59 protein-coding genes (1 of these 59 only partly in view) are annotated in these 54,924 nt (G+C 63.9%); 25 read left to right on the top strand and 34 right to left on the bottom strand.

Going from position 1 to position 54,924, the window contains the following annotated elements; genetic code table 11:
- The 7 genes from AC0L26_RS17165 to AC0L26_RS17135 form a co-directional block, all read right to left on the bottom strand.
- Positions 1-261, bottom strand: the start of a protein-coding gene (locus tag AC0L26_RS17165) for a GMC family oxidoreductase (protein ID WP_473633606.1). It extends 1,323 nt beyond the left edge of the window; the window shows 261 of its 1,584 coding nt (coding positions 1-261); its start codon is at positions 259-261; its stop codon lies beyond the left edge, outside the window.
- Positions 262-271: 10 nt separating this feature from the next.
- On the bottom strand, positions 272-1,354 hold the full coding sequence (locus AC0L26_RS17160) for a branched-chain amino acid ABC transporter permease (RefSeq protein WP_473633605.1): 1,083 nt from the start codon (positions 1,352-1,354) through the stop codon (positions 272-274).
- Positions 1,355-1,361: 7 nt separating this feature from the next.
- A complete protein-coding gene (locus tag AC0L26_RS17155) occupies positions 1,362-2,249 on the bottom strand; it encodes a branched-chain amino acid ABC transporter permease (protein ID WP_352937620.1) in 888 nt (295 codons plus the stop codon).
- A 4-nt stretch (positions 2,250-2,253) separates the two neighbouring features.
- Positions 2,254-2,982: an ABC transporter ATP-binding protein gene (locus AC0L26_RS17150; protein WP_095482747.1), complete on the bottom strand. Its 729-nt coding sequence runs from the start codon at positions 2,980-2,982 to the stop codon at positions 2,254-2,256.
- Entirely contained in the window at positions 2,979-3,797 is an 819-nt protein-coding gene (locus AC0L26_RS17145) for an ABC transporter ATP-binding protein (protein ID WP_473633604.1), read from the bottom strand. The genes AC0L26_RS17150 and AC0L26_RS17145 overlap by 4 nt, the downstream gene beginning before the upstream one ends.
- A gap of 85 nt (positions 3,798-3,882) precedes the next feature.
- Positions 3,883-5,178 (bottom strand): ABC transporter substrate-binding protein, encoded by a 1,296-nt coding sequence (locus tag AC0L26_RS17140; RefSeq protein ID WP_473633603.1) that lies wholly within the window; start codon positions 5,176-5,178, stop codon positions 3,883-3,885.
- A 55-nt stretch (positions 5,179-5,233) separates the two neighbouring features.
- Positions 5,234-6,667: an amidase gene (locus AC0L26_RS17135; RefSeq protein ID WP_473633602.1), complete on the bottom strand. Its 1,434-nt coding sequence runs from the start codon at positions 6,665-6,667 to the stop codon at positions 5,234-5,236.
- 134 nt (positions 6,668-6,801) lie between these two features.
- Here AC0L26_RS17135 and AC0L26_RS17130 point away from each other — a divergent pair, with 134 nt between their 5' ends.
- Entirely contained in the window at positions 6,802-7,767 is a 966-nt protein-coding gene (locus tag AC0L26_RS17130; RefSeq protein ID WP_473633601.1) for a LysR family transcriptional regulator, read from the top strand.
- A 125-nt stretch (positions 7,768-7,892) separates the two neighbouring features.
- Positions 7,893-8,900, top strand: coding sequence for an aldo/keto reductase (locus tag AC0L26_RS17125; RefSeq protein ID WP_473633600.1), 1,008 nt, complete (start codon positions 7,893-7,895; stop codon positions 8,898-8,900).
- A 4-nt stretch (positions 8,901-8,904) separates the two neighbouring features.
- Here AC0L26_RS17125 and AC0L26_RS17120 read toward each other — a convergent pair whose 3' ends face one another.
- A complete protein-coding gene (locus tag AC0L26_RS17120; protein ID WP_473633599.1) occupies positions 8,905-10,344 on the bottom strand; it encodes a LuxR C-terminal-related transcriptional regulator in 1,440 nt (479 codons plus the stop codon).
- 129 nt (positions 10,345-10,473) lie between these two features.
- On the opposite strand from AC0L26_RS17120, the gene AC0L26_RS17115 reads away from it, so the two are divergent.
- Positions 10,474-10,782 (top strand): hypothetical protein, encoded by a 309-nt coding sequence (locus tag AC0L26_RS17115; RefSeq protein WP_473633598.1) that lies wholly within the window; start codon positions 10,474-10,476, stop codon positions 10,780-10,782.
- A gap of 48 nt (positions 10,783-10,830) precedes the next feature.
- On the top strand, positions 10,831-11,718 hold the full coding sequence (locus AC0L26_RS17110) for a DMT family transporter (RefSeq protein ID WP_473633597.1): 888 nt from the start codon (positions 10,831-10,833) through the stop codon (positions 11,716-11,718).
- A 45-nt stretch (positions 11,719-11,763) separates the two neighbouring features.
- On the opposite strand, the gene AC0L26_RS17105 is transcribed toward AC0L26_RS17110, so the two are convergent.
- Positions 11,764-13,191: a LuxR C-terminal-related transcriptional regulator gene (locus AC0L26_RS17105; protein ID WP_473633596.1), complete on the bottom strand. Its 1,428-nt coding sequence runs from the start codon at positions 13,189-13,191 to the stop codon at positions 11,764-11,766.
- Between the two features lie 337 nt (positions 13,192-13,528).
- Here AC0L26_RS17105 and AC0L26_RS17100 point away from each other — a divergent pair, with 337 nt between their 5' ends.
- From AC0L26_RS17100 to AC0L26_RS17085, 4 genes are all read left to right on the top strand, one after another.
- Positions 13,529-14,479 carry a substrate-binding domain-containing protein gene (locus AC0L26_RS17100; protein WP_473633595.1) on the top strand — a complete coding sequence of 317 codons (951 nt, stop codon included), beginning with the start codon at positions 13,529-13,531 and terminating at the stop codon, positions 14,477-14,479.
- A gap of 222 nt (positions 14,480-14,701) precedes the next feature.
- Positions 14,702-16,291: a sugar ABC transporter ATP-binding protein gene (locus AC0L26_RS17095; protein ID WP_473633854.1), complete on the top strand. Its 1,590-nt coding sequence runs from the start codon at positions 14,702-14,704 to the stop codon at positions 16,289-16,291.
- Positions 16,288-17,304, top strand: a complete 1,017-nt coding sequence (locus AC0L26_RS17090) for an ABC transporter permease (RefSeq protein ID WP_473633594.1) — start codon at positions 16,288-16,290, stop codon at positions 17,302-17,304. Before AC0L26_RS17095 ends, AC0L26_RS17090 begins: the two co-directional genes overlap by 4 nt.
- Positions 17,305-17,349: 45 nt before the next feature.
- On the top strand, positions 17,350-17,847 hold the full coding sequence (locus tag AC0L26_RS17085) for a GNAT family N-acetyltransferase (protein WP_473633593.1): 498 nt from the start codon (positions 17,350-17,352) through the stop codon (positions 17,845-17,847).
- 43 nt (positions 17,848-17,890) lie between these two features.
- Here the strand turns inward: AC0L26_RS17085 and AC0L26_RS17080 are convergent, their stop codons facing one another.
- From AC0L26_RS17080 to AC0L26_RS17065, 4 genes are all read right to left on the bottom strand, one after another.
- Entirely contained in the window at positions 17,891-18,526 is a 636-nt protein-coding gene (locus AC0L26_RS17080; protein ID WP_473633592.1) for a DUF982 domain-containing protein, read from the bottom strand.
- Positions 18,523-18,738: a hypothetical protein gene (locus AC0L26_RS17075; RefSeq protein WP_473633591.1), complete on the bottom strand. Its 216-nt coding sequence runs from the start codon at positions 18,736-18,738 to the stop codon at positions 18,523-18,525. Before AC0L26_RS17075 ends, AC0L26_RS17080 begins: the two co-directional genes overlap by 4 nt.
- 77 nt (positions 18,739-18,815) lie before the next feature.
- The gene (groL, locus tag AC0L26_RS17070) at positions 18,816-20,447 is read right to left on the bottom strand and encodes a chaperonin GroEL (RefSeq protein ID WP_473633590.1); all 1,632 of its coding nucleotides are present in this window, start codon (positions 20,445-20,447) and stop codon (positions 18,816-18,818) included.
- A gap of 51 nt (positions 20,448-20,498) precedes the next feature.
- Positions 20,499-20,813 (bottom strand): co-chaperone GroES, encoded by a 315-nt coding sequence (locus AC0L26_RS17065; protein WP_354487853.1) that lies wholly within the window; start codon positions 20,811-20,813, stop codon positions 20,499-20,501.
- A 291-nt stretch (positions 20,814-21,104) separates the two neighbouring features.
- Between AC0L26_RS17065 and AC0L26_RS17060 the strand changes: the two genes are divergently transcribed.
- A complete protein-coding gene (locus tag AC0L26_RS17060) occupies positions 21,105-21,374 on the top strand; it encodes an usg protein (RefSeq protein ID WP_354487851.1) in 270 nt (89 codons plus the stop codon).
- A gap of 55 nt (positions 21,375-21,429) precedes the next feature.
- On the opposite strand, the gene AC0L26_RS17055 is transcribed toward AC0L26_RS17060, so the two are convergent.
- Positions 21,430-21,687 carry a DUF982 domain-containing protein gene (locus tag AC0L26_RS17055; protein WP_473633589.1) on the bottom strand — a complete coding sequence of 86 codons (258 nt, stop codon included), beginning with the start codon at positions 21,685-21,687 and terminating at the stop codon, positions 21,430-21,432.
- Positions 21,688-21,838: 151 nt separating this feature from the next.
- Complete coding sequence (locus AC0L26_RS17050) at positions 21,839-22,057, bottom strand: hypothetical protein (RefSeq protein WP_473633588.1); 219 nt, start codon at positions 22,055-22,057, stop codon at positions 21,839-21,841.
- 234 nt (positions 22,058-22,291) lie between these two features.
- On the opposite strand from AC0L26_RS17050, the gene AC0L26_RS17045 reads away from it, so the two are divergent.
- Both AC0L26_RS17045 and AC0L26_RS17040 read left to right on the top strand, forming a co-directional pair.
- Positions 22,292-22,756, top strand: a complete 465-nt coding sequence (locus AC0L26_RS17045) for an Hsp20 family protein (RefSeq protein WP_473633587.1) — start codon at positions 22,292-22,294, stop codon at positions 22,754-22,756.
- A 57-nt stretch (positions 22,757-22,813) separates the two neighbouring features.
- Positions 22,814-23,350, top strand: a complete 537-nt coding sequence (locus tag AC0L26_RS17040) for an Hsp20/alpha crystallin family protein (RefSeq protein ID WP_354487845.1) — start codon at positions 22,814-22,816, stop codon at positions 23,348-23,350.
- A gap of 47 nt (positions 23,351-23,397) precedes the next feature.
- On the opposite strand, the gene AC0L26_RS17035 is transcribed toward AC0L26_RS17040, so the two are convergent.
- The 8 genes from AC0L26_RS17035 to AC0L26_RS17000 all read right to left on the bottom strand — a co-directional run bounded on the left by AC0L26_RS17035 (position 23,398) and on the right by AC0L26_RS17000 (position 30,786).
- Positions 23,398-23,583, bottom strand: a complete 186-nt coding sequence (locus tag AC0L26_RS17035; protein WP_473633586.1) for a periplasmic heavy metal sensor — start codon at positions 23,581-23,583, stop codon at positions 23,398-23,400.
- Between the two features lie 180 nt (positions 23,584-23,763).
- Positions 23,764-24,081 (bottom strand): hypothetical protein, encoded by a 318-nt coding sequence (locus AC0L26_RS17030; RefSeq protein WP_473633585.1) that lies wholly within the window; start codon positions 24,079-24,081, stop codon positions 23,764-23,766.
- 255 nt (positions 24,082-24,336) lie between these two features.
- The gene (locus AC0L26_RS17025) at positions 24,337-25,233 is read right to left on the bottom strand and encodes a ribokinase (RefSeq protein WP_473633584.1); all 897 of its coding nucleotides are present in this window, start codon (positions 25,231-25,233) and stop codon (positions 24,337-24,339) included.
- The gene (locus tag AC0L26_RS17020; protein WP_354487837.1) at positions 25,230-26,105 is read right to left on the bottom strand and encodes a MurR/RpiR family transcriptional regulator; all 876 of its coding nucleotides are present in this window, start codon (positions 26,103-26,105) and stop codon (positions 25,230-25,232) included. Before AC0L26_RS17020 ends, AC0L26_RS17025 begins: the two co-directional genes overlap by 4 nt.
- The gene (locus AC0L26_RS17015; protein WP_352937576.1) at positions 26,102-27,079 is read right to left on the bottom strand and encodes an ABC transporter permease; all 978 of its coding nucleotides are present in this window, start codon (positions 27,077-27,079) and stop codon (positions 26,102-26,104) included. Before AC0L26_RS17015 ends, AC0L26_RS17020 begins: the two co-directional genes overlap by 4 nt.
- A 16-nt stretch (positions 27,080-27,095) precedes the next feature.
- Complete coding sequence (locus AC0L26_RS17010) at positions 27,096-28,622, bottom strand: sugar ABC transporter ATP-binding protein (protein WP_473633583.1); 1,527 nt, start codon at positions 28,620-28,622, stop codon at positions 27,096-27,098.
- A 71-nt stretch (positions 28,623-28,693) separates the two neighbouring features.
- A complete protein-coding gene (locus AC0L26_RS17005) occupies positions 28,694-29,752 on the bottom strand; it encodes a sugar ABC transporter substrate-binding protein (protein ID WP_352937572.1) in 1,059 nt (352 codons plus the stop codon).
- 44 nt (positions 29,753-29,796) lie between these two features.
- Positions 29,797-30,786 carry a TIM barrel protein gene (locus AC0L26_RS17000; RefSeq protein WP_473633582.1) on the bottom strand — a complete coding sequence of 330 codons (990 nt, stop codon included), beginning with the start codon at positions 30,784-30,786 and terminating at the stop codon, positions 29,797-29,799.
- 292 nt (positions 30,787-31,078) lie between these two features.
- On the opposite strand from AC0L26_RS17000, the gene AC0L26_RS16995 reads away from it, so the two are divergent.
- The 6 genes from AC0L26_RS16995 to AC0L26_RS16970 are packed head-to-tail and all read left to right on the top strand — an operon-like array spanning position 31,079 to position 36,941.
- Complete coding sequence (locus AC0L26_RS16995) at positions 31,079-31,681, top strand: CDP-alcohol phosphatidyltransferase family protein (RefSeq protein ID WP_473633581.1); 603 nt, start codon at positions 31,079-31,081, stop codon at positions 31,679-31,681.
- 29 nt (positions 31,682-31,710) lie between these two features.
- The gene (locus AC0L26_RS16990; protein WP_473633580.1) at positions 31,711-33,501 is read left to right on the top strand and encodes a bifunctional alpha/beta hydrolase/class I SAM-dependent methyltransferase; all 1,791 of its coding nucleotides are present in this window, start codon (positions 31,711-31,713) and stop codon (positions 33,499-33,501) included.
- A gap of 2 nt (positions 33,502-33,503) precedes the next feature.
- Positions 33,504-34,841 (top strand): phosphatase PAP2/dual specificity phosphatase family protein, encoded by a 1,338-nt coding sequence (locus tag AC0L26_RS16985; RefSeq protein ID WP_473633579.1) that lies wholly within the window; start codon positions 33,504-33,506, stop codon positions 34,839-34,841.
- A complete protein-coding gene (locus AC0L26_RS16980; protein ID WP_473633578.1) occupies positions 34,838-35,272 on the top strand; it encodes a hypothetical protein in 435 nt (144 codons plus the stop codon). Before AC0L26_RS16985 ends, AC0L26_RS16980 begins: the two co-directional genes overlap by 4 nt.
- An 8-nt stretch (positions 35,273-35,280) precedes the next feature.
- Positions 35,281-35,988: a lysophospholipid acyltransferase family protein gene (locus tag AC0L26_RS16975; protein WP_352937560.1), complete on the top strand. Its 708-nt coding sequence runs from the start codon at positions 35,281-35,283 to the stop codon at positions 35,986-35,988.
- Between the two features lie 23 nt (positions 35,989-36,011).
- A complete protein-coding gene (locus tag AC0L26_RS16970) occupies positions 36,012-36,941 on the top strand; it encodes a phosphatidate cytidylyltransferase (RefSeq protein ID WP_473633577.1) in 930 nt (309 codons plus the stop codon).
- A 15-nt stretch (positions 36,942-36,956) separates the two neighbouring features.
- On the opposite strand, the gene AC0L26_RS16965 is transcribed toward AC0L26_RS16970, so the two are convergent.
- Entirely contained in the window at positions 36,957-38,948 is a 1,992-nt protein-coding gene (locus AC0L26_RS16965) for an AI-2E family transporter (protein ID WP_473633576.1), read from the bottom strand.
- A 206-nt stretch (positions 38,949-39,154) separates the two neighbouring features.
- Positions 39,155-40,087, bottom strand: a complete 933-nt coding sequence (locus tag AC0L26_RS16960) for a hypothetical protein (RefSeq protein ID WP_473633575.1) — start codon at positions 40,085-40,087, stop codon at positions 39,155-39,157.
- Positions 40,088-40,397: 310 nt separating this feature from the next.
- Between AC0L26_RS16960 and AC0L26_RS16955 the strand changes: the two genes are divergently transcribed.
- Positions 40,398-40,655 carry a hypothetical protein gene (locus tag AC0L26_RS16955; protein ID WP_473633574.1) on the top strand — a complete coding sequence of 86 codons (258 nt, stop codon included), beginning with the start codon at positions 40,398-40,400 and terminating at the stop codon, positions 40,653-40,655.
- 260 nt (positions 40,656-40,915) lie between these two features.
- Complete coding sequence (locus tag AC0L26_RS16950; RefSeq protein ID WP_473633573.1) at positions 40,916-41,146, top strand: hypothetical protein; 231 nt, start codon at positions 40,916-40,918, stop codon at positions 41,144-41,146.
- Positions 41,147-41,295: 149 nt separating this feature from the next.
- On the opposite strand, the gene AC0L26_RS16945 is transcribed toward AC0L26_RS16950, so the two are convergent.
- Entirely contained in the window at positions 41,296-41,649 is a 354-nt protein-coding gene (locus AC0L26_RS16945) for a cupin domain-containing protein (RefSeq protein WP_473633572.1), read from the bottom strand.
- 144 nt (positions 41,650-41,793) lie between these two features.
- Here AC0L26_RS16945 and AC0L26_RS16940 point away from each other — a divergent pair, with 144 nt between their 5' ends.
- Together AC0L26_RS16940 and AC0L26_RS16935 are read left to right on the top strand one after the other, a co-directional pair.
- On the top strand, positions 41,794-42,015 hold the full coding sequence (locus AC0L26_RS16940) for an alkylphosphonate utilization protein (RefSeq protein WP_473633571.1): 222 nt from the start codon (positions 41,794-41,796) through the stop codon (positions 42,013-42,015).
- Between the two features lie 367 nt (positions 42,016-42,382).
- Entirely contained in the window at positions 42,383-44,350 is a 1,968-nt protein-coding gene (locus AC0L26_RS16935; protein WP_473633570.1) for an acyltransferase family protein, read from the top strand.
- A gap of 66 nt (positions 44,351-44,416) precedes the next feature.
- Here the strand turns inward: AC0L26_RS16935 and AC0L26_RS16930 are convergent, their stop codons facing one another.
- The 5 genes from AC0L26_RS16930 to msuE all read right to left on the bottom strand — a co-directional run bounded on the left by AC0L26_RS16930 (position 44,417) and on the right by msuE (position 49,108).
- On the bottom strand, positions 44,417-45,178 hold the full coding sequence (locus AC0L26_RS16930) for an ABC transporter ATP-binding protein (protein ID WP_473633569.1): 762 nt from the start codon (positions 45,176-45,178) through the stop codon (positions 44,417-44,419).
- A gap of 15 nt (positions 45,179-45,193) precedes the next feature.
- On the bottom strand, positions 45,194-46,192 hold the full coding sequence (locus AC0L26_RS16925) for an ABC transporter substrate-binding protein (protein ID WP_473633568.1): 999 nt from the start codon (positions 46,190-46,192) through the stop codon (positions 45,194-45,196).
- A 72-nt stretch (positions 46,193-46,264) separates the two neighbouring features.
- A complete protein-coding gene (locus tag AC0L26_RS16920) occupies positions 46,265-47,113 on the bottom strand; it encodes an ABC transporter permease (protein ID WP_473633567.1) in 849 nt (282 codons plus the stop codon).
- Positions 47,114-47,137: 24 nt separating this feature from the next.
- A complete protein-coding gene (locus AC0L26_RS16915; RefSeq protein WP_473633566.1) occupies positions 47,138-48,502 on the bottom strand; it encodes an LLM class flavin-dependent oxidoreductase in 1,365 nt (454 codons plus the stop codon).
- Positions 48,503-48,550: 48 nt separating this feature from the next.
- Complete coding sequence (gene msuE / locus AC0L26_RS16910; protein WP_354487805.1) at positions 48,551-49,108, bottom strand: FMN reductase; 558 nt, start codon at positions 49,106-49,108, stop codon at positions 48,551-48,553.
- 235 nt (positions 49,109-49,343) lie between these two features.
- Here msuE and AC0L26_RS16905 point away from each other — a divergent pair, with 235 nt between their 5' ends.
- Entirely contained in the window at positions 49,344-49,940 is a 597-nt protein-coding gene (locus AC0L26_RS16905; protein WP_352937539.1) for a DUF922 domain-containing Zn-dependent protease, read from the top strand.
- A 273-nt stretch (positions 49,941-50,213) separates the two neighbouring features.
- A complete protein-coding gene (locus AC0L26_RS16900) occupies positions 50,214-50,582 on the top strand; it encodes an endonuclease domain-containing protein (protein ID WP_473633565.1) in 369 nt (122 codons plus the stop codon).
- A 3-nt stretch (positions 50,583-50,585) separates the two neighbouring features.
- On the opposite strand, the gene epmA is transcribed toward AC0L26_RS16900, so the two are convergent.
- Positions 50,586-51,629 (bottom strand): EF-P lysine aminoacylase EpmA, encoded by a 1,044-nt coding sequence (gene epmA / locus AC0L26_RS16895; protein WP_473633853.1) that lies wholly within the window; start codon positions 51,627-51,629, stop codon positions 50,586-50,588.
- Positions 51,630-51,758: 129 nt separating this feature from the next.
- Between epmA and efp the strand changes: the two genes are divergently transcribed.
- On the top strand, positions 51,759-52,325 hold the full coding sequence (efp, locus tag AC0L26_RS16890; protein ID WP_354487799.1) for an elongation factor P: 567 nt from the start codon (positions 51,759-51,761) through the stop codon (positions 52,323-52,325).
- Between the two features lie 285 nt (positions 52,326-52,610).
- Positions 52,611-53,207, top strand: a complete 597-nt coding sequence (locus AC0L26_RS16885; RefSeq protein ID WP_473633564.1) for a CatB-related O-acetyltransferase — start codon at positions 52,611-52,613, stop codon at positions 53,205-53,207.
- Between the two features lie 349 nt (positions 53,208-53,556).
- On the opposite strand, the gene AC0L26_RS16880 is transcribed toward AC0L26_RS16885, so the two are convergent.
- Positions 53,557-53,823 (bottom strand): hypothetical protein, encoded by a 267-nt coding sequence (locus tag AC0L26_RS16880; RefSeq protein ID WP_473633563.1) that lies wholly within the window; start codon positions 53,821-53,823, stop codon positions 53,557-53,559.
- Between the two features lie 143 nt (positions 53,824-53,966).
- On the bottom strand, positions 53,967-54,587 hold the full coding sequence (locus AC0L26_RS16875; protein WP_473633561.1) for a DUF6456 domain-containing protein: 621 nt from the start codon (positions 54,585-54,587) through the stop codon (positions 53,967-53,969).
- Positions 54,588-54,924 lie beyond the last annotated feature (337 nt).

Below are 54,924 nucleotides of genomic sequence, written 5' to 3'. Positions count from 1 at the left end.
GTTCAGCGCGCCGGAACCGCCGATCATCTTGCCGCGCGGCCAGAACACCCGCCTGCCGCGGCAGCCGGCCTGCGGCTCGGTGTAATAGCCCCAGTCGACGGCGGTGTTGAACATGGTCGGCCAATCCGACGGCACGTCCGAGGCGAGCGGCGCCTCGCGTCCCGCCTCCAGCAGCAGCACCTTGCGGGCGGGATCGGCGCTAAGCCGGTTTGCCAGCACGCAGCCGGCCGAGCCGGCACCCACTATGATCGTGTCGAACATCGTCGGTCTCTCATTTTCCGGCCGCAGCCGGGCTTTGCACAATGTTGCTCACTATTGGCTTGCTGCCCGTTGGGCCGCTGCGCTTGCGCGCCAGCCAACGGACAAGATCGCCAAAGCGGCCGACCAGCCCCTTCGGCATCAGCACCACCGACAGCGCGATGATCAGGCCGAGGCCGAGCGTGCGGAATTCGCCGCTCTCGCGCATTAGCTCGTCGGCCAGGACCAGCACCACCGTGCCCACCAACGGCCCCCAAAACGTGCCGACGCCGCCGACCACGACGATGGCGATGATGAACATCAGCTGCGACATCGACAGCACGCCGGGGCCGATCGCCTGGAAATGCGCGGCATAGAAACCGCCGGCCAGCCCGGTGAAGAAGGCGGAAATCCCGAAGACCAGAAGCTGCGCCTGGAAGCGGTTGACGCCACGCGCCACCGCATAGCCCGGATTGTCCTTGAGCGCCCGGAAGGCAAGGCCAATCGGGCTTTTGACGATCGCGTAGGTGAAGACCATGGTGATGCCGAACAGCACCGCAATGATCGCATAGTTGCCGACCAGCCACTGCGCTCTGAGCAAGGCCCTGGTGCCGAGATCGCCGAAGCGCGCAAAGCCGACGGCGCCGCCGGTGAACTGGCGGCAGACCGAGCCGACCATAACGAAGCATTCGGTGTCGGTGACGATCAGCAGATACATCGTCTGGGCAATCGCCAGCGTCAGCAGCGCGACGTAGACGCCGGTCAGCCGCAGGCAGGCCAGGCCGACGACGAGCGAGAACAGGACCGCACCGAGCGCGCCGGGCACGAGGGCCGCCCAGACGTTCCAGCCGAAATAGAAGCAGAACATCGCCGTCGCGTAGCCGCCGAAGGCGAAGATCGCCATTTGCGCCAGCGAGAAGATGCCGGAGAAGCCGAACAAAAGGTTCCACTGCGATGCGATCGTTGCATAAAACAGCGCCAGCACGATCTGGCCGAGAATGTAGCGGCTGTCGATCATGAAAGGCAGCGCGATTGCCGCCGCGATCAGCACCAGGCTGATGGCAAGATCGGTCCTGGCTGAGCGGGACATGCGCGACATGGATCTGCTGTCTGTCATGGTGCCCTCACATGCGCCGGATTTCGGCGCGGCCGAAAAGGCCCGATGGCCGCCAGATCAGCACGGCAATGACCACGAACAGCAGCGACGGAAAGCCCCAGCGGGCACCCAGGGCGTACTGGACGAAGGATTCGAGCAGCGCCAGGCCAAGCGCGGCGGCGACCGCGCCCGGCAGATTGCCGAGGCCGGCGACGACGCACATGATGAAGGCTTTCAGCATCGGATCGTTGCCGAGCGGCGGGGACAATTGCGTCATCGACGAGACCATGACGCCGCAGATGCCGGCGAGCGCGCCGGACAGCATCAGCACCTGCAGATAGACGCGGTTGACGGCAACGCCCATGAGTTGGGCCGCATCGCGGTTCTGCGCCGTCGCCCGGATCGCGCGACCCATCCGCGTGCGGCCGAGCGCCAGCGAAACCACCACCATCATGACGACGACGACCGCTATGATCAAAAGGTTCTGCCATGGCAGCGTCAGCGGCCCGAGACGGAAGGCGCCGGCGATCGAGACCGGCTGCTTCAGAGGCTGTCCGCCGTAGGTCAGCAGGATGGCATTCTCGAGCGCAATGCCGATGCCGACCGTAGCAATCATGACGTTGGCTTCGAATGTCGACTTGTCGTTCTTCAGGAGATTGCGAACGATCGCAAAATAAAGGATCGCACCGGCCGCGGCGCCGACGAGGATGGCGCCGGCAAAGCCGATCGCGATCGGCAGGCCGAGCGAGGTGATCACCGTGTAGGCGACGTAGCCGCCAAGCGTCAGCATTGCCGCATGGGCCATGTTGAGCATGCCCATCGAGCCCCAGACCAGCGACAGCCCGACCGTCGCCAGCGCATAGAGCGCGCCGGAGGTGAAGCCGGCGACGAGAATGGCCATGAGAACGTCGGTCATGGCGTCAGCCTCCAAGATAGGTTGCGAGGAGCTCGTCGCGCGCCATCAGTTCGGCGGGCTTACCCGACCAGACGATTGCGCCGTCGTCGAGCAGATGCAGGCGGTCGGCGAGATCCTCAACCCGCGCCGGGTTCTCCTCCACCAGCAGGATCGTCCGGCCGGCTTTGCTCAGTTCGGCAATGACGCCGTAGACCTGATCGATGATCAGCGGCGCCAGGCCGAGCGACGGCTCGTCGATCAGCAGGATGCGTCCGCCCATCATGAGGCCACGGCCGATGCCGGCCATGCGCCGTTCGCCGCCGGACAGGCTCGAGGCGACCTGGTCGCGGCGGTCGGCGAGCTTCGGTAAAAGCGTGTAGACCTCGTCCAGCCGGCGTTTGATCTCGGCCTTGTCCGGCGCCAGATAGGCGCCCATCAAAAGGTTTTCGAGCACGCTCATCTGCGCAAACAGCATGTCGCCTTGGGGCACGTGGGCGACGCCCAGCATCGCCGTTTCGTGTGGCTTTCCCGACAGGCGCTGGCCGTCGATGCTGATCTGCCCGCCGCGCAGCGGCACGAGGCCGGAGATCGTCTTGAGAAGCGTCGATTTGCCATGACCGTTCGGGCCGACGACGGTGACGAACTCACCGGCACGGACGGTCAGCGAAATACCCTTGAGCACTTCGAGGCCGTCATAGCCGGAGACGATGGCGTCCAGCTGCAGGACGGGAGGTTTGGCGGCTGCGCTCGTCATTGCGCCCCCTCGACTGGATTCGTTGCGGCCTGGTCGTCGAAGAATTTCTTCAGCCGCTTCTGCGTGCCTTGTCCCAGATAGGTTTCGACGACGGTCTGGTCCTCGGCCACTTTGTCCGGCCTGCCCTCGAAGATCACCTTGCCGTGGTGCATGATGATGACGCGGCTGGACAGCGCCAGGAGAAAGCGCATGACATGCTCGATCAGCACGATGGTTAGTCCCTGCTCGCGTAGTTTCAGCACCATCGCCATGATCTGGTCGATCTCGGCGACGTTGAGCCCGCCGACCGGCTCGTCCAGGAACAGCATCTTCGGCTTGGTGGCGATGGCACCGGCGATCATCAGGAGCTTGCGGTCGAGCACCGGCAGCCGCGCCACCGTCTCTTCAGCTTTGGACGCAAGTCCGACGAAGTCCAGAGCCTCCATCGTCGCTTGCTGGACATCCCCGCCCAGGCGGAAGCCGGCAAGCCTTCGCCGCTGGCGGCCGAAATAGGCAGCGATCTCTATGTTTTCGCGGACGGTCAAGCTGTCGAAGCCCGCATTGAGCTGAAAGGTCCGGGCCATGCCGAGCTGGCAGATGCGGTCCGCCCCAAGGGTCGAAACCTCGGTATCGCCGAAATGCACGCGGCCGCCGCTGGCCGGCGTGATCCCGGTCACCACATCGAAGAAGGTCGTCTTGCCGGCGCCGTTCGGCCCGCCAATGCCGACGATCTCGCCCGGGTTGACCACCATCGACACGCCGTCGACGGCGGCCAGCGAGCCGAACCGTTTGACGACGCTGTCACAAACCAGCATCGGGCCTGCGGCCTCAGTCATCCTTCGCCTCTGGCATCACGTCTCGACCTCGTGGAAACCAGTCGGGCACATGACCCGGCTGGTTTGGCGCGTCCCTTCCTCCGGTTCATTTGATCCATGGCGGCAGGATGAAGTCGTCCGTCGCGTAGAGCACAGGCGCGATCAGTTTTGGATCAGTCTTGTAATCCTGATGCTGCAGGAACTGGTGCGGCATGCCGAGCGATGGATCCGCCACCTGCGTCGGGTAGCAGAACGCCGATTGGCCCGCCGGATCGGCCCGGTAGGTACCGTTGACCCCGCGATAGACCAGCCGTTTCATGGCGTTGGCCACCTTGGTGGTCTGCTCCTTGTTGAACGGCTCGCCCGGACCGCCGGCGATTGCCGCGGCAAGCGCCCACATCCACAGGCCGTCATAGGTCTGCGATCCGGTGATGTAGGCGGAGTTCGGGCCGAATTTCGCCCGGTAGCTCTCGCGGAACGATTTGGAGAAATCGTCCGGCAGGCAGCCGATCACCGTCGAATAGACGACGCCGTTGACCGCCTCGCCGCCGATCTCGCGGAACGCCGGCAACGACGGTCCATACTGCATGTAGATCAGGCTGTTGATCGGCTCGGCGAGGAACTGGACCATGAACTGCGCCAGGTCCTGCGGCAGGAAATGCGTCACCAGGATCGCCGCCGGCGGATCTTGCCGGAGCTTCGCCAGGGTCGGACCCCACTGGTTGGTCGGGAACGGAACCGTCTCGAACAGGCTGACCTCGAATCCGTATTCGGCGGCCTTGTCGCGGATCGCATTGGCGATGACGATCGAATATTCATTGGCCGACGGGATGATGGCGATCTTCTTGTTCGGCGCCTTCCATTTGCCGTCCGCGGCCAGCGTCTTCAGGAAATTCAGGCAGCCGGGGCCATACCAGAATTCCGGCGGGTCGCCCTGGAAGGAGCTGTAGTAGCGGGCCGGGTCGGTCTTGAACTTCTCATTGTGCGAAATCAGCGTGTTGTAGTGCATCATGATGACGTCGTTGTCGGCGGCGACGTCCATCTCGATCATGTTGGTGCCGAGATTGTAGCCGTTGATGATGACCGGTGCCGTGAAACGGTCGATCAGGCGCTGCATCGACTGGCTGACCAAGTCGGCGCCCATTTCCTTGGTGTCTTCGATGTGGATCTCGACAGGCCGGCCGAGAATGCCGCCCGCCGCGTTGATCTCCTCGGCGGCGAGCTCGAGGCCGTTCTTGAACTCGATGCCGTCGGCGGCGGCGATGCCGGACATCGGCAGGGCCGAGCCGACCGGAATGGGGGTGGTGTCCTGGGCCATCGCCGCATTGTTCATGTCGGCAAGAAGAGCGGCACCTGCGCCCGCGCCGACCACCCCTTGCAGCATTGCACGTCTGTTGATCATGGCAAAATTCCCCTTTTTTGTCGTCGGTTATGGTCTGTTCTTTATACGAAACGGGTCAGGCGACATCCTTCAGGCCAAACGTTTGCGTCAGCGGCCGAAATGCGGCTTCCAGGTCGGCCGCCGCCGAAAGCACGCGGGCATCATCGCCGCGCGCGCCGATGATCTGGAAGCCGACCGGCAGGCCCGCCGCCGTCATGCCGCAGGGGATGACGCAGGCCGGTTGCTGACTGAGATTGATTGGATAGCTGAACGCCGCCCATTCGGTCCAGCGCGACAGGCCGCTGCCCGAGGGAACTTCAAGCCCGACATCGAAGGCCGGAACCGATGTCCCCGGCGAAACGATGAAGTCATAGGCGTCGAGCAGACGGTCCATGGCGGCGCCGAATTCGCCGCGCTGTAACTGTGCGGCAACCAGTGCCTTGGCGTCTAACGCCGCCCCGACCCGGGCGATCTCCAGGAAACCCGGATCGATGCCTGCCCGTTCGGTCTCAGGGATAAGCGCCAGACGCGCGGCGGCACCGGTGAACCAGTGGTGTTGGAAAAGACCGAGAAGATCGCCGCCCGGAAGGTCAACCGCATCGACCGTTGCGCCGAACCTCCCGAAATGCTTCAGCGCCTGCGAAATCGCCGCGGCAATCTCGTCATCCAGCGCGCCGGATGGCGGCTTCGACCAATAGCCGATCCGGGCGCCTTCCAGCGTCGCCTCGATCCGCCCGAGCGGCGCCAGCGTTCCCGCGCCTTGCTGCCAGTCGCTTAGGTCGCGACCGGACATCGTCTCCGCCATAGCGGAAAGATCGGCGGCGCTCCGCGCCATCGGCCCGATATGGGCGACGGTTCCAAACGCGCTCGACGGATAGGCCGGCACGCGGCCGAAGGTCGGCTTCAGTCCGGCGATGCCGGTGAAAGATGCCGGGATACGGATCGACCCGCCGCCATCGGTACCGAGGTGGAAGACGCCGGCTCCGGTGGCGGCCGCCACTGCGGCGCCGCCGGAAGAACCCCCAGGCGTCTTTTCGGCATTCCAGGGATTGCGCGTGATGCCGTAAAGTCCGCTGTCGGTGATCGCCTTCCAGCCGAATTCAGGCGTCGTCGTCTGTCCAATGAAGATGGCGCCCGCTCGGCGCAGCAGGGCAACGGCGGGAGCATCACTGTCGCAAGGCGCAGCCGACGTGGTCCTGCTGCCATAGCGAACGCTCCAGCCCTCGACCCAGACAATGTCCTTCAGCGTCGTCGGTATCCCGTCCGCGGCCGATAGTGGCTCGCCTGCCCGCCAGCGTTTTTCGGAAGCGCCGGCGGCCTCGATCGCAGCCTTGCGATCGATCATGGTGAAGGCGTTGAACAGCGGATTGATCGCTTCGGCGCGAGCAACCGCCGCCGTCGTCACCTCGACGGGCGACAGTGCACCAGTGCGGTAAGCGACGTTGAGTTCCGCGGCGCTCAGGCGGCACAGATCATCGGCGTCGGCGATGGGAGAGATCCCATTCGGCATGCAGTTCGAACCCCTCGTTCCATGGCTACTCTTCCGGCAGCCTTGTCAGCAGAGACAGTTTGCCGGGTTTCTTCACTTCCACAAAATGTATTATTGTGAGTAACATGCGCTATAAAATGCAATAACGAGTTGCCATGAACCTGACCGTCCGGCAGTTGCGCTACGTCTGCGAGGTCGCTCGCCTCGGCAGCGTGCTGGCGGCCTCCAAGTCGCTCTACATCTCGCAATCCTCCATTCTGGCGGCGATCACGCTTGCCGAGGCCGAGATGGGGGCGCGCATTTTCGACAGGCGGCCGGCGCGCGGCGTCTCCATCACGCCGGCCGGCCAACGCTTCGTCGCCGCCGCCCGCGTCATGCTGGCGGCGGAGACGGAGTTCAACCGGTCGATCGGCGACCTCAGCGGGCGCATGCCGAAAGTCCTGCGCATCGGCTGTTTCGAGCCGTTCGGCGCGCTGTTCATGCCGGAGATGCTGCGCAGCTACCTCGACAGTGTCGGCGATGTCGAGATCGACCTTGTCGAGGCCGACCAGGTCCAGTTGCAGGAACGGCTTGTCGCCGGCCAAATCGATCTTGCCATTCTCTACGACATCGGCCCGATCGGCATCGACAGCGTCACCCGCATCTGCAAGGTGCCGGCGCATGCCGTGCTCAACGCGGACGATCCCCTCGCCGCGCGCGACGGCATCTGGCTGGCGGAACTGGCCGCGCGGCCGCTGGTCCTGCTCGATCTGCCGCACACCGCAACCTATCTCCTGACCTTGTTTGACGTGCTGGCCAAACGACCGGAGGTGCGCTTTCGCACGCGCTCCTACGAGACGGTCCGTTCGGCCGTCGCCTCGGGCTTCGGCATGGCCATTTTGAACATGCGACCGATCGGCCGCGCCACCGCCGATGGCGACGAGATCGTTCGAAAACCGATCTTCGACGAATTGCCGCCACCGACACTAATCGTCGCCGACATGTACGGTTCGGCAAAGCCGCTCTTCGTGCGGGTCTTCATCGACATATTCCACCGCTTCTTCGACACGGTCGGCCCCTCCGGCTTTTCGGTGACGACCCCGGAGCGCGAGCCTTTGCTGCTGGTTGCCAGGAAAGGCTGACGGTGATCCTCCTCGGCTCACGCGATCGTGCAATTGGCCCACAGCCAGGCGCCTGTAGAAACTGAGCGAACGCTCTATATCGTCCTGACGCACACGAACCCTGACATTATCCGGAGATCTCATCCATGACTTTGGGCACACGCAAGCTGGGCAGCCAGGGGTTGCAGGTATCGGTGATCGGCCTTGGCTGCATGGGCATGAGCCAATCCTACGGTCCGGCCGACGAGGCGGAATCGATCGCCACACTGCACCGTGCCATCGAGCTCGGCTGCACCTTCCTCGATACGGCGGAAGTCTATGGCCCTCACACCAATGAGGAACTGCTCGGCCGCGCGCTGAAGGGCCGGCGCGACGAGGTGACGATCGCCACCAAATTCGGCTTCCGCATCGAAAACGGCAAGCAGATCGGCACCGACCGCAACAGCCGGCCCGAGCATATCCGGGAGGCGGTGGAAGGCTCGCTCAGCCGGCTCGCCACCGACCATATAGACCTGCTCTACCAGCACCGCATCGACCCGGCGGTGCCGATCGAGGATGTCGCGGGTGCTGTCGGCGAGCTGATCGCTGAGGGCAAGGTGCGCTTCTTCGGCCTGTCGGAGGCCGGTGCGGCCAATATCCTCCGCGCGCATGCCGTGCATCCGGTGTCGGCGGTGCAGAGCGAATATTCGCTGTGGGAACGCAATCTGGAACCGGAGATCATCCCGCTGCTCAGCGAACTCGGCATCGGCCTGGTGCCGTTCGCGCCGCTTGGCCGCGGCTTTCTCGCCGGCGACGTCAAGCGCGCCGAGGACTATCCCGAGGGCGACTTTCGCCGCGGCGATCCGCGCTACCAGGGCGCCAACTACGAAGCCAACGTGAAGGCGGCCGGAATTGTCCGTGACATCGCCACGGCCCAAGGCGCCAGGCCGGGCCAGATCGCACTGGCCTGGCTGCTGCACAAGGGCAGCGACTTCGGGTTGGGCATCGTGCCAATCCCCGGCACCAAGCGCAGAAAATATCTCGAAGAGAACGTCGCCGCTGCGGCGGTCAAGCTGGACGACGCCGCAATGCAGGCGCTCGATGACGCGCTGGCGCCGGGCAAGGTCGCCGGACCGCGCTATAACGAACGCGTCATGGCGATGATCGACCGGTAGGGATCTACGGGAGCTTCGCCAGTCCGGCAGCGTGGCGGATGGCAAGCAACGCATCCCGGTTGGTCACGGGATAGCCTGCGATGAAGCGTTCGACCGAGAAGCCTGGAAATTCGGTTCTCAAGCGGGCCGCGGCGCGCGCCGTCTCGCCGGCCTCGCCCATGGCCGCATGCGAAAGCGCCAGGAACATCAGCACGTCCGGCGACTCCGGCGAACTCCTGCGGAGCGCCGCGATGGCCTGCTCGTGTCTGCCGGCGACGAACAGGATTCGCCCTTGCATGCCGAAATACCAGGGCGGGGCCAGTGGATTGAGGCGCATGGCACGCTCGATGAGCGGGATCGCCTCGGCCGGGTCGCCGACGACAAGCGCCTTGCTGCCGGCCAGCAGCAGGAGTATGCCGGCGTGGTTGGAGCCGTATTCGAGTGCGCGCCGGTGCGCGCGCTCCGCTCCTTCGAGATCGCCAAGGCACGCCCTGACATTGCCAAGGCATGCGTGGGCGCAGCTGTCCGTCGGGTCGAGGCGTAAGGCGTTTTCGGCCGCCGTTCGCCAGTTCTGGATCGACGCCAGCACGTCGTCGCCAAAGCCGTTGCAAGCCTCGACCGAATAGGCATAGGCGAGTTCGGCCCAGCAGTTGGCGAAGGTAGGATCAAGCTCCAGCGCGCGTGAAAACAGGTGGATTGCCTCGGAATTTCCGGCGCGGCTGAACGTAGTGTGCTGTTCGAGAGCAAGCAGATAACAGTCATAGGCCCGCAAGCTGGCCGGCGGCTTGCGGCGAACCGCGTTGCGGCCGACGGTGGCGAGCGTTCCGTAACTGCCGGCGAACACATTGATGATGCTTTCGGTCAGGCTGTCCTGCAGCACGAAAATGTCCTCGAACGGGCGGTCGTAGCGCTCCCTCCACAGGCTGACACCGCTACGGGCATCGGCAAGCTCTATGGTCAAGCGAATCCTCTGGTCGTCGGCGCGCAACTGGCCCGATACGATGTAGGTGACGCCGAGGGCCTTGCCGTCCGCCGCGAAATCGGCCGGCTTGCTGCCCAGCGATTTCATTGTGTGGAAGGCGATGACAGGCAAGCCCGCGTAACGTGCCAGGTCGATGGTGATGTCCGACGACAGGCCGTCGGCAAAGCGGCGCCAACGCTCTTCGGAATTGAGGCATTCGATCGGAAATATGGCGAGCACTGGCGGAGCGTCCGACGGGAGTGATAGCCCGTCCGGCCGAGCGCTGGAAGCGCCACCAAAATACGCCGCGAGCCCGATCTTGGTCCGCACCCCAAGTTTTTCGTAGATGGCCGCAAGGTGGGTGCGAACAGTGGTCGGGGCAATGAAAAGTGCCTTGCCGATTTCGCGATAGGTCATGCCGGCTGCGAATTTTTCCGCGACCGCGCGCTCGCGGCCCGACAAAGCATCGAGCGTCTGCGCTTTCGAAGCGTCATTGACCGTCATGATGAAAACCGCCCCAGGGCAGAATACTACAAATGCGGGAGGCCGAATACTGCATCTGCCCGATCCCGCCGCAGGCGCACGCGTTGCAAGATCGCTTGCAGCAACAAGCTGCAATCAGGGGAGGTTTCCATGCGTCCTGTTTCCATAGTGCTGGCATGCACGATCTTGAGTCTTTCAGCCGCCCAGTCGCCGTCGTTCGCAAGAGGATGCAGGCAGGTGCTGGAATCGGATGTGAAAATCACGAGCATGCGCCTCTATGCCGACATTCTAGCCAATGCCGCCCGCAACGGCTGGGACTACACGCCTGAATCGATCGTCAGCGGTTCAAAGCGGCATTTCGAGGAGATGAAGGTCCAGTTGAACCACGCCGGCTATGAGATCGTGCCCGTCGGCGTCCGCCTGTATTGCAAACGGTTGGACAAGCTGGCTGCCCGCTAGCAACCAGCGATCCGCCCTTTGCGGCAGAAGCTTTGTCGAGACATTGATATGTCGAGGGTGCAGGCCAACTGTCTGCTTCTGCTTGCTGCTGCCTTTTGGGGCTTCGGTAACGTTGCGCAGAAGACCGTGCTGGACCATCTCGATCCGCTCAGCGCCGTGGGCATGCGCTGTCTGATCGCGGGGCTCATGATCGCGCCGCTGACGATGCTCGAATGGGGAAGGAAATTCGGGCCCGGCTATCGGATGAGCCTCACCAAAGTCAGCGCTCTGTTTTCGATTTCCATCATCATCCAGCAGGTCTCCTATCTCGACACGTCGGTTACCAATGCCAGCTTCCTGGTGAGCACGGCAACGGTGATGACACCGCTCGCGGCCTGGTTCCTGATTGGCGAGCGTCCGACTGCTGTCGGCGGGCTTGCGGCTGCCATGACATTGGTCGGTGTCCTGCTGCTGTCCGGGGGCTTGACCGCCAGCTTCAGTCAGGGCGATCTCGCTGCGATACTTTCTGCCGTGTGCTATGCGCTTTGGATGGTCGAGCTTGGCCGCCACATGCAGACCCACGGCGCGCCGGTCGCGACGGCTGCCGCGCAATTCCTCGGCGCCGCCGTGCTCACTCTGCCGCTCGGCGCCATTCAGGGCAATTTATCGCTGGCTGCCATCAGCGATGCTGGCCCGGAACTCGCCGTGCTCGGCATCTTCTCGACCGGTGCCGCCTTCGGCATCCAGACGATTGCCCAACGCTTCACGTCTGCCAGCCATGCCGCGGTGATCGTCAGCGCGGAGAGCGTGTTCGGAGCGATTGGCGCGGCAATATTTCTGGGCGAGCGGCTGTCGCCGGTCGGAGCAGTCGGTGCTGCATTTGTATTTGGATCAATCACCTTGCTGTCGATGACGACCGACAAATCCGAAATCAGCAAGCCGGCGATGGCAGACTGAGAGATTATCGGGGCAATGCCTGGTCGCGGCCTCCTCGGCAAGGCCTCAACCTAGCCTTGCCAGCTTTGCGGCGTCGCGTATGGCTTGCACGGCATGCGGGTTTGTCACGGGATAGGCTGCGATGAAGCGTTCGACCGAAAAGTCCGGGAATTCTGCTTTCAGGCGGGCTGCAATCCTGGCCGCCTCGCCGGTCTCGCTCACGGCTGCTTGCGCCAACGCCAAAAACATCAGCACGTTCGGAGAATCCGGCGAACTCCGGCGGAGCGCTGCGATGGCTTCACGATGCCTGCCGGCGACGAACAGGATGCGGCCTTGCATGCCGAAATACCAAGGCGGGGCCAGCGGATTGAGGCGCATGGCGCGCTCGATGAGCGGGATCGCCTCGGCCGGATCGCCGGCGACAAGGGCCCTGCTGCCGGCCAGCAACGCCAGTGTGTCGGCATGATTGGAGCCGTATTCGAAGCCACGCTGATACGCGCGCTCTGCCCCCTCAAAGTCGCCGAGACATCCCTTGAGATCACCAAGGCAGGTGTGGGCGGCGCTGTCCGTCGGGTCGAGGCGCAAGGCGTTTTCGACCGCCGCCCGCCAGTTCTCGATTGAGCCCGGCACGTCGTCGCCAAAGCCGTTGCAGGCCTCGATGGAATAGGCATAGGCAAGCTCGGTCCAGGCCCTTACCAGAGTTGGGTCAAGCTCCAGCGCTCGTGAAAGCAGGCGGATTGCCCCCGCATTTCCGGCGCGGCTGAACATGTTGTGCTGTTCGACGCCAAGCAGATAAAAGTCGTAGGCCCGCAGGCTGGCTGGCGGCTTGCGGCGAACCGCATTGCGGCCGACGGTACCGAGTGTGCCGAAACTGCCGGCCAGCACATTGATGACGTTCTCGGTCAGGCTGTCCTGCAGCGCAAAAATATCCTCGACCGGGCGGTCGTAGCGCTCGTTCCAAAGACTGACGCCATTGCCTGCGTCGGCAAGCTCGATCGTCAGGCGAACCCTCTGATCGTCGGCGCGCAACTGGCCCGAAACAATGTAGGTAGCGCCAATCGCCTTGCCGTCCGCCGCGAAATCGGCTGGCTTGCTGCCCAGTGATTTCATCGTGTGGAAGGCGATGACAGGCAAATCTGCATATCGCGCCAGATCTATGGTGATGTCCGACGACAGGCCGTCGGCGAAGCGGCGCCAACGCTCTTCCGAATTCAAGCATTCGATCGGAAACATGGCGAGCACCGGCGGAGCGTCCGAAAGGGGTGGCTGCCCCTCTGGCCGGGTGCCGGAGGCACCGGCAAAATGCGCTGCGAGGGCGACCTTGTTGCGAACGCCAAGCTTATCGTAGATCGAGGCAAGATGGGTGCGCACGGTCGAGGGAGCGATGAACAACGCCTCGCCGATCTCGCGATAGGTCAGGCCGGCGGCAAATTTCTCCGCGACCGCGCGCTCGCGGTCGGAGAGAGCTGGCGAAGGCGTCGCGATGCGGTTCACGGCAAATTTCCTGCCACCGGACGGAGAGATGAATTCAACTGGCTGCCGACGCAGGATACTACAAATGGTGAACCCAAAACACCGCATCTGGCCGATTGTGCCGTCGCCCTTCGGACGCGGCTCCATTCAGTTTCCCGTTCTTGCGCAAACCTCCGGCCTTGGCTAGCATCCGCCCGCAGGCACCGAGCGGAGGAGAACGTCGCGGTGGACCGGCTGGAGCGCCGTTGCGTCCCCTTGGGCGCTCAAAGACACTCCATTTTTAGATCGACGCATGAACCTGCCGGAGACCCATTCCGGTTTTCGGGGTCGTGCGCTCATGGTGGAGGAGACTAAATTGATGAACAGACGTGAATTCCTGCTGTCGTCCGTGGCGATAGGCACATTGGCGCTGGCCGCTCCGCAACCGGCATTCGCCCAGGACAAGCTGACCATCCTGGGTTCGGTGCCGAGCCTGGGCTTTCCGTTCTTCGTTCACATGCTGAACCAGATCAAGGCGGAGGCGCAGGCGCAAGGCGTCAACCTGACCGAGAGCGATGGCCAGAATTCGGCGCCCAAACAGACCGCCGATATCGAGGCGGCGCTCGTGCAGAAGGTCAACGCCATCGTCATCTCGCCGCTCGACGTCAATGCGCTCGCCCCGGCCATCGAGCAGGCGGTGCAGGCCGGCATTCCCGTCGTCACCATCGACCGCCGCGTCGACGGCGTCGAAGGCATCCTGGCCCATGTCGGCGCCGACAATGTCAAGGGCGGCGAGGCCGAGGCACAGGCCATGGTGGCGGCGTTCCCGAACGGCGCCAAGATCTTCCATCTCCAGGGCCAGCCCGGCGCCGGTCCGGCGATCGACCGCAACAAGGGCGTGCATAACGTTCTCGATCCGCTGAAGGACAAATACCAGATCGTCTTCGAGCAGACCGCCAACTTCGCCCGCGCCGAGGCGCTCTCCGTCACCGAGGCCGGCCTTGCCGCCAACGGCAAGCCCGACGCGATCATCTGCGCCAATGACGACATGGCGCTCGGCGCGGTTGAAGCCTGCGCGGCGCGCAACTTCACCGACGTCAAGATCTACGGCTTCGATGCGCTTCCCGAAGCGCTGGTCGCCGTGCGCGACGGCAAGCTGGCCGGCACGGTCGAACAGTTCCCCGGCGAGCAGTCGCGCACCGCGGTGCAGATCGCCGTCGCTTACGCCAAGGACAAGACCGAGCCAAAGGAAAAGCTGGTGCTTTTAACGCCGATCGTCATCGGCAAGGACAATCTCGACAAGGCTGAAAGGCTCGGCGAGACGAAGTAGGCTAATTGGTAAGGCCGGCGGGACAGTACCCCCCTCTGGCCTGCCGGCCATCTCCCCCGCAAGGGGGGAGATCGGCAGTTTCGGCGGGGCGCCTTCTTCCGGACGCCGGAGATTGGCGAAAGCCGAAGTGACGCCCAATCTCCCCCCTTGCGGGGGAGATGTCCGGCAGGACAGAGGGGGGTGTTCAAGCTCGGCCTGAACAACTGCATCGAGGAGCATCTTTTGCCAGCCGAAGCCTTGAAGCAATCACAGAGCCCCGCCCTCCTCGCCGTCGAGGGCGTGACCAAGCGCTTTGCCGGCGTGACCGCACTCAGCGACGTCTCGCTCGAGGTCCGGCCCGGCGAAATCCTCGGCCTGCTCGGCGAGAACGGCGCCGGCAAGTCGACGCTGCTGAAGATCCTGTCCGGCGTGATGCCGCCTAGCAGCGGCCGCATCGTTTTCGACGGCGTCGAATTCAATCCGCACAACCCGCAGGATGCCAAGCGCCTCGGCATCGTCACCATCTACCAGGAACTGAGCCTGATCCCGACGCTGATCGTGGCGGAAAACATCTTCATCGGCCGCGCGCCGCTTGGTCCGCTCGGCCTGGTCAGTTGGCGCAAGATGGAGGACGACTCCCGCGGCATCATCGCCCGCGTCGGTCTGGACCTCGATCCGGCGACGCCGGTGTCGGCACTGTCTGTCGCCGAGCAGCAGTTGGTCGAGATCGCCCGCGCGCTATCGCTGAAAAGCCGTCTTATCATCATGGACGAGCCGACCTCGGCGTTGACCGAAACCGAAGTGCAGAAGCTGATGTCGATCATGGACCGGCTGCGCAAGGATGGCGTCGCCATCATGTTCGTCACCCACCGGCTGGAAGAGGCCTCCGCCATCTGCGACCGCATGACGGTGCTGCGCGACGGCAGGCTGGCCGGCCATCTCGATCGCGAGGGCGGGCCGATCAAGCTGCCGAAAATCATCGAGAAGATGGTCGGTCGCGCCGCCTCCGAGCTTTATGCCAGGCCGACGCAGCGCGACGTTGCCGGCGACGTCAGGCTTTCCGTGCGCGGCCTGCGCACGGTGCGCGATCCGCAGGCGCCGCACGCCATCGTGCTCGAAGGCGTCGACCTCGATCTCAAGGCAGGCGAGATCCTCGGTGTCGCCGGCCTCGTCGGCTCCGGCCGCACTGAGCTCGCCCGCGCTATCTTCGGCGCCGACCGCATCGCCGCCGGCACCATCATGCTGGACGGCAAGACGATCGCGCCAGCATCGCCCGCCGACGCCATCGCGCTCGGCATCGGCCTGGTGCCGGAAGACCGCAAGCATCAGGCGATCTTTGCCGCGCTTGGGATCCTGACCAATTTTTCGATCGCGGCACTCGGCCGCTACTCCAACGCCGCAGGCTTCATGACCGAGCGCCGCGAGCGCGAAGCGCTGGCAAGCTACAGGAAGACGCTGTCGATCCGCATGGCCTCGCCCGAGCAGCCGATAGAGGGACTGTCCGGCGGCAACCAGCAGAAGGTCATCCTTGCCCGCTGGCTGGCGCGCGATCCCAAGGTGCTGATCGTGGACGAACCGACGCGCGGCGTCGATGTCGGCGCCAAGGCCGAGGTGCACCAGATCCTGGTGCAGCTAGCGGCGCGCGGCATCGCCATCATGATGATCTCCTCCGAATTGCCCGAAGTGTTGGCAGTGTCGGACAGGATCGTCACCATGCGGCGCGGACGCATCACCGGCGAGATGCCCGGCATCGAGGCGACAGAGGAAAAACTGATGGAACTGATGGCGCTCGACCAAATGCAGGAAGCCCAGAATCAGGAAGCAATGCAATGACCAGCACCACCGAACCGAGCCAGCGCGGCGGCATCAATGTCGCGCGCCTGCTGATGAGCTTTGGCCCGCTGATGTTCCTGGCGCTGCTGATCGTCGTCTTCACCGTCCTGAAGCCGAGCTTCATCGATCCCATCAACATCTTCAACATCATGCGGCAGATCTCGATCACCGGGCTGATCGCGCTCGGCATGACCTTCGTCATTCTCACCGCCGGCATCGACCTGTCGGTCGGCTCGCTGCTGGCCTTCTGCGGCATGGTCGCGGCGGTGGTGGCCAAGGGCGGCACCGCCAACACGCTGTCGCTGTCGACGTCGGGGACGCAAGGTTATGGCTGGTTCGCCGCGCTTCTGGCCGCCGTCGTCGTCGGCGCCTTGGCCGGCGGCGTCCAGGGCTTTGCCATCACCAGGCTGAAAGTGCCGCCCTTCGTCGTCACGCTCGGCGGTCTCACCGTGTTTCGCGGCCTGACGTTGACGATCTCCAACGGCGGCCCGATCTCCGGCTTCGATGCCTCGATGCGCTGGTTCGGCACCGGCCTGATCGGCCCGGTGCCGGTGCCGGCGATCATCTTCGCGATTGCCGCGATCCTGTGCCACATCGTGCTGCGCTACACGCGCTACGGCCGCGCCGTCTACGCCGTCGGCGGCAATGCCGAAGCAGCAAGGCTGTCCGGCCTGCGCGTCGATCGCATCCTGATCTCGGTCTATGTCATCGTCGGCTTCTTCGCCGGCCTTGCCGCCTTCGTGCTGTCGGCGAGGCTCAACTCCTCGGAAGCCGTCGCCGGCATCGGCTACGAACTGACGGTGATCTCGGCCGTCGTCATCGGCGGCACCTCGCTGTTCGGTGGCATCGGCTCGGTCGGCGGCACGGTGGTCGGTGCGGCACTGATCGGCGTGCTGCAGAACGGGCTGCAGTTCAACAACGTCTCGTCCTACACGCAAAGCATCGTCATCGGCCTGATTCTCATTCTCGCGGTGGCCTTCGACCGCTGGCTGAAATCGCGGGTGAGGCGATGATCCGAGGAGCGAAGGCTGCGATGCAATAAACTGCCGGAGGTAGCGATGACTAAAATCAGGGCCATGACCGAACAGGACGTGCCGTCGGTGTCACGGCTCCTTGGACAGTCCTGGCGCCGGACCTACTCGCCAATCATGGGGGCCGAGACCACGGCACGCATCTCGGACGACTGTCACACGCCGCAGAAGATCGCGGCGGAACTGGCCGACGACAACAAGATGTCATTCGTTGCGGAACGGCCGGACGGCTCGATCGCCGGCTACGCGATGGCCGAGATGGATGAAAACGGCGATGTCATGCTCGACCGGCTCCACATCGACAACAGCGAGTTCGGCACAGGGCTGGCCGCCGATATGCTGCACGCTGTCTTTGCCGCCCATTCGGGCATCCCCAGCATCGCCCTGGAAGTGATCGAGGGAAACGACCGGGCACTGGCCTTCTATCGCAAGCACGGGTTCGAAGTGGTCGAGCGCAGGCCCGCGTCCCACGGCGTGGAAGGCCATGCGTCATTCATCATGCGCAGGCCGCTGCCACGGGCTTAGGTCAGGCCGCATGGTTCCGCGCTCGGCGCGCCTCGTCTTCCACTCACGCCGGTGCGTTGACGCGCTGCGAACGCGTCGCCCAATCGACGACCGTCCCGCCCGCAACCGTAGAGCTCGTCTGCGGCGCGAGAAGATCGTTGCGGCGGGCGAACGCCACGAAGGTCGCCCGCGCCGTCTCGGCGTCGATCTCTCCGTCCATTGCGGCCCGGCAGGCCTTTGCCGCGATATCATGCGCGGCCGTCCGGCTCGCCGACGGCCAGTCGACAAGCAGCGCATAGGCTTCAGCCGCGCTTTCTATCTTGGTCGGTATGCCGAGGCCGGTAAGGATGGTGACCGGCTTTTCAAAAGAAGAACGATCCATCACACTCTCCTTTGGAAGCTCAACTGGCGCCTTTCCCGGCTCAACTGGCCGGCCGCTGCGATCCTCAAGAGCGGCCTGCGGGATGACAGCGCCGATCAGCGAATGCAACACTGCAGGCCGCGGCGGCATGCTCGGCCGTGGCAGCAGCCGGTGCACCTTGGCCAGCGTCTCCAGCCAGGCCATTACGACAAGAGGCGGATGTTCACGCCCGTAGAGCCAGGCCTTTACGTTGGCGACCGGATAGCCCGCCTCTTCGGCGAAATCGGCTTCCGACCACCTCAGCAGGCGCAGACACTCACGCATCCGCGCAGCAATCATTTGCGCTCCTCCTTGCCGGCTCCCAATCGTTGAGCCGACAGGAACATCAGCGTATAGGCCGCCTTGCGACGGTCCCAGCCGGCCGACGCGACCGCATCCAGCAATCCGTCGACAAGCGGCGCCAGCGCCGTCTTGCACTCCGTTTCATAGTTGAAATCGGTCCTGGGAAGAGTCGGCGCGGCGATGTTTCCAAAACTGTTCATCATGTCCATGGCAACACCTGCATATAGTCCGGGCACGGCCGTGCCCGCCCTCGTCGGACACGGCCATTGTCCTCAGAAGCCCGGCGTCAGAAATCCATGCCGGCGCCGGCGGGCATCGCCGGAGCAGCCGCTTCCTTCTTCGGCTTCTCAGCCACCATCGCCTCGGTGGTCACCAGCAGGCCGGCTACCGACGCGGCGTCCTGCAGAGCGGCGCGCACCACCTTGGCCGGGTCGATGACGCCCTGGCCGTAGAGGTCGCCGAACTCGTTGGTCTGAGCGTTCCAGCCATAGCCAAATTCGGTTTTCTCGCGCAATTTGCCAACGATGATCGAGCCTTCCGCACCGGCATTCTCGGCGATCTGGCGCACCGGCTGCTCGATTGCACGACGCACGATCTCGACGCCGGTCTTCTGGTCGGGATTGTCGACGGGGACGTTATCGAGCGCCTTCGCCGCCCTGAGCAACGCTACGCCACCGCCCGGCAGTATGCCTTCCTCGACCGCGGCGCGGGTGGCGTGCATGGCATCATCGACGCGGTCCTTGCGCTCCTTGACTTCCACCTCGGTCGAGCCGCCGACCCGGATGACGGCCACGCCGCCGGCGAGCTTGGCCAACCGCTCCTGCAGCTTTTCGCGGTCATAATCGGAGGTGGTCTCCTCGATCTGCGCCTTGATCTGGGTGATCCGCCCCTGGATCTCGTCCTTGCGCCCGGCACCGTCAACGATCGTGGTATTCTCTTTCTCGATCACCACCTTCTTGGCGCGGCCGAGCATCTCCAGAGTGACGTTTTCGAGCTTGATGCCGAGATCCTCGCTGATTGCTGTGCCGCCCGTCAGGATGGCGATATCTTCCAGCATCGCCTTGCGGCGATCACCGAAGCCCGGCGCCTTGACGGCTGCAACCTTCAGGCCGCCGCGCAGCTTGTTGACCACCAGCGTCGCCAGCGCCTCGCCTTCGACATCCTCGGCGATGATCAGCAGCGGCTTGGAGGACTGGACAACCGCCTCCAGCACGGGAAGCAGCGCCTGCAGGTTGGATAGCTTCTTCTCGTGGATCAGCACATAGGGCTCATCGAGCTCGACCCGCATCTTGTCCTGGTTGGTGATGAAGTAAGGCGAGAGATAGCCGCGGTCGAACTGCATGCCCTCGACCACTTCCAACTCGGTCTCGGCGGTCTTGGCCTCCTCGACGGTTATGACGCCCTCGTTGCCGACCTTTTCCATCGCCTCGGCCAGGAAACGGCCGATCTCGGCATCGCCATTGGCTGAGATAGTGCCCACCTGGGCAATCTCATCGTTCCTGGTCACCTTGCGGGCATTGGCCTTGAGCTCGGCGACGACGGCGTCGACCGCCTTGTCGATGCCGCGCTTCAGGTCCATCGGGTTCATGCCCGAGGCCACGGCCTTCGCGCCTTCCCTAACGATCGCCTGGGCAAGTACGGTCGCCGTCGTGGTGCCGTCGCCGGCGAGATCGTTGGTCTTCGAAGCCACTTCGCGCACCATCTGTGCGCCCATATTCTCGAATTTGTCCTCCAGCTCGATTTCCTTGGCAACGGTAACGCCGTCCTTGGTGATGCGCGGGGCGCCGAACGACTTGTCGATGACGACGTTGCGGCCCTTGGGGCCGAGCGTCACCTTCACCGCGTTGGCTAGGATATCAACGCCGCGCAACATCTTTTCGCGAGCTTCGGTATGGAATTTCACGTCCTTGGCAGCCATTGGATAACTCCTTCAAATAGGCAGCTTTTCGTTGACTGATTGTGGCCCCGCTCAGGCGGCCTTCTTCAATTCGCCAGCAGCTTCGATCACGCCCAGCACGTCGCTTTCCTTCATGATGAGCAGGTCCTCGCCATTGAGCTTGATCTCAGTGCCCGACCACTTACCGAACAGGATACGATCACCGACCTTGACGTCGAGCGGCTGCAACTGGCCGCTATCGTCGCGCGCGCCGGGACCAGCAGCGATGACTTCGCCTTCCTGCGGCTTCTCCTTGGCAGTGTCAGGAATGATGATGCCGCCGGCGGTCTTCTCGTCGACCTCGATGCGGCGGACCAGGATACGGTCATGCAACGGACGGAACGTCATGTTGTTCTCCTCTTGGACAAACAGGTTTTCGAAGGCCCTCCCGGCCAGACCGGCAATATCGGTCCGGCGCAGGGTGCGCGACCCTTGCTCAGGCATCGCGCGCATACGAACTAGTTTTGCCGTTTTGGGGTTTCAAGAGGATCGCGAAAAAATTTTAGCACTCACCTGATGAGAGTGCCAACGCCCTGTAATTGCTGGCACATCCGCGCCTTTCCGGCATGCCGGCCGGAACCTATGTGGAGCCGTAGCGTTTTTTGCGGACCTAGATTTCATTCGAAAGGAAAGCATCACATGACCAGCAGGGATTTTCAGCTTCAGATGCAGGGCTTTGGCCTCACCACGGCCGAGATCCACTACCATCTGCCCGATCATCCAAGCCTGCTGCAACTCTACGTCTGGCAGGAATACGACCTCGCCCCAGACTTCCCGACGCTGAAGGATTTCCTCGACTATTGGGATCGTGAGATCGAAGGTCCGCTGCATTCCGTGCGCGTCGCCCATCACCGTCTGATCCAGCCCTCCGAATGGCGGGCGGTGGACGGCGTCATTACGCTTCATTGATCGGTGGGGCTGAGAGAGGGCTGTTATCCGCACCGTCGCTACGCGCAACGGACGTTCAGGTGGATTTACGCACCCTGACAAGCAGTCCGGCCGTGCGAGCCGCCTTGACGAAGGCGGTACGGGCTTCGCGGGCGGTGCGCCAACCGTCGAGCGCGTCGCGGCAGGCGCGATAGGCAGCGCGCCAGCTCCGGCCGCGCGCCCGTTCCGGCCATTGCTGCATACATTCGATGGCTTCCCAGCTGCTGGCGACCTTGCGCTCTCCGACGGATTGCAGCTTGAGCGTGATCGGCTCGGAAAATGGGACGTCGTTCATCACTTCCTCCTTCTTTCTGTTTAGAGCAAGCAACATGCTCGAATAAGCAGGAGGCGGCCGATGTCCGATCGGCGCCGGTGGACGAGATGGTTCGTCTGCCCGCGCGCTTCAAGAGCTCCCTGCCCAATCCCTGCCCCGACGCAACGGCCGGCTATATGTCGTCATCAGGCGGTTCGAGAAGCCCGATCAGCGTCGCCACCCTTGCCGACGGCAGAGGGCGGCCCTCGTTCACCAGCGCCTCATCGGCACCGACCCACGCAAAGGCCTCGCGTAACTCCTCGATCGTCGCGCCGGTCGAGGCGATGTCGGCGATGACGGCGTCGTCCGCCGGTCCCAGCACCGAAATGATGTCGTCGCGTGTCATGGTCATGATATCCTCCATGCGGCGTGCCGGCGCGACCCACAAATGAAGGTTGAAACCGGCTTTACCCGCTACAATCTGGCAACAAAAAATTCTGGCAGCGGGACAGAATCTGGGTCTTGATTTCGAGCTGGCAATGACCAAATCGAAATTGCCGGTTGCCGAATGGGGCCGGCAGAACCCAGGGAGCGCCAAAGCTCTTTGGCGTCCCTCGTACTATGTTGCTCAATGGAGGATGTAGCTATGAGAACCGCATTCGACTTTTCCCCGCTCTATCGGTCGAGCATTGGTTTCGACCGTGTCTTCAACCTGCTGGAAAACGCGCCTCAGGCGGTCGACAGCTGGCCGCCTTATGACATCGAGCGAAGCGGCGAGAACAGCTATCGCGTGAAGATCGCCGTCGCCGGCTTTTCCGAAGACGAGCTCGACATCAGTCACGAGCCGAACCTTCTAATCGTCTCAGGCGAGCGCAAGGAGCAGGACACGGTGGAATATCTGCATCGCGGCCTGCCGGTGCGACCGTTCACACGGCGTTTCGAGCTTGCCGATCACATGACGGTCAACGGCGCCTCGCTCAACAACGGCCTGCTGACGATCGACCTCGTGCGGGAAGTGCCCGAAGAGATGAAGCCGCGGCGCATCGCGATCGCCAAAGAAGACGGCGCGCCGAGGGCCGGGCAGGTCGAGAAGCCGAAGCAGGCCGCCTGAGCCAAGGCGATCTCTGGCGTCGGCTTTGGCACAACCAGTCGAGAAAGGAGAACATCAATGGCTATTCGTGATCTCATTCCCTGGGGCCGCGAGAACAGTCCGGTGCCCAGTCTCTATCGCGACGATGACCGGGACCCGTTCATGGCGTTGCATCGCGAGATGAACCGCCTGATCGACGACGCCTTCCGCGGTTTCGAAACGCGCATGCCCTCGCTTAGCGGATTTTCGTCGGCGCGCGGCAGTTGGCCGAGCGTTGAAATCTCCGACGGCGAGAAGGAAATCCGCGTGACCGCCGAAATTCCCGGCATGGACGAGAAGGACGTCGAGGTGATGCTCGATGACGGCGTGCTGACGCTGCGTGGCGAGAAGCGCTCCGAGACCGAAGATAAGGACAGGCAGTTCTCCGAGCGGTTCTATGGCCGCTTCGAGCGCCGCATCCCGCTCGGCTACGAGGTCGAGGAAGACAAGGTGAACGCTGCCTTCCACAATGGCGTGCTCAGCGTGACGCTGCCGAAGACCCAGCGCGCGCAGACGAAGGCCAAGCGCATCGCCATCAGTGGCAGCAAAGTCAGTTCCGGCGAGAGCAAACACTGACCACATCGGCAGCCGGACGCGCAAGCGCCCGGCTGCGCCCGATATCATCAGCCGCCGGCGGCCGGCTTGCCCTTGACGTTCTTCAGCGCGGTCAGCAGGTAATCCTGCATCGTCGCCTGAAGGTTTGTCGTGGCAGTGCGCACTGCCGCCATCGCGTCCCTTACCGCCGCTTCGTCGAAGGGCGAAGCCTGCTGCGCCGCCGCGAGATTGGCCCGCGCTCTCGCCAGAGGCACGGGTTCATTTGTTCGGCCGATGCGCCGGACCGCGCGCCGGACGCATATTGAAAGGTCTGCGGAAGCACCGGTAGAGACATCGCTACCGTGGCATCCCTGACGCCCAGGCAACGGAGCCCGCCGTCCGAAAGGCGGCGGGCTTTGTCGAACTCTATAGGCATGAGTGGTGCCGGAGCACGCCTACAGAACAGGGCCCAATTCCAGCACCACGAAAGCGGTGACGCCCAGCACGACGAGGGCATAGGCCGCATAGAGAACAAGCAGCAGAACTTCAAAATCGCGGAAAAAGCCTGTGGTGGCGCTGATCTGTTGCGGCTCTCTTTTCTCGATGAGATCAGCTCCGGGGTGGGCCGCCCGGACGACGACATAGCCAATCCTGTCGTTCTCGGCCGCCTGTAATATCCGTTCCGCAATATCGAGAGCGATCACCGGATCATCGGCCAGCTGGTTGCCCGCTATCCGGTATTCAGTAACAGTCTGGATTTCATGCTCTCTCATGCACGCTTAACCGCGTCATTTAAATTAGGTTCCACTAAAATACCCATGTTTATGACCGACCCGGTCGTCACCTAACCGGGCGGCAACAATCCTAGGCCGCGAACCCCTACCCCGCGTCCTCCAATTAAATGGCTCTCCAAGGGCTGTTACGCATCTGCCGCGTGCCCGACGAAGCACCGTAAAAGAGCTCCCCGGCGATGTCGAAGCCGCCGGGGCCAGGCGGAAGGCGCGCGCCCCCCTCTCAGCACCCTTGCCTCAGATCGCCTCGCGCTCCCGTTCCGGCGTAGCGACCAGCAAGGCCGCGGCGGCGTTGGCGGCAGCGATGGCAGCCTCGACCTGAAGCCCGCGGGCAAGGCCTGCCGCGAACGCGCCAACGAACTCGTCGCCGGCGCCATGGGTGCTGGCGACCTTCACCGGAATGGCCGCCAGCGCGAACGCCTGACCGTCACGGTCGCAATAGGCGACGCCCTCTCCGCCGGCGGTGACTATCGCGGCCGGGTAGAAATCGACCAGCATGCGTGCCGCCTCGGCAGCACCCCCGAGCGTGTCGACGACCGGAACGCCGGCCAGAAATTCCGTCTCGATAGCGTTGACGATCACGACATCAACCAACGCGACCAATTCGTCCGACAGTTTCCGGGCGGGTGCCGCATTGAGCACGACGCGGCCGCCATGCGCCTTCACCGCCCGCGCTACAGCAACGTTGGCGGCTTCCGGCACCTCGTTCTGCAGCAGCAGCACCGAAGTGTGCGCGATCATTTCTGCCGCCTCTGCGATGTCCTTCGCATCAAAGGTGAGATTACTGCCTGAGACGATCACGGCGCCATAGTCGCCGCCGTCGTCGAAGATCGCCACGCTCATGCCCGAGCCGGCGCCAGGCGTGACCCGGACGAAATGCCGGTCGACGCCGTTGCGGTCGAGATTGTCAAGGAGCGCGCGGCCGAAATCGTCGTCGCCGACCGATCCGATCATCGCCGAGCGCACGCCGGCCCGTGCGGCAGAGACTGCCTGGTTGCCGCCCTTGCCGCCGCACTTCGGCCGCCATCCATGGCCGGTCACGGTTTCGCCCTTGCGCGGGCGGTCGGGGGCTTCGACCATGATGTCGTAATGCAGACTGCCGAACACGGTGACCAGCGGTCTCGGCGGCGTCATGTGCCCCTGTCCCGCCGCTTCGACGTCACCGCCGACATGGTGCGGCCGAGATTGCGCTCTGCCGCCTGGTAGTCACGCTGCGCCACTGCCACGAACAGCGCGTCGAGAATGTTGAGCTGGGCGATGCGCGCCGCCGCGTTCTCGCCCATCAGCGGCGAGCCTTGCGCTGTCGAGCACAGCACGATGTCGGCGACTGCGGCCAGCGGTGAGTTGTCATAGTTGGTGATCGCCAGCGTCCGCGCGCCGCTCTTGCGGGCGAGATGGATCGCGTCGATGACGGCGCTGGTGTTGCCGGAGTGGGAGAAGCCGACGGCGATGTCGTCGGCGCCGAGCAGCGAGGCCGACATCAGCATCATGTGCGAATCGTCATAGACGGATGCGCGGATGCCGATGCGCAGGAATTTGTGCGAGACGTCGCGCGCGATCTGCGCCGAGCCGCCGACACCATAGAAATCCCGGTTTTGGGCGCGGTAGAGAAGATCGGCGGCGCGGTCGAAATCGTCCATGTCGAGGATGGCGAGCGTTTCCTCCAGCGCCTGGATGGAGGTGCGGAATACCTTCTGCACGATCTCGGCCGAACTGTCGTCGACCGACAGCTCCTGGTGCATTTCGGCGGTCGGCAGGCGGCTGTATTCGTAGACGGCGGTGCGGAAATCGCGATAGCCGGAAAAGCCCAGCTTCTTGGCGATCTTGACCACCATCGCCTCCGACACGCCAGCCTCTTCGGCGATCTGCTTGAGCGGAATGGTCTCGTCGAAGCCGCGCCGTCCGAAGACGGTTTCCACCACCTTGGCCTCGAGCGGCGTCAGATGCGGCATCATCATGCGGATCCGCGGTCCTACTGCTTTCAGGTCCAGGCTGGTCAAGGTCATCCACGTCCCCTCGTCACGCGATCGATAAGCATCGCGGCGAGGATTATAAGACCAGTTGCCAGCAGCTGATAGAAGGACTGGACATTCATCAGCGTCAGGCCGTTGCGCATGGTGCCGAGGATGACGGCGCCCAGGATGGTGCCGACCACGCTGCCCTTGCCACCCATCAGCGAAGCGCCGCCGATGGCCGCCGCGGCAATCGCATCGAGCTCCCAGAGGTTGCCGAGAATGGGCTCGGCAGCACCCAGCCGGCCGATCAGGATCTGCGCGGCAAGGGCTGCAAGCAGGCCCGAGATCATATAGGCGGCGATCTTGGTGCGGGCGATCGGCACGCCGGCTATGTAGGCCGCCTCCTCATTGCCGCCGACGGCGAGCAGATATTCGCCGAACGGCGTCTTCTTGAGGATGATCCAGGCGATCAGCGCGACCACGGCCACGATGATGACCGCCAATGGCAATCCAAACAGCGAGCCGTTGAAGATGGCGCGGAAGCCGGCAGGCAGGCCGAGCACGGGATTGCCGCCGGTGTAGATCAGCGCCAGCGCCCGGTAAGTGCTCAGCGTTCCCAGCGTGACGATGAAAGGCTGCAGCCCGACATAGGCGACCAGCACGCCGTTGAGCAGGCCGCAGACGAGGCCGATGGCGAAGCCGGCGGCGATGGCCAGCGGAAACGGCACGCCGGCGACCAGCATCGAGGCAGAGATGACGGCCGAAAGGGCTGCCGTCGGCCCGACGGACAGATCGATGCCGCCCGAGATGATCACCAGCGTCATGCCCAGCGCCAGGCAGGCGTTGATGCTCGATTGCTGAAGGATGTTGATCAGGTTGCGCTCGGCAAAGAAGCCAGGGACCAGCGCACCGAAGACGGCGAGGATCACCACCAGGCCGATCAGCGTGCCGGCGTCGCGCACGGAAAACCGGTGCAGGAAATCCGCCCGTGGGGGCGCTGCTGTGTGTTCGGTTATATCAGTCATCCGCTGGTCCTGTCCGTCATGCATCGGCTCGATGGCCTTGCGCCTTGCCGGCCTGAATCTCCGATTGGGGTATTGCGTGTGCCGCGATCGCCTGTTCGCTGAGATCAGCCCGGCCGAGTTCGGCCGCGACCGTGCCATCGCGCATGACCAGCACGCGGTCGGCGAGCCGGATCACCTCGGGAAGCTCGGACGACACGACGATTACCGAATGGCCTTCGGCGGCGAGCTCCTCGATCAAGTGATAGATCTCCGCCTTGGCACCGACATCGATGCCGCGCGTCGGCTCGTCGAACAGCAGAATGCGCGTTCCCGCCGCCAGCCAGCGCCCGATAATCGCCTTCTGCTGGTTGCCGCCGCTGAACAGCCGGATCGGCTGGTCGAGCAGGAACGGCCTGAGATTGACCCGCTTCATCTTCTCGGCCGCGACCCGTTTCAGCCTGGTGTGATCGATGACGCCGCGCGGCGCGAACACGCCCATCGATGCCAGCGCCATATTGCTGGAGATCGAGCGCAGCGGCACGATGCCTTCGCGTTTGCGCTCCTCCGGCACCAGGCCGATACCGGCGGCGATGGCATCGCGCGGACTGGAAAGTTTTACCGCCTTGCCGTCGATCTCGACCGCACCTGATGAGGCGCGGTCGGCGCCGGCCAGTAGCCGCAGCAGTTCGGTGCGGCCCGAGCCGACCAGGCCGGCAATGCCCAGCACCTCGCCGCGATGCAGGTCGAACGAGACGTCATGGACCTTGGTCGGCGAGGCGAGGCCGCGAACGCTCAACCTGACCTCGCTGGAGGTGTGCGAGCGGTGCTGTTCCTGGGCAAGCTCGCGGCCGACCATCATCGAAACGACGGCCTTTTCCGACACCTGCGCAAGATCGACGGACCCGACCACGACGCCGTCGCGCATGATGGTGGCGCGTTGGCAGATACCGAACACCTCGTTTAGCTTGTGCGAGACATAGACGACCGCGACACCGTCGCGGGCCAGGCCGGCAATGACTTCGGCCAGGCGCTCGAATTCTTTCGGCGTCAGGCTCGATGTCGGCTCGTCCATCGCCACGATGCGCGCACGATCGAGCAGCGCCCGGGCGATCTCGACGATCTGCCGCTGCGCGACCTTCAGGCTGCCGAGCGGCGCTGCCGGATCGATCGTTAGGTCGATGGCCGCAAGGGCTTCCGCAGCGCGGCGTTCCTGCTCGCGCCGTGCGACGAAGATGCCGCCGCGCGTCAGCGGATGGCCGAGGAACATGTTCTGGGCGACGCTGAGGTGCGGCACCTGCTGCAATTCCTGATGGATCATGGCGACGCCCGCGGCGCGTGCGGCGACCGGATTGTTCAGCGTCACCGGTTTGCCGTCGATCAGCACCCTTCCCGCCGTCGGCCTGTAGACCCCCGACAGGATGCGCAGCAGCGTCGACTTGCCGGCGCCGTTCTCACCGAGCAGGCCATGAATTTCGCCGCCGCCGACCGAAAAGGACACACCAGAGAGTGCCCGCACAGCCGGAAATACCTTGGAAATGCCCTCGAATTGCAGCCGGGGTGACATGGGTTCTATTCTCCGGGCAAGGGTGCCAGCCGTGAGCAATAATGCTCTGGCCGGCACCTGCCCTTGTGCCCTTAGTTGCCCGCTGCCGCATCCTCGAGCAGCGCCTTGCGCACGGCCTCGCCGGCACCGGAATAACGGTCGGCGTTGTCCTTGGTGATCAGCGCCTGCGGCGTGGCAACGACCCGCGGCAGCTTTTGCCCGGCCACCAGTCGCAGCGCCGATTCCAGCGCCACCTCGCCGGTCAAAACCGGGAAGCTGTCGACGGTGCCGGTCAGCTCGCCGGCGCGGATCGAGGCGTAAGCGTCGGAGATGCCGTCGGTGCCGAAGACGGCGACCTTGTCCTGCAAGCCAGCGGCCTTGACCGCCTCGACGATGCCCAGTGCCATACCGTCATTGTTGGCATAGAAGCCGATCAGGTCGGGATGCTGCTGCAGGATGTTGGTGGCCGCGTCGTAGGAGGTCTGGCGATCCCAGTTGCCGGGGACGCTGGCGACGACCTCGAATTTGCCAGCTTCGGTGATCGTGCTTTTGAAGCCGTCGGTGCGCTGGACGGCGGCATAGACGCCGGCCTGGCCTTCGACGATGGCGACCTTGCCGCCGTCCGGCCGGTTCTTGATGAACCATTTGGCGACGCGCACGCCATTGTCGCGCTGGACATTGCCGACATAGTGCTCGGCCTGCGGGATGACCGCGTCATTGACGTTGACCACCGGCACGTTGGCGGCCTTGGCCTGTTCTATGATCGGCTGCAGATTGGAGTCGGTCTGCGGCGAGACGAGCAGCACGTTGTAGCCCTGTGTGACCAGGCCTTCGGCGATGGTGAGCTGGCCGAGCTGGTCGCCCTCGCTCTGCGCCGCCTGGTAGACGACCGGAACAGCGACACGGTCGCCGAACGACTTGTAGCCCTCACCCAGCGAGCGCCAGTATTCGTTGGTCAGCGTCTTGGAGACAGCGCCGGCCTTGGTACCGTCGGGTAGCTTGGGAAACGCACCGAACTTGGCCTCGAGCTGCGACCAGTCGATGCGATCCTTCTCGGTGTCGGAATTGAGCGGCGCGAGGTCCGCGGAAAAAGCGGAGCCGATGGACAGCGCCATCAGGGCAGCGGTGGCGGTGGCAAGCAGAAATTTCATGGTCTTTCCTCCCTTGTTGAAAAACGGTCTATGCCGCCGGAGCCTCAGCTGTCCGGTCCGAGCATGGCTTCCTGGATGATGGCCTGCGACGCGACCGCGTCCTGACGGTCGATGGCGGTGGACAGGCGGTTGTCCTTTTCCAGCCGATCGACGACGCGCAGCATGCGCTTGACGGTTGCGATGTTGACTTCGCATTCGTGGACCGGATCGAGTCCGGTCATGTCGGGGAACGTGTCGAAGTAGATGGCGCCGGCGTAGCCGTCGCGGCGGATCTGCCTGAGCAGCTCGATCGTCTGCAGCGTGTGCACTGCGCCGACCATCAGGCCGTCGTCGCGCTTGGCGTAGCCATCGTTGAGATGCACGCCGAGCAGCTTGCTATGGCGCGTCACAAGTGCTGCGGCAAAGGCCGGCTGCTCGTCGGCATAGAGCACATGGGCGAAATCGAGCGTCACGCCGAGATTGGGCAGCCCGATCTCGCGGATCGCCAGCAATGTCGTCGCCGCGTCGGGCATCAGGCTATAGGAGCGTGGCTCGTTGGGCTTGTATTCCAGGCTGATCTGGCAATCGGGATCATGCGATGCAACTTCACGAATTCCATCGATTTCGTGTTGCCACAGTGTCGCGTAATCGGCCTGGAATGCATAGTCGAAGCCATCCTGCCCGAGCCACAGCGTCATCAGATTGGCGCCGGCCTGACGCGCTGCGTCGATGCCGGCCTTGGTTAGGTCGATGGCTTCGCGGCGAACAGCGGGATCGGGATTGGTGAACGCGCCGAGCTTGAAGGCCGGATTGGAATAATAACGCATGGCGAAACCATTGATCGAAAGCCCGAACTCACCGAGCTTTCGCGCCATTCCTGCAGGCCTTTCGCCGACATGGTCGGGAAAATTCAAGTCGAGGTCGGTCAGCCCCGCAACCTTCGCCGCACGCGCCGCCATCTGCAGCATCGACGGCTTGCCGACAAGATCCGGCCACTCGGCCTGTGGCCGCGAGGCAAAGGAATTCAGGCGCGTGGCGAAACGATTGGCAGTCATGGATGACCCTTTGGCGGACATAACTTCACATATTTACTAATATTTGTAAAGTTCTTATTCGAGAAATGAGCCATCCGCTGCGACCAAGCGGCGGACGCTGTTTCGATCCGGCATGATAGCGGCCGCAGACGCGCTCGGCCTCGAAGCGGAGGCCGCGCCGGAACTTTAGGGCTTAGCTCTCAAATGATCTGTCCGGTGCCGCCGATCGTAACCATGTACAACCGCTCGCAGCCCTTGCGTCTCGGGCGTCAATTGATCATCGTCGTTGGCACTATGTCGGGGGGTTCCGCACATGCCGACACTTTATGCGTTGAAACCGGCGTTCCAGGCCAAGCTGCGGCCGCTCGCCGACCGGCTGGCCGTGGCCGGCGTCACCGCCAACCAGATCACGCTGCTGGCCGCCGCATTATCGGTCGCCACCGGCATTCTGGTCGCGGCTCTTGCCGGCCATCGCGCGGTCTTCCTGCTGATGCCGGTGGTGCTGTTTGCGCGCATGGCGCTGAACGCCATCGACGGCATGCTGGCGCGGGAGCATGGTCAGGCCTCGAAGCTTGGCATGTACCTCAATGAACTCTGCGACGTCGTTTCGGACCTCGCGCTGATCCTGGCCTTTGCCGCCATTTTCCCAGGCTGGGGCGTCGTCGCTTTCGCCATCGCGGCGATCATCGTGGAGTTCACCGGCGTGCTCGGCATAGCGGCGGGCACGGGGCGCAATTATGCCGGGCCGTTCGGCAAGAGCGACCGGGCGCTGGCGCTCGGCATCATCGCCTTCCTCATCGCCTGCGGACTGTGGATCGCGGCGATCGCGCCGTTTGTGTTTCCGGCAATGGCTACACTCTCGCTGGTGACCGCCATCAACCGGATACGCAGCGGCCTTAACGGGAGCGGCGACTGAAATTCCGGTCGCGTCCGCCAGGGGAAACCATGCTTCACGAACAGACGATCGCCGCCGCCGCGGCTTTGGCAAACCTCAAGCGGGTGGGGCAGGAGCGCGCCTTCAAGAGCCATGACGGCACCGAGATCTTCTACCGCTACTGGCCGGCTGTCGGGCAACCCGCCAAGGGCGCGGTTCTGCTGTTCCACCGCGGCCACGAGCATGGCGGCCGCATGGCGCATCTGGTCGACGAACTCGACATGCCCGATCATGCCTTCTACGCCTGGGACGCGCGCGGCAATGGCCGCTCGGCCGGCGAGCGCGGCTACGCGCCGTCCTTTGCAGCACTTGTGCGCGACATCGATTGTTTCGTGCGCGAGATCGGCAAGGACGGTTTTGGCCAGCGTGACATCGCGCTGATCGCGCAATCCTTCGGCGCCGTGCTCGCCGCCGCCTGGGCGCATGATTATGCGCCGCAGATTCGGGCTTTGGTGCTGGCCTCGCCGGCCTTCTCGGTCAAGCTCTATGTGCCCTTCGCCAAGCAAGGGATTGCGCTGTGGCAGAAGATCAAGGGGCGCTTCTTCGTCAATTCCTACGTTAAGGCCAAGTTCCTGACGCATGATCCCGAGCGCATTGCCTCCTTCGAGGCCGATCCGCTGATCACGCGGCCGATCGCTTCCAACATCCTGGTTGAGCTCTACGACCACGCCGCGCGTATCGTCTCGGATGCCCGCGCCATCACCGTGCCGACGCAACTGCTGATCTCGGGCAGCGACTGGGTGGTGCGGCACGCACCGCAGCACGAATTCTTCGTCGATCTTGCCAGCCCGGCCAAGGAACGGCATGTGCTGCCCGGCTTCTTCCACGACACGCTGGGCGAACGCGACCGCAGCCAAGCGCTCGACCTGATCAAGCCGTTTCTCGAAAGACAGTTCGCGGCACCGGAGAAGTCGGTCGACCTGACCGCAGCCGACCGCGTTGGCTATACACGTGACGAGGCCGACCGGCTGGCCTCGCCGCTCGCCCTGCTGTCGCCAAAGGGCCTCTATTGGGCAATGAGCCGTGCCTCGATCCGCATGGGCGCCTGGCTATCATCAGGCCTGCAAACAGGCATTGCCACCGGCTTCGATTCCGGCTCGACGCTCGACTATGTCTACGAGAACGAGGCGCGGGGCAGCAGCGCGCTCGGCCGCATGATTGACCGCACCTTTCTCGATGCCATCGGCTGGCGCGGTATCCGCCAGCGCAAGCTCAATCTGGAAGAGCTGATCGGTAGCGCCACCGAGAGGCTTCAAGCCGGCGGCCGGCCGGTCCATATCGTCGATATTGCCGCCGGCCACGGCCGCTACGTGCTCGATGCCATCGCCAAATGCGCGGCGCCGCCGGCCAGCGTGAGGCTGCAGGATTTTTCCGAGCTCAACGTTTCGCGCGGCTGCAAGCTGATCTCCGAGCGGCACCTGCCGACCAGCGTCTCGTTCCACCAGGCCGACGCCTTCGACGCCCGAATGCTTGCCGGGCTGAAGCCGGCGCCGGACCTCGCCATCGTCTCCGGGCTTTACGAATTGTTTTCCGACAACACCATGATCGCCCGCTCGCTGGGCGGGCTGGCCAAGGTGATGCAGCCTGGCAGCCTGCTTCTCTACACCAACCAGCCCTGGCATCCGCAGCTCGAAATGATCGCCCGCAGCCTGACCTCGCATCGCGGCGGCCAGGCCTGGGTGATGCGCCGGCGCACGCAGGGCGAGATGGACCAGTTGGTGACCGCGGCCGGCTTCGAAAAACTCGACCAGCGCATCGACCAATGGGGCATCTTCACCGTTTCCGTCGCGCGGCGGGTCTGAGCATGGTGCCGATCCTTGGCGCCGCCGCTGCCACTTCTGCCCCCGCACGCGAGCCGTACGCCGGAATCGTGTTGCGGGCGGCATTGTGGCTGGCGTTTCTGGCGCCGTCCTTTTACGCGACCTATGGCTTCGCCAACTGGCTGGCGTCGCAGCGCGACGATGTCGGCAGCGTCGTCTTCGCCTGGGAGCGCTCCGTCCCATTCATCGCCTGGACCATCGTACCCTATTGGTCGATCAACTTGTTCTACGGTCTGTCGCTGCTGTTGAACGATACCAAGAGCGGCGTCGACCGGCTCGCCGGCCGCTATCTCACCGCTCAGATCATCGCCGTCGCCTGCTTCATCTTGTTTCCGCTGACGGCGACCTTCGTGCGGCCGCAAACATCGGGCCTGCCGGGCTTCATGTTCGCGGTGCTCGGCGGCTTCGACAAACCGTTCAACCAGGCGCCGTCGCTGCATATCGCACTGCTGGTCATCATCTGGGATCATTGGCGCCATCGGCTCAAAGGCATGGCCGGCATCGTCTGGCACGCCTGGTGTTTGCTGATCGGCGCCTCGGTACTGACGACGTGGCAGCACCATGTCATCGATATCCCGACCGGCGCGCTGCTTGGCTTTTTCGCCCTATGGCTGTTCCCGCGCGACGACAAATTGCCGTTCGCCGGTTTTCACCTGACGGCTGATGCCAGGGCCAGGCTGCTGGCTCGGTTCTATGCGCTTGGCGCAGCCCTGGCGCTGGCCGGCGCCGTTGCCGGCGCCTTCGTCTCGGCGCTGTGGCTCATCTTTTTGTGGCCCGCGCTGGCGCTGGCCATCGTGGCCTTCGCCTATGCCGGGGCCGGCGCCAAGGTGTTCCAGAAAGCGGCCGACGGCCGCGTCTCGCTGGCCAGTCGTATTCTGCTGCTGCCCTACCGGCTTGGCGCCAGGATCAATGTATCGATATGGACGCGCAAGCTGCCGGCGCAGATCGCGGTTGCCGACGGCGTCTTCCTCGGCCGCTTTCCGACGGCCGCCGAGGCCGACACTTTCGGCACGGTGATCGATCTTGCCGGCGAGCTGGAACGGCCGTGCGGCGTGACCTGTCGCTGGACTGCTATCGCCATGGTCGATCTTTTGCCGCCGTCGCCGGAGGCGCAAGCGCAAGCGGTGGCGGCGATCGAGGCGGCTCGCAGCCACGGCACCGTGCTGGTCTGCTGCGCGCTCGGTTTCCAGCGCAGCGCCGGCGTCGTCGCCGAATGGCTGGTTGCCACCGGACGCTCGCCGACGCCGGCGCAGGCGCACAAGCGGCTCGCGGCATCGGGCCGGCCGGTGCATCTTCACATCGGGGTGGACGAGCCGGCATGAAAAGCGACGCTTATCAGGACAGGGCCGAGGCGTTCGCAGCCGCGCTGATGGTGCAGGCGGCGTGGCCGATTCTGCTGCTGGCGGCCGCCTTGATGGCCGCGCCGATCATTGGCGCGGTGGCCGGGCCGCAGGCAACGCCCATATCGGCCGCGGCCTGGCTGATCGCGGCGGCGAGCGCGGCGGCCACCCTCGCCTACTCTGCTTTGCTTGCCTTCGACGCGTTGCTGTTCCGGCTGATGGCGAGCCACGCCAGCGAGGCCGCAGCCGGAGCCGCGGTCGACGAGGTGCTGGCGCGCATGCGGCTGAAACCTCCCTCTGCCGGCGGCCGCTCGCTCGACCGGCGCATGGCGGGCACCCAGCGCCTGCTGGCTAGGCAGCGCATCGCGATCGGCCTGTTCGGGGCGGCGTCCCTCGTCGCGGCCTTTATCTGAACCAGCCGATGAGCAAGCTCGGCACTCGCACCTTCACCCTGCTGCAGACCGTGACCTCGGTAGGCCTGTCGGCGCTGGCTTGGGCGGTGACCGGCGTGCGGCCGATCTGGAACGGCAGCCAGCCGTCTGACCGGCAGCGCATCTACTTCGCCAACCATGCCAGCCACGGCGACTTCATCCTGCTGTCGGCCTGCCTCAGTGAGAAGGAGCGCGCCCGCACCCACGCGGTCGCTGCCGCCGACTATTGGGGAAAATCGCGGCTGCGCCGTTTCATCGCGCAGGACATGCTGTCCTCCGTGCTCATTCACCGGCAGTGGACCGATGAGGCGCAGAATCCGATTTCGATCATGCTGTCGGTGCTCGACGAGGGTCATTCGCTGATCGTCTTTCCCGAAGGCACGCGCAACATGACCGACCAGCCGCTGCTGCCGTTCCGTTCCGGCCTCTACAATCTGTCGATGGCGCGGCCCGACGTCGAACTCATCCCGTGCTGGATCGAGAACATGTCGCGGGTGCTGCCCAAGGGCCAGTTCGTGCCGGTGCCGCTGCTTTGCCGCGTCGTCTTCGGCGCGCCGATCGCGATTGCGCCCGGCGAGGAACGCCGCGCCTTTCTCGACCGCGCCCGCCAAACACTGCTTGCGCTGAACCCCCGCCCGCCAGCGCATGATGCGGAAAAGTGGAATCCGGTTTTCCGAAAACCATCATGCGACCCCTAAGAGACGACTAGAACAACATGCCAATGCACGAAACCCTTATTCTGGTTGTCGGCCTCGCTGCGGTGCTGACCACGGCAAGCCTGGTCGCCGGCATTCTGTCGTGGCGCGCGCCGAAGCCGCTGTCCCCGACGCTGATCAACCTCAACCAGCGCATCAACGCCTGGTGGGTGATGGTGGTGGCGATCACCGTCGCCTTCTTCTTCGGCCGCTCCGGCATGACCATCCTGTTCGCGCTGATCTCGTTTGCGGCGCTGCGCGAATTCGTGACTTTGACGCACAGCCGCCGCAGCGACCACTGGGTGCTGCTCGGCATGTTCGGCATCATCATCCCGTTCCAGTACTGGCTGGTATGGACCGCCTGGTACGGCCTCTTCACCATCTTCATCCCGGTTTACTGCTTTCTGCTGATGCCGGCGATCACTGCGCTGCACGGCGACACCGAACGCTTTCTCGAGCGCGTCTCGGCGCAGCAATGGGCCGTCATGATCTCGGTCTACTGCGTCAGCCACGTGCCGGCGCTGCTGACACTCGAGGTGGCCGGTTTCGAGGGCCGCAATCTGTTGCTGATCGCATTCCTGATCATCACCGTGCAAGGCAGCGACGTGCTGCAATACATCTTCGGCAAGCTGTTCGGCAGGCATTTGATGTCGCCGAAGGTGTCGCCGTCGAAAACCTGGGAGGGCCTGGTCGGCGGGCTGGCGACGTCTAGCCTGCTTGGCGCTTTGCTGTCGTTCCTGACGCCGTTCTTGCCGCTTCAAGCAGCGGCCGTCGCCTTCGTCGCTTGCCTGATGGGATTCCTTGGCGGGCTGGTCGCCTCCGCCATCAAGCGCGATCAGGGGGTGAAGGATTGGGGCCATCTGATCGAGGGTCATGGCGGCATGATGGACCGCGCCGACAGCCTGGTCTTCGCCGCCCCGGTTTTCTTTCACACGGTTCGCTACTTCTGGACCTGAGGGCGAACTACAGCCTTATTTTGCAGCCGCACGTGGCGCTTTCTTGGCGGCCGGCGGCCGACGGCGCATGCGGCGCCTGGCAGCGGCCTTCAGGGCGATGGGCGGATCGCTCGACAACGCGCCCAACACGGCATCGACCATGCCATGGGCCACAAAATCGGCGTTGATGTCATTGGCCAGTTTGACGGCTGTCTCGCTGGCGTCGCCGGCGTCCGACCAGAACACGATGCCCACCCGTAACGCCCTTTTGACACGTTTCAGCCGACGAACCAGGAAACGGGCGTGCTTGACTGAGTCGCGGTTCAGAAAGCCGACCACAACGGTGTCGACAGCGTCGAGCTTAAGCCGGCGAATGCTCGCCGGTTCCATGTCGGCAAAGCTCGCCTTCGATACCGTCGCCCCCTGGACTTCGAGCACCTGCGCCAGCATGGCGGCGGCGGCATCGTCGAGTTCGCCGCGTCCGCCGGCACACAGGACCGACCTGTCCGTTCCATCAGGCAACTCGATGTCGTCCTCGCCTTCCCCCTGAGTCTCCTTGTCCTTGCGCGAGCCGGTTTCCTCGGCGGCGGCTGGGTCTTCCTCCTCCTCTGCTTCTTCCTGTGCGCTGTCGTCGAGGTTCGCCACCAGCGTCTGCGCACTGGCCGCCACCTGCCGTCTTTGCTCATCGCCCATGACGCCCCGCACGCGATCCTGTTCGCCGAGCAGAAGTGCGGGAATGGCGACCTTGTCATAGAATTCGAACAGATATTTTTCCTCCAGGATCTCCTCGGCGTGATCTGTGGCTTCCTCTGGATCGCTGGCCAACAGCCGTTGGTAGAGCCGGGCATGGGGTTCGAGCACAGGTTCGTTGCCGAACAGGACGTCGAGGAATTCGAACTGCGGCACGTGCCTGCCGAGCACGACGAGACAGACAGTGAGCGGCGTCGACAGAACCAGGCCCAGCGGCCCCCAAAGCCAGGTCCAGAAGATAGCCGCAACGATAATGGCCAATGGTGAAAGCCCGGTGCGTGAACCGTAGAGCCATGGTTCGACGACGTTGCCGGTTAGCATTTCCATGGCCACGAACAGACCGGCGGTCCACAGCACGAGCGACCAACCGGGAGCCACGGCAAGCGCTAGGAACAAAGGCAGCAACGCACCAACGATCGGGCCGATATAAGGAACAAAGCGCAGCGCCAACGCCAGCAGGCCCCACAGCATCGCATTCGGTATGCCCAGAACCCAAAGCCCGAATGCAATCGGCACGGCATAGATGATGTTCACCACCAATTGCATGAGTAGATATCGGCCGACCCGCTTGCCCGCTTCCTGGAGCGCCTCGGTGGTCCGATGAAGATCGCCGTACCCGACGAGGCGTATGAAACGATCGCGCAGGTCCTCGCGCTCGAGCAGCATGAAGATGACGACGACGATGATCAGGCCGGCCGATGCTAGCGGGCTGATCAGCGGGCCGATCAGGTTCTGAAGAACCTGGAGCGGCCTTTCGCGCGCGATGATCTCGACAGGCACCGGCTCGCGCTCTGGTTCATCTGCGGTAGGCGGTGAGGCTTCCTGTCTGTCGAGTTCCTGGCCTACGCGTTCGATCACGCCGCCCAGCCTGGCGATGATGCCACCGCCGACGCCGGTTTCCTTCAGGGACCTGACCTTGGTCAGGATATTCGACTGGTAAAGCGGGATGTTCTGCGCCAGTTCGCTGACCTGAGTGGCGACAATGAAGGAGAACAGCGCAAGGACCGTGAATGCACTCAGCACGCTGGCGATGACGGCCGGGAGACGGGGGAGGCCGACTCGTTTGAGTGCCGAAACCATAGGCGCGAGCGCGAAGGTAAGCAGCAGGGCGATTGCGATCGGCAGGAAAACCTCGCGCCCGAAATACAGCGCCGCAACCGCCGCCACGACAGTCGCGACGGTGGGCAGTGACATGCGCGGGAGGGTTCTGGCAGGGGAAACCATGCCCATCAGCACGGGCTCGGCGGGTCGCATGCCGTTTCGAGGATTGGCCGCCACTTGATACCTCCGCCCTGCCATGGCCATGATCGGGCATGTTGAGCCGGCGTGCAACTTTCGCCTCTTCGCGCCGGCGAGTTCGAAGACGCGAGCGGCAAGGGCGGGCGCTTGGCGGCCCAACTGGACAGCCGGACGGGCGCTTTGGTCGCCGGACACAACAACTGAGGTAGTGATCGGTTCCGCAGAGGCAGAGGACGAGCTCCAGCCTAGTCCGAATGGCTCAGCCAATGCCGGTCGAACACGTCGAGAATGGCGCGGAATTCGGCCGGTGGGATCTGGCTGGCACCGCCGTCCTTGCTGTCTGCCACGAGGAATTGCGCCAGCTGCCGGTCGACCGCTTCCGGCTGCTCGACGGTCACGCCGAGCGACGCCAAATCCCTGGCGATCGACCCGCCGGGCGGCAGATATCCGCCCCAGGCCTCGGGCGTCGGATCGCGCAAGCGGACGATCAGGATCCTGGTCAGGGATGGTTGCGGCTCCGGACCGATGATGGCGCCGCCGCACATATAGCCGCCAAGCACGCTTCCCGGCCGCGAGTGCGGGAACAGGCAAAGGAAGAAATGGGCATCGCCGCCGGTTTCCTTCAGAAGCGCATAAAGGCCGCGTTTTGCCGGGCTCACCGGACCGCCGACCAGCAGTTGTCCGGTCGGCAACACCTCGCGATAGGTGGCGGTCAGCCCGTGCGCCCCCGGCCCGGTCTCTATCGACAGGCTGCCCCTGATCAGCTGGCCGCGATAATAGGGCGACAAAGCATGCGAATAGCACGCATAGGTTCCGGCAACGGCCAATCCGAAGCTTCGCTCCTCATGCCCATATGATGCCTCGAGCTGCGCGCCGGCACGACGTTCTAGTTCCTTCTTGTCGATGTCGTGTCGGGCGCAGATCGCGGCGGTAAAGCTTGGCAGATCGCTTTGGGCAATCCAGGCACCGGGCTGCTCCAGCTTGAGAAGCTTCGACCAATCGTCGTAGACGCTGAGCTGGCGTGGCTGGGCGCGGCCCTGCAGCCATTTGTCGGCACGGCCGAGATCGAACGCCGTGTTCGGGTTGACATCCCGGAACGCCGCCGCAAGGTCCTTGCGGCTGACGGTTCCCAGCAGAGCCACAGTCAGCCGTAACTTCTGCGCGATATGCTGTGCCATCCCACGTGCCCCTTTATGCCACCGCAAGGCATAACATGTGCCAGCACTTGCTCCCACCGCATTCATCGCGGGCCGGACCTCTCCTAAAGTCGATATTCCAGGAAATCCGCAGAATTCCATGCCGTTCCACGCGCCTGCCCTTTTCGCCCCGGCAAGCGGCGCTAAGGTCGCGGAGGGCAAGGGCAAATCATATGAAACTCACGCTATGTAGGCTTGAACGCCAACCCCCTTCCTCAGTCATTTGAACGACGGCGAAGTGAGTTCTCGCAACCAGCACAAGATGCCGCCTCAACAAGGAAGGAATAATTCGATGTCCTGGAATGCTTCTCCCAAAATCTCCTTCACTGCCGTTGCGGCTGGCTCCGCCGCACTGCTGCTGCTGATCTTGGGGCCGGACGGACCGTCGCGAGCTGCTGCCGGCTCGCGCGCTGCAGCGACATATGGCAAGCAGGCTAAGCCTGCCATCGAGCCGACGCGCATCGAAGTCGACGGTGGCGCGCACGTGATACGCTTTTACATTGACGGCAAGCAGGTCGCCCTGCTCGACTCCACCGGCTTCAAGGATTGATCTCACACCGGCGCTGGCCGCGACATTGAGCGGCCAAGCGCGACTGGATGTCCGTGTTCGGCCGCGCCGTTCCGGGCTTCGGCTGCCCGATGCAGCTGCGAGCCTAACACGCGCCGGCACCTGCTGCGTTCTCCACGGGTCGCACTTTTCGACAAGCCGATATTCCAGGAATTCCACAGAATTCCACGCCCTTCCACACAGCGGCCGTGTTCGAGCCGGCTGCCGGGGTTAACCTTACGTTAACCATGGAGGGACTTGTCATGAAACTTGCTCTGACTGCACTTCTCGCCGTGCTCCCACTGTCGCAAACCGTGGAGGCTAAAACGAAAGTCGTTGCCACCGATGCGAAAGCGGCCACAGCCGAGAAAGTCCGGCCGCTGCTCGACAATAAGTCCACCGGCGGGATCACCGCATGGCCCAGCGCGATAGCAGCGCCGGCCGGCAAGGATGTGTCCAGTCCGTATCCGCCAGCGATCTATTTCAATTTTTAGAGTCTCATCCATCCCTAGTGGATGGGGCTCTATCCTTTTATTCGGCCGTCCCACGCTTGCGGTGCCCCGGGGATCGACAGATCCCGGGGGTAAACTGCTTGGCGGCGGCGCGTTAGTCCGTGATGGGATTGCTCTGTTCGCTCTCGACCTCAGGCGATCCTGACGACGAAATGCTTCGTCACCGGCTCGATGATCTTCCAAGTTCCCTTGAAATCGGCCTCGACCACGAAGGCATCGCCGGGACCGACTTCGACGGGCGCGCCGCCGTCGGGCGTGATGATGATGCGGCCTGATATCATGTGCACGAATTCATAGTCGCTGTAGGTCGCGTGGTAGGTGCCGGGGGTAGCCTGCCATGTTCCCGACATGACCTTGCCGTCCTCGGTAGTGTGCTGGACGGCGGTCTTCATGGTTGGGTTGCCGTCGACCACGACCCAGCCCGCGAGATCGCCCGCCTCGGCGTTTTCGACCGTGCCGAATTTGAGGATGGTCTTCCCTGTCATGGTCGGGCTCCGTTTGACCTGTGCCGGCATTGGCTGTCGGTCAATAGCCGAAGCACCTGATATGGGCAACGTGGCTGCCCGGTATGCTTGACCTGGCCGCCATCCGCCGGATAGTCCCTGGACCGGCCCTTGAAAGACCCAGATATGACAGACGCGATCGTAAGAGACAGCAACGGCGCCCAGCTGAACGAGGGCGATTCCGTGACCCTGATCAAGGATTTGAAGGTCAGGGGCACGTCGGAAACGATTAAGCGCGGCACGCTGGTGAAGAACATTCGCCTCACCGGCAGCCCGAGCGAGATCGAGTGCAACACCAAGCAAGTGAAGGGCCTGGTGCTGAAAACCGAATTCCTGAAAAAGGCGTGATCGCCGGGGAGCCGCCTGCCATGATCCGCGCGGCTCCCCGATCCTGCAAGCCGGAGCCTCCGGAAACCGGCACCTCTGAATTGCGCACGCGGATGACGGCAGACACTGCATCGCCGCGGTGCGGAACGAACGCCATGGTCGCGCCGGGTTGATTTTCTGCTTCTGCTCAAAATCGGCCGCCGCAGTGCAAACAGAATGCCAGCGCTGGCGCGGCGCTCGTCATGCACGCGCCGGCGAGCACACTGCTCTGCACGCCGCGAATCCACTTATGTTGCACTGCGTTAAATTTGTTGCATTGCAATATCAGCGCATCGCGTCGATTCTTCGCAACGGGTGGGCTTTTCAACGACATACACGAGGTTTCGCCGTGTCAGCATCGTTCCGGCCTGATATCGAAGGGCTGCGTGCGCTGGCGGTGTCGGGCGTCGTCGCGTTCCATTTCGGCCTGTCGGATCTGCCGGGCGGCTTCACCGGCGTCGACATCTTCTTCGTCATCTCCGGCTATCTGATCACCGGCCAGTTGCTGCGCGAAATCGCCGAGGACGGCCGGCTGAACCTGTGGCGGTTCTATGCAAGACGCGCCCGGCGCCTGCTGCCGGCCTCGCTGTTCGTCATTCTCGTTACGCTGGTCGCGGGCTACTTCATCCTGTCGCCGGACGAACAGTCGCTCTATTCGAAAGGCGCCATGTACGCCTCGGCCTATGCGATCAATTTTTGGCTGATCCGCTGGTCGTTCGACTATTTCGCCCCCGATGCGGCGAACAACCCTTTCATCCACTTCTGGTCGCTCTCGGTCGAGGAGCAGTTCTATCTCGTATGGCCTGGGCTCCTTCTGCTGGCCGCATGGCTGCGCCCGGGCAAGGGCGCGGCAATCCTGGTGATCGGGCTCGTCGGCGTGGTGTCGTTCGCCGTCTGCGCCTGGCTCACCACCGTGTCGCAGCCCTGGGCTTTCTATTTCTCGCCGCTCAGGGCCTGGGAATTCGCCGCCGGCGGCCTGGCTACGATGGCGCCGGCAAAATTCTGGCGGGAGCGCCCACAATTGGGCGCAGCACTGGCATGGCTTGGCCTGGCGCTGATCGCCGCGGCCTATCTCACCTTCAGCGAACAGGACACCCCCTTCCCCGGCCTCGCGGCGGTGGTGCCGGTGGCCGGCACCGTGCTCCTGCTGCTCAGCGGTTCCGGCAATGCTCAAAGAGGCCCCAGCGCCGTGCTGGCGCTGCCGCCGTTGCAATGGGTGGGGAAACTTTCCTACTCGCTCTATCTCTGGCACTGGCCGGTCATCGTCTATGCGACGATGATGGTTCCCGACCTCGCCTGGCCCGGGCGGCTTGCCTGCGCGGCATTGACGCTGGCACTGTCGATCTTCACCTATAATTTCATCGAGAACCCGATCCGCCGCAACGGCTGGCTGATGGCGAGTGCGGCGCGTGCGCTTGTCCCCGCCGCAATGCTGACCGGCGCCAGCGTGGCAGCGACCTATGCCAATGCGCGCCTTGCCGTGCACGATCTCGACCCTTCACAACGCATCATTGCCGAAACGGCCGCACAGCCCTCCACAGCGCGCGCCAAGGCGGGCTGCGTTCTCGATTACGAGACCGTCACGCCGAAGCCCTGCGTGTTCGGCGCCAAGGATGCCGAACAGTCGATCGCGCTGTTCGGCGATTCGCATGCCGATCACTGGTCGACGCCGCTGATCGAGGCGGCGAAGAAGAACGACTACAAGGTCGTCACCTGGCTCAAATCCGCCTGCCGGGCCTCGCGGCTGACGGTGTGGAGCTCAAAGCTGAAGCGCAACTACACCGAGTGCGATCAATGGCGCGAGCAATCGATCAAGGAGATCGTCGCGCTCCGCCCGAGCCTGGTGGTGATCTCGGAGATCTCGCTTACCAGCTCGCGCAAACTGTCGCCCGAGGCGCAGCAATCCGACAGCCTTGATCAGGATTGGCGGGCCGGCCTGCGCGCAACGCTGGAAGCGTTCAGCCAGGCCGGGCTGAAAGTCGCCTTCATCCGCGATGTGCCGTTCAACGGGATGTTTGTCGACACCTGCGTGGCCCGCGCGCTGTGGCGGGGACAGACGCCCTCGGTATGCGACGCGCCGCGAACCGACGCCGCCAACGACGCGGTGGCCGCGGTGGAGCGCGACATCGTGCGCGCCGTCCCCAACGCGACCTATATCGATATGACCGATCGGTTCTGCGACGCCAAGACATGCCATGTCTTCATCGACGGCAAGCTGGCCTACCGCGACCGCCACCATATGGCGACGCCCTTTGCGCAAACGCTGGAGCCGCTGGTCGAGCGCGCGCTGTTCTCCAACGTGGCGGCGCAGAAGTAAGGACACGGCGCACGCGCTTTTCACCCGCTGCCTCAGTGCCCGCTGTGTCTCAGTGCCCGCTGTGTCTCAGTGCAGGCCAAACTCACGCAGCAGTTCTTCGCGGTAGCGCACGAACCGGCTTTCGCTGCGATCGCGCGGGCGCGGCAGTTCAACGTCGACCAACCGTGCTTTGCCGCCTTTCTCCCGGGGCAGGATCAGCACCCTGTCCGCAAGATAGATCGCCTCCTCCAGATCATGGGTGACCATGACCATGGTGACGTTCTCTTCGCTCCAGATGCGCGCCAGTTCCTCTTGCATGCCGATCTTGGTCATGGCGTCGAGCGCGCCTAGCGGCTCGTCGAGCAACAGGATTTCAGGCTGCACGGTCAAAGCCCGGGCGATGCCGACGCGCTGCGCCATGCCGCCTGAAAGCTGCCTCGGATAGGCATCGCTGAAATCGGCCAGGCCGACAAGCGCGGTATAGAAGCGGGCCTTGTCCTCGGCCTCCGCCTTTGGCACGCCCCGTACTTCAAGGCCAAAGGCGACGTTGCCGAGCACTGTCAGCCAGGGCAGCAGGCGCGGTTCCTGGAAGATCACCGCGCGCTCGGCGCCGACGCCATGGACCGGCTTGCCGTCGATCGCGACCCCGCCGCTGTCGGCATCCTCGAGCCCGGCAAGAATGCGCAGCAGCGTGGTCTTGCCCGATCCACTGGCGCCGACGATGACCAGACATTCGCCGGAGCGGATATCGAGGTTCAGCGCCCTCAGCACGGCAAGCGGGCGCCCACTGAGGGTGAAGGATTTGGAGAGGTCGCGTATCGTGACCTCGCCGCCGCTCTTGCTGGCCATCGCGCAGTCTCCCGGTCAGTTGGTTTTCGTTTCGCCGGGCCGGTAAAGGATATCGGCGGCTTTCAGCTTGCCCTTGGGCAGGCGGCGGTCGCGCTCGAGCACGCTGACCCAGAAATCTATGTCGCGGTCGTCGGCCTTCGCTCCTTCGCGCAAGCCGAAGCCGGTCCAATAGCGCGCCAGCGCGCCATTTTCGCCGCGCTTGTCGAGGATGGCCGCAAGCACCTTGCGCGCCTCGTCCAGGTTCTGACGCGACCAGTCGGCGGCGCGGGCCGACTGTTCGACGAAATTGCGGGCGCCATCCGGATGCGCCGTGACGAAATCGCGCCGCAGGACGATGAAGCCGCCGGCCAGTTCGCCCAGCACGTCGGTGTCGTTGAACACACCGCGCACGCCGCCATTGTCGACCAGCGCGCCGGCAAACGTCGCCTGCCAGTAACCCAGTGCCGCGATATCGACCTGGCGCGACCGCAAGGTCTGTTCAAGCTGCGGCCCGGGCACCACGACGAGGTTGGCGGCATTCGGCGGCAGGCCGATGCCGTGCAGCGCCTCGCGCACGGTGTAGTCGAGATGGGCGCCGAGCGTGTTGACCGCAATGGTCTTGCCGGCGATGTCGGCGATCGATTTGATCGGGCTGTCTTCCAGCACGTAGAAGACACTGCGCACTTGGCTGTTGATGCCGTTGCTTGGATAGGCGGCGACGAAGTCATTGCCGCCGGAGATCGAATTGATCACCGCAGCGGTTGCGGCCGAGCCGAGATCGACGCTGCCCGAGGCGAGCGCGAACAGCGATTCCGGGCCGCCGCCGGAGTAGCCGACATTCTCGAGTTTGACCCCGAAATCCTTGAAATAACCGAGCTCGTCCGCCAGCTCATGCGGCGAAATGCTGCCGCGGCTGGCGAGGTAGCGCAACGTGACCGGCGCGGCTTGCGCAACGGCGAAGCGGGGCAGGCCGGCGGCGGCGATGCCGGCGGCAAAGGGAGCGCCGGCAAGCAGGGAACGGCGAGTGATTGGCATGGTCCGGTCTTTCCTGTTGGAAGAGGATGGCCTGTTGGAGGATGGCCTGTTGGAGAGGATGGTGAAAGCTGGTCAGTCGATGGGATCGCTCCAGCGGCAGAGCCGCCGCTGCAGGCTGACCAGCGCCTGGTTGGCGATCAGGCCGAGGCCGGCGAGGATGACGATCGCCGCAAACATCAGCGGAATCTGGAAGTTGTACTGCGCGTTCATCACCTGGAAGCCGATGCCCTTGTTGGCGCCGATCATTTCGGAGGCGATCAGCAGCAAGAGCGCCGTGGTCGCACTCAGCCTCAAGCCCACGAAGATCGACGGGACGGAACCCGGAAGCACCACCCGGCGAAACACGGTGAGCCGCGCGGCGCCATAGACGCGGGCCATCTCGAGCAGTTTCGGATCGACCTGCTTGACGCCGCTGATGGTGTTGAGCAGCAGCGGAAACAGCGTCGCCCAGAAGATGACGAAGACTTTTGATGCCTCCCCCAGCCCGAGCAGCAGGATGAACACCGGATAGAGCGCCAGCGCCGAGGTCTGCCGGAAAACCTGCAGGATCGGATCGAGCGCGGTTTCGACGGCGCGCACCTGGCCCATGAACAGGCCGAGCGGGATAGCGACCGCCACGGCCGCCGCGAAGGCGAGGCCGGCGCGCTGCAGGCTGATGGCGATGTCGCCAAGCAAGGTGCCGCCGGCCAGGCCGCTCCACAATGCGGCGACGATCGTGTCGATCGGCGGCAAGACCGCGGCGTTGACCCATCCCGCGCTGCTCGAAACCTGCCAGATGGCGAGAAAGGCGAGCAGGATGCCGTAACGGGACAAGAAGCGGCCGACAGTCCGGTTGACCAGGCGCGGGAAATCGACGCCAACGCTGGTTCTGCCGTCATGTGCAGCGATCGTGACCGGCTGCTCGACGTGTTGCAAACTCATCGTCTTGCCCTTTGCTTAAAGAATTTATTCGGCGGCCAGCACCTTCGAGCGGGCGGCGGTCCAGGGATTTTCCGGCCGCCTGAGGCCGAGATTCTCGCGCAGCGTCCTACCTTCATAGGCGGTGCGGAACAGGCGGCGGCGCTGCAGCTCGGGAATCACTAGGTCGACAAAATCGTCAAGCGCACCAGGTAGCCATGGCGGCAGGATGTTGAAGCCGTCGGCGGCCTCGTTGCCGAACCATTCCTCCAGCTGATCGGCGACCTGCACCGCGCTGCCGATGACGGTGTAATGGCCTCGTGCCGTCGCCACCCACTGGTAGAGCTGGCGGATGGTGAAGTTGTGCTTGTCGGCAATCTGGCGGATCAGCGCCTGGCGGCTCTTCATGCCTTCGGTTTCCCTGCTCGGCGGCAGCGGTCCGTCGAGCGGATAACCGGTGATGTCGAGGGTCTGGCCGGCCAGCCCGTTGAGCAGGGCGACGCCATCCTCGGGCAGGATCAGCTCGTTCAGCTGCTGGTACTTGGCGCGGGCTTCCTCTTCGGTGCGGCCGACGAAGGGCGCTACGCCAGGCATGATCAGCACCTGTCCGGGATCGCGGCCGGCAGCCTTCACGCGCGCCTTGATGTCGCGATAGAATTCTTGCGCCGAGGCCAGGTTCTGATGGGCGGTGAAGATGACCTCAGCCGATTGGGCGGCGAGCTTGCGGCCGTCTTCGGACTGCCCGGCCTGCACCACCACCGGGTGCCCTTGCACCGGGCGCGGCACATTGAGCGGGCCTTTGACGCTGAAATGCTGGCCCTTGTGGTCGATGTCGTGAAGCTTGTCCTTGTCGTAGAAGCGCCCCGACTTCTTGTCGCGGATGAAGGCATCGTCTTCCCAGCTGTCCCACAACGCCTTGACCGTCTCGACATGCTCATGCGCGCGGGCATAGCGTTCTGCGTGGTTCGGCTGGGCGTCGCGATTGAAATTGCGCGCGGTGTCGTCACCCGCCGAGGTCACGACATTCCAGCCGGCCCGGCCATTCGACAGAAGGTCGAGCGAAGCGAATTTGCGGGCGAGCGTATACGGCTCCTCATAGGTGGTGGAGGCGGTGGCGATGAAGCCCAGATGGGTGGTGAGCGGCGCCAATGCGGCAAACAGCGTCACCGGCTCGAACCCGGCGATCTTGGCATTGCCGCCTTCGCGGGCGCCGAGGCCAACGGTCAGATTGTCGGCGAGGAAATAGGCGTCGAACAGGCCGCGTTCGGCGGTCAGCGCGAGCTGCCTGTGGAACTCGAAATTCGTTGCGCCGTCGGCCGGCGCGTCAGGATGGCGCCAGGCTGCGATATGCTGTCCGCCACCGGGCAGGAAGGCGCCAAGCTTGATCTGCCTGGACTTGCTGGGTCTGGTCATTGCGGGTTCCTTCTGTGCTGTGCGGAAAGGGAATCGGCTGACCGGTGTTTAGGCGGCAAGACCGACGCTGCGTGGCGTTCCGGCCACCCGGCATGCTTCGGCGACCGCTTGCCTGACGCGAGAATGGATGGCTTCGGAGACCAGCACGCCGTCGGCGAAGTCCTTGTCGGAGGCGTAGATCGCGGTCGGCAGGGTCAGTGCCTCGAAGAAACCGAACAGCGGCCGCAGCTGATGTTCGACCACCAGCGAATGACGATCGCCGCCGCCGGTCGCAGCAAGGATGACCGGCTTTCCCCTCAGGGATGACGGGTCGAGCAGGTCGAAGAAATGTTTGAAAAGCCCGGTGTAGCTGCCTTTGAAGGTCGGCGAGCCAACCACCAGGACATCGGCGCCTAGCAATCGCTCGACGATGCTCCTGGCCAGCGGATCGAGATCGCCGATGCGCCGTGCCAGCGGGAAGGACTGGCCGAGATCCTCGATGTCGAAAACGGTCGAGGCTGCACCGGTGCTGCTCGCCACCTCGGCGACGATATGGCTGATGAACGCCTTGGTCTTCGACGGACGGGTCAGGTTGCCCGACAGCCCCACCACCAGCTTTTTTGACATTTCGGTCTCCTCGCAAAACGGCTTATGCATATAACTCTAGTGAGTTTATAGAATTAAATGAGCGAGAAGATTTCAAAACGAGCCCGCCAAGCGGATTGAGTTTGCGGCACATCGCCGTTGATTGGTTCATTCGACGCGAAATGCGAAGCCGAGGTTTACGGCAAGGCGCCTTGACCGCATTCCGGCCACGCGTTGATGATCTAGCGCACCAAACGCATCGCCTCGGGGGATTCGCATGAAAACAGCCGTTCTGACGTCTCTGCTCCTGGCCTGTTTGCTGGCGTCGCCGGCGCAGGCGGGATGGAAGCCGATCGAAAAGGTCGAGACCTACGCCGTTTCAGGGCAGACCGGTCCCCAGCTCCATGCCTCGATGGGCGAGCGGGGGCCGACGATCGGCAAGAGCAAGGTCCGCGCCATGGCCTACACCAATTTCAAGCTGACCTGGGTCAGGGATTATCAGCGACAAGGCAATGCCTGCGTGCTGGTGTCGGCGCGGCCGAAGCTCATCATAACCTACACCTTGCCCAAAACCTCCGGGCCGCTGCCGGCCGCCGTGCAGAAAAGTTGGGAGGTTTTTGCCGCCGGCCTCGCCGCTCACGAAAAGGTGCATGGCGACATCATCGTCGACATGGTCCGCAAGATCGAGACGGCCACCATCGGCTTGTCGGTCCCCGACGATCCCGGCTGCAAAAAGATCAGGACCGAAATGACCAGGCGGCTTGCCGAACTCTCCCAGGCGCAGCGCCAGGCAAGCCGCGATTTCGACCGGGTAGAATTCGCCCCGCGCGGCAATCTGCAGCAGCTCATCGTCGCTTTGCTGATGGGGCGGTAGGGATGGAAACCACGGCAAGGCTGGCGAAAGCGTCGATGACAGCCGATCTCCCCCCTTGCGGGGGAGATGTCCGGCAGGACAGAGGGGGGTGGGAAGGATCGCCAACTTTCGACGTGACCCATTGGCAACCCGGAACCAGCCAGAGGACGTGGCAGCAATTCGTTGATAGGCCGGAGGGACAGCACCCCCTCTGCCCTGCCGGGCATCTCCCCCGCAAGGGGGGAGATCGGCCGTCACTCATGACTTCGCCAATCACGAAGACGAGGGTGCCTGATGGGTCACGATCTCGTTCCGCCACGTCAGCGCAAGAACGCAAAATCGATGCGTCGCGTCATGACCGACGCCGAACTCAAACTTTGGAACGAGCTTCGCGCCCATCGATTGATGGGCCTGAGCTTTCGCCGGCAGGTGCCGATCGGACCTTACATTGTTGATTTTGCCTGTCCCACACACCGCTTGGTCGTCGAGGTCGATGGCAGCCAGCACGCGGACGCTGAACACCTTGAGCGCGATGCGGCACGCAGCGCTTATTTGAAGAGCAGCGGCTGGACCATCCTGCGCTTCTGGAATGACGACGTCATTCGCGACCTCGACAATGTCTGCCAGCACATAATTATCGAGGCCGGCGCGGACAGGCGCTGACTTTCACCCCGCCACCGGCGTCCACATCACATCCTCCACCTTGCTCGCCCCGGTTGCCAGCATCACCAGCCTGTCGAAGCCGAGCGCGGCGCCGCTGGCCTGCGGCATGATCTCAAGCGCTGCCAGAAAATCCTCGTCGATCGGATAGCGCTCGCCATAGATGCGCTGCTTCTCGTCCATCTCGAGGATGAAGCGCCGGCGCTGCTCGGCGGCGTCGGTCAGCTCGCCGAAGGCGTTGGCCAGCTCGACGCCGCAGCAATAGAGCTCGAAGCGCTCGGCAACCCTCGGGTCATCGGCGCTCGGCCGAGCAAGTGCCGCCTCTGAAATCGGATAGCCATGGAGGATGGTGGCGCGCCCCTGCCCCAGCGCCGGCTCGACCTTTTCCACCATCACCCGGCTGAACAGATCGGCCCAATTGTCGTCGGGCGCGGTGCGTAAGCCAGCCTTGATCAGGGCCGCGTGTAGCGCCTCCCGATCGGTGCTGCCGTCGGCGGCGACGGTGGCCAGCAGGTCGATGCCGGCATAGCGCGCAAAAGCCTCGGCGACGCTCAACCGTTCGGGCTCGGCGAATGGATCGGCCTCGCGGCCGCGAAAGGAGAAAATTTTTGTGCCCGCGCGCTCGGCGGCCAGCGCGACGAGCCCGGCACAATCCTCCATCAGGCACTCATAGGTCTCATCAGCCCGGTACCACTCGAGCATGGTAAAGGACGGATGGTGCAAGGGGCCGCGCTCGCGGTTGCGATAGACGGCGCTCAGGCTGAAGATGCGCTTCTCGCCGGCGGCGAGCAGCTTCTTGCAGGCGAATTCCGGCGAAGTGTGCAAATAGAGCGGCTGGCGCTGCCCGTCCGGCCCGATCGCCTCGGTGGCGAAGGCCGACAGATGCGCCTCATTGCCGGGCGAGATCTGCAGCGCCGCTGTCTCGACCTCGACGAAGTCGCGGCGGGCAAACCAATCGCGCAGGGCCGCAGTGATGGCATTGCGCAGGATCAGCCGCGGCCGGCGGTCGGTGTGGACATCGGGCGTCCACCAGGGCGAGGCGGCGGTCATGACGACAGGATTTGCATCGAGGACTGGCGATTGCAGCCAAGATGCGCTAGGCCGCACCAGACGGCTCCCGCAGCCGATTTGCGCCAGTCGGCGCTTCCAGGCCAGTCAACGCTCTTAGGAATAAAGCCCGTGAAGGTCATCGCCAGTTCCCTACGCAAAGGCAATGTCGTCGAAAAGGACGGCAAGCTCTATGTGATCCTCTTTGCTGAAAACATCCATCCCGGCAAGGGCACGCCGGTGACCCAGCTCGACATGCGCCGCATCTCCGACGGAGTGAAAGTCTCGGAGCGCTACCGCACCACCGAGCAGGTCGAGCGCGCCTATGTCGAGGAGCGCGAGCATACCTTCCTCTACCGTGACGGCGAAGGCTTCCATTTCATGAACCCGGAAAGCTACGACCAGGTCGCGGTGTCGGAAAGCGTGGTCGGCGAGATGGCGCCCTATCTCACGGAAGGCATGGCGGTGCAGATCTCGCAGTACAATGGCATCGCCATCTCACTCGTGCTGCCGCAGCGCGCCACTTTCGAGGTGGTCGAGACCGAGCCGGTGACCAAGGGCCAGACGGCGTCCTCCTCCTACAAGCCGGCAACCCTGTCCAACGGTGTGCGCACGCTAGTGCCGCCGCATATCAGCGCCGGCACCCGCGTGGTGGTGATGACGGCGGACGGTGCATATGTGGAGCGGGCGAAGGATTGAGGGGCACTCAGCACCCCACATCGGCTTCAACAATTGAAGGACAGATCGTACTCGACGCGCTCGGTCAGCGCCATCGACCTGGCGCCGTCCTGCTGCGAGACGCGGAAATCCTCGTGTTGGCGGGCGTGCCGATCCGCCGCGCGGCCAAGGCGCCCTTGCGAAATGCCCTCTCTTGAGCAATGCTCCACCCCTTAGCAGAGCTTGAGGAATGACATTTAAGGTAATCGCGCAGACCGACACGGTGGCGTCGCTTGCAGGCTCACCGTATCCAGGTGGTAAACCGGGATGGCTTTCAAGAAACTGCGGATTTGGCTGGGACTGAGAAACGATCCCGCAGCGATCTCGCGTCACGCTAAAATCGGACGCGAAACCTATGGTGTCCACGGTAGGACATTCCTCAACTGCACGGCAGAATCACCAGTCGAGATAGGCGCATTTTGTTCTATCGGACCAGGGACACTCTTTCTGTGTCAGACTGATCACCGAACGGATACGGCTTCAACTTTTCCTTTTCAGTCGCGGATTTTCCGGCAGAAAAAGAACCTGGAGTACCTCGTTTCGAAAGGCCCGATCCTTGTCGGCAATGATGTCTGGGTCGGAGCCCGTGCAATCATCCTTTCAGGCGTGACCATCGGCGACGGAGCAGTTATCGCCGCCGGCAGCGTCGTGACCAGGGACGTTGCGCCATACACGCTTGTCGGCGGCAATCCAGCCAAGGTGATCAAGCGCCGGTTTTCCGACGAAACCGTTGCTGCGCTGCTGGAAATCCAGTGGTGGAACTGGCCCTTGGCGCAGCTCAAAAAGGAACGCGCCGCCTTCGACCTGTCCGCCGAGGTTTTCGCCAAGCACTATACAGTCCGCCAAAATTCAAGGCGGGGGTAAACGCGACTGCGAAGACCTGACGCTCGGTCGAAGCCAGAGGTTGTACGGGTGCTGCGTGTGATTCGGAGCGCTAGGTAGATTTCCCAACAGGTGGGCTAATCTGCCTGAACGCTCGGCGGAATGGCCGGGATAAATCGGATAAACAGCTGCGAGATAATAGCATTCAGCCAAGGATGAGACTCGCCACCAGGACTGTAAGGATAAGCGACAGCGGAACGGCAAGCAGGCAGCACGCCTCCAAAGTGTTGATTTGCCAAGAGTTCATCGAGCGCTTTCCCATGTTGATTTCCTATCTAAACGGGCAAACCGGGACGGCAGTTCCACGGAAAATACTCGGGCGTCATCCAAGCTATCGTGGCGACCGGCGCGAAGCCGCATTGCGAGTTATCCAGCGGGCACGCGCCAGATGCGTCGCCCAGGCCCGGAATGCTCTCTCCGGCTCCTCTTTCGGGTCAATGTGCAGAACGGTGTGGGCGACCTCACGCCAATCGGCCCCGTCCGCCGACGCATCGAGCAGCCGGATGTAAGTAAGCATGTGGTCCTCATCATAGCCGGTCAGCGCCGAAGACGTCGGCGCGTCGTCTGCGAAATGCGGGTCTAGCTGCGGCTTTAACATTGCGATCTACCAGCAATGGCGCACCGTAACAGGCCATGGGGAACCCTGCGCCCTTCAATTGGAGGACGTGTGGAGGACCTGGGCCGATCGAGGCTGGCCTCTTGGCCTGATCACCCATCGATGCGGCACTCCCCAGGCCGCCCTCACCGCGGCCGCCGCATCAGCATCATCCCGTAATGCACCGCCAACAGATCCAGCCCGATCTTGAGCAATTTAGACACAGCATCGCGCGGCTCGCCGGTCTGTTCGGCCAGGCTCTTCACCGTCTCGCCGTGGCAGCAGACTTTCTGCACAACGCCCGCTATCTCCCAATGCGAAAGCGCCCTGGTGGCGTCGGCATAGGCGCGGCCGGCGGACAGGATGCTGTCGGCAACGCCGCCGCCGATGCGTCCGCCGTCGACCCGCTCGGTCAGCGCCGTCGGCTTGACGCCGTCCTGCTGCGAGACGCGAAAACCCTCGCGGTAGCGCATGCCCGCCTCGCGCTGCTGGCGCGACAGCGAGGTGATGCCGCTCAGCGGGTCGACATTGCGCACGCGTACGACGCCGCCGGTCGCGGTGTGGCCGTCATTGGAAACCTCGTAGACGCGCCGAGCCTCCAGCGTGCCCGCCGCCAGCCGTTTGCGGCCGAAGGCGTCGTCCTTCAGCGCGAAATCATGGCCGATCTCCCTGCGAATGCGCACCTGCTCGGCCTCGCCCTTTGCCAGTCTAGGCGGCGCCAGTTTCGGCGGCTTGGGCTTGGCCTTCGGGGCGGTCTTCCTGCTCATCGTCCACTCCTCGTTTTATTGCTGTCTTCGCAAAATCTGGGTTCCTCGCCCCACGAAGTGGGGAGAGGTGGCTCGGCGAAGCCGAGACGGAGAGGGGCAATCGCGCAGTGCGCTGGCGATTTTCGCCGCTGAAGGTTTCAGGTCTTCGTCGGTTTCGCCCTGGCGATTCCTCATCCGGCTTGGCCTTCGCGTAGGTCGTCCCCTCTCCGTGGGGGGGGGGGCGCGCCCCCCCCCCCCCCCCCCGGGGGGGGGGGGGGGCCCCGCGCGCCGGCGGGGGGGGGGGGGGCGGCGCCCCCCCCCCCCCCCCCCGCCCCGCGGGGGGGGCCGAACCGCGCCC

The sequence above is a fragment of the Mesorhizobium sp. WSM4823 genome, assembly GCF_055811195.1.
The sequence above is the reverse complement of the archived record's forward strand: the minus strand, read 5'-3'. Positions and strand labels throughout refer to the sequence as shown.

Coding starts and splice junctions, on each gene's coding strand:
- AC0L26_RS17125 (WP_473633600.1), top strand. CDS start 7,893: ATGACTTTGGGCACACGCAAGCTGGGCAGCCAGGGGTTGCAGGTATCG.
- AC0L26_RS16950 (WP_473633573.1), top strand. CDS start 40,916: ATGAAACTTGCTCTGACTGCACTTCTCGCCGTGCTCCCACTGTCGCAA.
- AC0L26_RS16875 (WP_473633561.1), bottom strand. CDS start 54,587: ATGAGCAGGAAGACCGCCCCGAAGGCCAAGCCCAAGCCGCCGAAACTG.
- AC0L26_RS17025 (WP_473633584.1), bottom strand. CDS start 25,233: ATGACGCCGCCGAGACCGCTGGTCACCGTGTTCGGCAGTCTGCATTAC.
- AC0L26_RS17005 (WP_352937572.1), bottom strand. CDS start 29,752: ATGAAATTTCTGCTTGCCACCGCCACCGCTGCCCTGATGGCGCTGTCC.
- AC0L26_RS17010 (WP_473633583.1), bottom strand. CDS start 28,622: ATGTCACCCCGGCTGCAATTCGAGGGCATTTCCAAGGTATTTCCGGCT.
- AC0L26_RS16930 (WP_473633569.1), bottom strand. CDS start 45,178: ATGGCCAGCAAGAGCGGCGGCGAGGTCACGATACGCGACCTCTCCAAA.
- AC0L26_RS16880 (WP_473633563.1), bottom strand. CDS start 53,823: ATGTTAAAGCCGCAGCTAGACCCGCATTTCGCAGACGACGCGCCGACG.
- AC0L26_RS16905 (WP_352937539.1), top strand. CDS start 49,344: ATGAAAACAGCCGTTCTGACGTCTCTGCTCCTGGCCTGTTTGCTGGCG.
- AC0L26_RS17110 (WP_473633597.1), top strand. CDS start 10,831: ATGTCGAGGGTGCAGGCCAACTGTCTGCTTCTGCTTGCTGCTGCCTTT.
- AC0L26_RS16925 (WP_473633568.1), bottom strand. CDS start 46,192: ATGCCAATCACTCGCCGTTCCCTGCTTGCCGGCGCTCCCTTTGCCGCC.
- AC0L26_RS16990 (WP_473633580.1), top strand. CDS start 31,711: ATGCTTCACGAACAGACGATCGCCGCCGCCGCGGCTTTGGCAAACCTC.
- AC0L26_RS17040 (WP_354487845.1), top strand. CDS start 22,814: ATGGCTATTCGTGATCTCATTCCCTGGGGCCGCGAGAACAGTCCGGTG.
- msuE (WP_354487805.1), bottom strand. CDS start 49,108: ATGTCAAAAAAGCTGGTGGTGGGGCTGTCGGGCAACCTGACCCGTCCG.
- AC0L26_RS16945 (WP_473633572.1), bottom strand. CDS start 41,649: ATGACAGGGAAGACCATCCTCAAATTCGGCACGGTCGAAAACGCCGAG.
- AC0L26_RS16975 (WP_352937560.1), top strand. CDS start 35,281: ATGAGCAAGCTCGGCACTCGCACCTTCACCCTGCTGCAGACCGTGACC.
- AC0L26_RS17085 (WP_473633593.1), top strand. CDS start 17,350: ATGACTAAAATCAGGGCCATGACCGAACAGGACGTGCCGTCGGTGTCA.
- AC0L26_RS17020 (WP_354487837.1), bottom strand. CDS start 26,105: ATGACCTTGACCAGCCTGGACCTGAAAGCAGTAGGACCGCGGATCCGC.
- AC0L26_RS16970 (WP_473633577.1), top strand. CDS start 36,012: ATGCACGAAACCCTTATTCTGGTTGTCGGCCTCGCTGCGGTGCTGACC.
- AC0L26_RS16915 (WP_473633566.1), bottom strand. CDS start 48,502: ATGACCAGACCCAGCAAGTCCAGGCAGATCAAGCTTGGCGCCTTCCTG.
- AC0L26_RS16955 (WP_473633574.1), top strand. CDS start 40,398: ATGTCCTGGAATGCTTCTCCCAAAATCTCCTTCACTGCCGTTGCGGCT.
- AC0L26_RS16980 (WP_473633578.1), top strand. CDS start 34,838: ATGAAAAGCGACGCTTATCAGGACAGGGCCGAGGCGTTCGCAGCCGCG.
- AC0L26_RS17055 (WP_473633589.1), bottom strand. CDS start 21,687: ATGAACGACGTCCCATTTTCCGAGCCGATCACGCTCAAGCTGCAATCC.
- AC0L26_RS17090 (WP_473633594.1), top strand. CDS start 16,288: ATGACCAGCACCACCGAACCGAGCCAGCGCGGCGGCATCAATGTCGCG.
- AC0L26_RS16940 (WP_473633571.1), top strand. CDS start 41,794: ATGACAGACGCGATCGTAAGAGACAGCAACGGCGCCCAGCTGAACGAG.
- AC0L26_RS16995 (WP_473633581.1), top strand. CDS start 31,079: ATGCCGACACTTTATGCGTTGAAACCGGCGTTCCAGGCCAAGCTGCGG.
- groL (WP_473633590.1), bottom strand. CDS start 20,447: ATGGCTGCCAAGGACGTGAAATTCCATACCGAAGCTCGCGAAAAGATG.
- AC0L26_RS17135 (WP_473633602.1), bottom strand. CDS start 6,667: ATGCCGAATGGGATCTCTCCCATCGCCGACGCCGATGATCTGTGCCGC.
- AC0L26_RS16960 (WP_473633575.1), bottom strand. CDS start 40,087: ATGGCACAGCATATCGCGCAGAAGTTACGGCTGACTGTGGCTCTGCTG.
- AC0L26_RS17045 (WP_473633587.1), top strand. CDS start 22,292: ATGAGAACCGCATTCGACTTTTCCCCGCTCTATCGGTCGAGCATTGGT.
- epmA (WP_473633853.1), bottom strand. CDS start 51,629: ATGACCGCCGCCTCGCCCTGGTGGACGCCCGATGTCCACACCGACCGC.
- AC0L26_RS17130 (WP_473633601.1), top strand. CDS start 6,802: ATGAACCTGACCGTCCGGCAGTTGCGCTACGTCTGCGAGGTCGCTCGC.
- AC0L26_RS17115 (WP_473633598.1), top strand. CDS start 10,474: ATGCGTCCTGTTTCCATAGTGCTGGCATGCACGATCTTGAGTCTTTCA.
- AC0L26_RS16985 (WP_473633579.1), top strand. CDS start 33,504: ATGGTGCCGATCCTTGGCGCCGCCGCTGCCACTTCTGCCCCCGCACGC.
- AC0L26_RS17140 (WP_473633603.1), bottom strand. CDS start 5,178: ATGATCAACAGACGTGCAATGCTGCAAGGGGTGGTCGGCGCGGGCGCA.
- AC0L26_RS17000 (WP_473633582.1), bottom strand. CDS start 30,786: ATGACTGCCAATCGTTTCGCCACGCGCCTGAATTCCTTTGCCTCGCGG.
- AC0L26_RS17060 (WP_354487851.1), top strand. CDS start 21,105: ATGACCAGCAGGGATTTTCAGCTTCAGATGCAGGGCTTTGGCCTCACC.
- AC0L26_RS17120 (WP_473633599.1), bottom strand. CDS start 10,344: ATGACGGTCAATGACGCTTCGAAAGCGCAGACGCTCGATGCTTTGTCG.
- AC0L26_RS17150 (WP_095482747.1), bottom strand. CDS start 2,982: ATGACGAGCGCAGCCGCCAAACCTCCCGTCCTGCAGCTGGACGCCATC.
- AC0L26_RS17065 (WP_354487853.1), bottom strand. CDS start 20,813: ATGACGTTCCGTCCGTTGCATGACCGTATCCTGGTCCGCCGCATCGAG.
- AC0L26_RS16920 (WP_473633567.1), bottom strand. CDS start 47,113: ATGAGTTTGCAACACGTCGAGCAGCCGGTCACGATCGCTGCACATGAC.
- AC0L26_RS17030 (WP_473633585.1), bottom strand. CDS start 24,081: ATGAGAGAGCATGAAATCCAGACTGTTACTGAATACCGGATAGCGGGC.
- AC0L26_RS17050 (WP_473633588.1), bottom strand. CDS start 22,057: ATGACCATGACACGCGACGACATCATTTCGGTGCTGGGACCGGCGGAC.
- AC0L26_RS16900 (WP_473633565.1), top strand. CDS start 50,214: ATGGGTCACGATCTCGTTCCGCCACGTCAGCGCAAGAACGCAAAATCG.
- AC0L26_RS17100 (WP_473633595.1), top strand. CDS start 13,529: ATGAACAGACGTGAATTCCTGCTGTCGTCCGTGGCGATAGGCACATTG.
- AC0L26_RS17015 (WP_352937576.1), bottom strand. CDS start 27,079: ATGACTGATATAACCGAACACACAGCAGCGCCCCCACGGGCGGATTTC.
- AC0L26_RS17145 (WP_473633604.1), bottom strand. CDS start 3,797: ATGACTGAGGCCGCAGGCCCGATGCTGGTTTGTGACAGCGTCGTCAAA.
- AC0L26_RS17075 (WP_473633591.1), bottom strand. CDS start 18,738: ATGGACATGATGAACAGTTTTGGAAACATCGCCGCGCCGACTCTTCCC.
- AC0L26_RS17155 (WP_352937620.1), bottom strand. CDS start 2,249: ATGACCGACGTTCTCATGGCCATTCTCGTCGCCGGCTTCACCTCCGGC.
- AC0L26_RS17080 (WP_473633592.1), bottom strand. CDS start 18,526: ATGATTGCTGCGCGGATGCGTGAGTGTCTGCGCCTGCTGAGGTGGTCG.
- AC0L26_RS17160 (WP_473633605.1), bottom strand. CDS start 1,354: ATGACAGACAGCAGATCCATGTCGCGCATGTCCCGCTCAGCCAGGACC.
- AC0L26_RS16885 (WP_473633564.1), top strand. CDS start 52,611: ATGGCTTTCAAGAAACTGCGGATTTGGCTGGGACTGAGAAACGATCCC.